Annotated in this window: 50 protein-coding genes, 2 tRNA genes and 1 pseudogene (2 of these 53 only partly in view); 20 read left to right on the top strand and 33 right to left on the bottom strand. The window is 63.1% G+C overall.

Annotated features, from left to right (window positions below):
• The 3 genes from DUPY_RS28520 to trhA all read right to left on the bottom strand — a co-directional run.
• Positions 1 to 153, bottom strand: the 5' portion of a protein-coding gene (locus DUPY_RS28520) for a hypothetical protein (protein WP_167359111.1). 24 nt of this gene lie to the left of the window's left edge; only the first 153 of its 177 coding nucleotides appear in the window; its start codon is at positions 151 to 153; its stop codon lies off the left edge, out of view.
• 232 nt (positions 154 to 385) lie between these two features.
• A complete protein-coding gene (locus tag DUPY_RS24820; RefSeq protein ID WP_070251812.1) occupies positions 386 to 1267 on the bottom strand; it encodes a LysR family transcriptional regulator in 882 nt (293 codons plus the stop codon).
• Positions 1268 to 1293: 26 nt separating this feature from the next.
• Positions 1294 to 1914 (bottom strand): PAQR family membrane homeostasis protein TrhA, encoded by a 621-nt coding sequence (gene trhA / locus DUPY_RS24815; protein ID WP_070251811.1) that lies wholly within the window; start codon positions 1912 to 1914, stop codon positions 1294 to 1296.
• Between the two features lie 253 nt (positions 1915 to 2167).
• Between trhA and DUPY_RS24810 the strand changes: the two genes are divergently transcribed.
• The 4 genes from DUPY_RS24810 to DUPY_RS24795 all read left to right on the top strand — a co-directional run bounded on the left by DUPY_RS24810 (position 2168) and on the right by DUPY_RS24795 (position 7832).
• Complete coding sequence (locus DUPY_RS24810; protein ID WP_070251810.1) at positions 2168 to 2557, top strand: BlaI/MecI/CopY family transcriptional regulator; 390 nt, start codon at positions 2168 to 2170, stop codon at positions 2555 to 2557.
• Entirely contained in the window at positions 2554 to 4419 is a 1866-nt protein-coding gene (locus DUPY_RS24805; protein WP_229255494.1) for a M23/M56 family metallopeptidase, read from the top strand. Before DUPY_RS24810 ends, DUPY_RS24805 begins: the two co-directional genes overlap by 4 nt.
• Positions 4420 to 4529: 110 nt before the next feature.
• Entirely contained in the window at positions 4530 to 6689 is a 2160-nt protein-coding gene (locus DUPY_RS24800) for a TonB-dependent receptor plug domain-containing protein (RefSeq protein WP_070251809.1), read from the top strand.
• Between the two features lie 24 nt (positions 6690 to 6713).
• Entirely contained in the window at positions 6714 to 7832 is a 1119-nt protein-coding gene (locus DUPY_RS24795) for a patatin-like phospholipase family protein (RefSeq protein ID WP_229255493.1), read from the top strand.
• Between the two features lie 27 nt (positions 7833 to 7859).
• Here the strand turns inward: DUPY_RS24795 and DUPY_RS24790 are convergent, their stop codons facing one another.
• Positions 7860 to 8219: a hypothetical protein gene (locus tag DUPY_RS24790; protein WP_070251807.1), complete on the bottom strand. Its 360-nt coding sequence runs from the start codon at positions 8217 to 8219 to the stop codon at positions 7860 to 7862.
• Positions 8220 to 8382: 163 nt separating this feature from the next.
• On the opposite strand from DUPY_RS24790, the gene DUPY_RS24785 reads away from it, so the two are divergent.
• Positions 8383 to 9468: a type II asparaginase gene (locus tag DUPY_RS24785; protein ID WP_070251806.1), complete on the top strand. Its 1086-nt coding sequence runs from the start codon at positions 8383 to 8385 to the stop codon at positions 9466 to 9468.
• A 1-nt stretch (position 9469) separates the two neighbouring features.
• Here DUPY_RS24785 and DUPY_RS24780 read toward each other — a convergent pair whose 3' ends face one another.
• Together DUPY_RS24780 and DUPY_RS24775 are read right to left on the bottom strand one after the other, a co-directional pair.
• The gene (locus DUPY_RS24780; protein ID WP_070251805.1) at positions 9470 to 10093 is read right to left on the bottom strand and encodes a flavin reductase family protein; all 624 of its coding nucleotides are present in this window, start codon (positions 10091 to 10093) and stop codon (positions 9470 to 9472) included.
• 120 nt (positions 10094 to 10213) lie between these two features.
• Positions 10214 to 10804 carry an FxDxF family PEP-CTERM protein gene (locus DUPY_RS24775; RefSeq protein WP_070251804.1) on the bottom strand — a complete coding sequence of 197 codons (591 nt, stop codon included), beginning with the start codon at positions 10802 to 10804 and terminating at the stop codon, positions 10214 to 10216.
• Positions 10805 to 11125: 321 nt separating this feature from the next.
• On the opposite strand from DUPY_RS24775, the gene DUPY_RS24770 reads away from it, so the two are divergent.
• The 3 genes from DUPY_RS24770 to DUPY_RS24760 all read left to right on the top strand — a co-directional run bounded on the left by DUPY_RS24770 (position 11126) and on the right by DUPY_RS24760 (position 15167).
• Complete coding sequence (locus tag DUPY_RS24770) at positions 11126 to 13072, top strand: CocE/NonD family hydrolase (protein WP_070251803.1); 1947 nt, start codon at positions 11126 to 11128, stop codon at positions 13070 to 13072.
• A gap of 76 nt (positions 13073 to 13148) precedes the next feature.
• Entirely contained in the window at positions 13149 to 13367 is a 219-nt protein-coding gene (locus DUPY_RS24765; RefSeq protein WP_070251802.1) for a hypothetical protein, read from the top strand.
• 144 nt (positions 13368 to 13511) lie between these two features.
• Positions 13512 to 15167, top strand: a complete 1656-nt coding sequence (locus DUPY_RS24760; RefSeq protein ID WP_070251801.1) for a methyl-accepting chemotaxis protein — start codon at positions 13512 to 13514, stop codon at positions 15165 to 15167.
• 147 nt (positions 15168 to 15314) lie between these two features.
• On the opposite strand, the pseudogene DUPY_RS28080 reads toward DUPY_RS24760, so the two are convergent.
• Both DUPY_RS28080 and DUPY_RS24750 read right to left on the bottom strand, forming a co-directional pair.
• Positions 15315 to 15431 (bottom strand): annotated as a pseudogene (locus DUPY_RS28080) (ribbon-helix-helix domain-containing protein); the annotation flags it as partial.
• A gap of 294 nt (positions 15432 to 15725) precedes the next feature.
• The gene (locus DUPY_RS24750; protein WP_070251799.1) at positions 15726 to 16238 is read right to left on the bottom strand and encodes an FKBP-type peptidyl-prolyl cis-trans isomerase; all 513 of its coding nucleotides are present in this window, start codon (positions 16236 to 16238) and stop codon (positions 15726 to 15728) included.
• A gap of 171 nt (positions 16239 to 16409) precedes the next feature.
• On the opposite strand from DUPY_RS24750, the gene DUPY_RS24745 reads away from it, so the two are divergent.
• On the top strand, positions 16410 to 17030 hold the full coding sequence (locus DUPY_RS24745; protein ID WP_070251798.1) for a hydrolase: 621 nt from the start codon (positions 16410 to 16412) through the stop codon (positions 17028 to 17030).
• A gap of 165 nt (positions 17031 to 17195) precedes the next feature.
• Positions 17196 to 17726, top strand: coding sequence for a hypothetical protein (locus DUPY_RS24740; RefSeq protein ID WP_141749656.1), 531 nt, complete (start codon positions 17196 to 17198; stop codon positions 17724 to 17726).
• 175 nt (positions 17727 to 17901) lie between these two features.
• On the opposite strand, the gene DUPY_RS24735 is transcribed toward DUPY_RS24740, so the two are convergent.
• The 6 genes from DUPY_RS24735 to DUPY_RS24710 all read right to left on the bottom strand — a co-directional run bounded on the left by DUPY_RS24735 (position 17902) and on the right by DUPY_RS24710 (position 23328).
• A tRNA-Arg gene (locus DUPY_RS24735) sits at positions 17902 to 17978 on the bottom strand.
• A gap of 69 nt (positions 17979 to 18047) precedes the next feature.
• A tRNA-Pro gene (locus DUPY_RS24730) sits at positions 18048 to 18124 on the bottom strand.
• A gap of 72 nt (positions 18125 to 18196) precedes the next feature.
• Entirely contained in the window at positions 18197 to 19552 is a 1356-nt protein-coding gene (gene glmM, locus DUPY_RS24725; RefSeq protein WP_070251796.1) for a phosphoglucosamine mutase, read from the bottom strand.
• Between the two features lie 52 nt (positions 19553 to 19604).
• Positions 19605 to 20444, bottom strand: coding sequence for a dihydropteroate synthase (gene folP / locus DUPY_RS24720; protein WP_070251795.1), 840 nt, complete (start codon positions 20442 to 20444; stop codon positions 19605 to 19607).
• A gap of 78 nt (positions 20445 to 20522) precedes the next feature.
• Positions 20523 to 22406, bottom strand: a complete 1884-nt coding sequence (ftsH, locus tag DUPY_RS24715) for an ATP-dependent zinc metalloprotease FtsH (RefSeq protein WP_070251794.1) — start codon at positions 22404 to 22406, stop codon at positions 20523 to 20525.
• Between the two features lie 211 nt (positions 22407 to 22617).
• Entirely contained in the window at positions 22618 to 23328 is a 711-nt protein-coding gene (locus DUPY_RS24710; RefSeq protein ID WP_070251793.1) for an RlmE family RNA methyltransferase, read from the bottom strand.
• A 43-nt stretch (positions 23329 to 23371) separates the two neighbouring features.
• Between DUPY_RS24710 and DUPY_RS24705 the strand changes: the two genes are divergently transcribed.
• Positions 23372 to 23842, top strand: a complete 471-nt coding sequence (locus DUPY_RS24705; RefSeq protein ID WP_070251792.1) for a YhbY family RNA-binding protein — start codon at positions 23372 to 23374, stop codon at positions 23840 to 23842.
• Between the two features lie 178 nt (positions 23843 to 24020).
• Here DUPY_RS24705 and DUPY_RS24700 read toward each other — a convergent pair whose 3' ends face one another.
• From DUPY_RS24700 to DUPY_RS24675, 6 genes are all read right to left on the bottom strand, one after another.
• A complete protein-coding gene (locus tag DUPY_RS24700; RefSeq protein WP_070251791.1) occupies positions 24021 to 24500 on the bottom strand; it encodes a DUF4149 domain-containing protein in 480 nt (159 codons plus the stop codon).
• On the bottom strand, positions 24500 to 24976 hold the full coding sequence (greA, locus tag DUPY_RS24695) for a transcription elongation factor GreA (RefSeq protein WP_070251790.1): 477 nt from the start codon (positions 24974 to 24976) through the stop codon (positions 24500 to 24502). Before greA ends, DUPY_RS24700 begins: the two co-directional genes overlap by 1 nt.
• An 89-nt stretch (positions 24977 to 25065) precedes the next feature.
• Positions 25066 to 28296 carry a carbamoyl-phosphate synthase large subunit gene (carB, locus tag DUPY_RS24690; RefSeq protein ID WP_070251789.1) on the bottom strand — a complete coding sequence of 1077 codons (3231 nt, stop codon included), beginning with the start codon at positions 28294 to 28296 and terminating at the stop codon, positions 25066 to 25068.
• 1 nt (position 28297) lies between these two features.
• A complete protein-coding gene (gene carA, locus DUPY_RS24685; protein WP_070251788.1) occupies positions 28298 to 29467 on the bottom strand; it encodes a glutamine-hydrolyzing carbamoyl-phosphate synthase small subunit in 1170 nt (389 codons plus the stop codon).
• A gap of 303 nt (positions 29468 to 29770) precedes the next feature.
• Positions 29771 to 30181: a GlcG/HbpS family heme-binding protein gene (locus DUPY_RS24680; protein ID WP_070251787.1), complete on the bottom strand. Its 411-nt coding sequence runs from the start codon at positions 30179 to 30181 to the stop codon at positions 29771 to 29773.
• Positions 30182 to 30207: 26 nt separating this feature from the next.
• On the bottom strand, positions 30208 to 31122 hold the full coding sequence (locus tag DUPY_RS24675) for a patatin-like phospholipase family protein (RefSeq protein ID WP_070251786.1): 915 nt from the start codon (positions 31120 to 31122) through the stop codon (positions 30208 to 30210).
• A 155-nt stretch (positions 31123 to 31277) separates the two neighbouring features.
• Here DUPY_RS24675 and DUPY_RS24670 point away from each other — a divergent pair, with 155 nt between their 5' ends.
• Positions 31278 to 34715, top strand: coding sequence for a DUF8487 domain-containing protein (locus tag DUPY_RS24670; protein ID WP_084640881.1), 3438 nt, complete (start codon positions 31278 to 31280; stop codon positions 34713 to 34715).
• Here DUPY_RS24670 and DUPY_RS24665 read toward each other — a convergent pair whose 3' ends face one another.
• Positions 34716 to 35504: an alpha/beta fold hydrolase gene (locus tag DUPY_RS24665; RefSeq protein ID WP_229255492.1), complete on the bottom strand. Its 789-nt coding sequence runs from the start codon at positions 35502 to 35504 to the stop codon at positions 34716 to 34718. It lies immediately after the preceding gene.
• Between the two features lie 256 nt (positions 35505 to 35760).
• Here DUPY_RS24665 and DUPY_RS24660 point away from each other — a divergent pair, with 256 nt between their 5' ends.
• A complete protein-coding gene (locus DUPY_RS24660) occupies positions 35761 to 36294 on the top strand; it encodes a phasin family protein (RefSeq protein WP_070251783.1) in 534 nt (177 codons plus the stop codon).
• Positions 36295 to 36305: 11 nt separating this feature from the next.
• Here DUPY_RS24660 and DUPY_RS24655 read toward each other — a convergent pair whose 3' ends face one another.
• Entirely contained in the window at positions 36306 to 37334 is a 1029-nt protein-coding gene (locus DUPY_RS24655) for an SDR family oxidoreductase (protein WP_070251782.1), read from the bottom strand.
• A 77-nt stretch (positions 37335 to 37411) separates the two neighbouring features.
• Positions 37412 to 38122 (bottom strand): glutathione S-transferase family protein, encoded by a 711-nt coding sequence (locus tag DUPY_RS24650; RefSeq protein ID WP_070251781.1) that lies wholly within the window; start codon positions 38120 to 38122, stop codon positions 37412 to 37414.
• A 166-nt stretch (positions 38123 to 38288) separates the two neighbouring features.
• On the opposite strand from DUPY_RS24650, the gene DUPY_RS24645 reads away from it, so the two are divergent.
• From DUPY_RS24645 to DUPY_RS24630, 4 genes are all read left to right on the top strand, one after another.
• Positions 38289 to 39083 carry a MipA/OmpV family protein gene (locus tag DUPY_RS24645; protein WP_070251780.1) on the top strand — a complete coding sequence of 265 codons (795 nt, stop codon included), beginning with the start codon at positions 38289 to 38291 and terminating at the stop codon, positions 39081 to 39083.
• A gap of 105 nt (positions 39084 to 39188) precedes the next feature.
• On the top strand, positions 39189 to 39743 hold the full coding sequence (locus DUPY_RS24640) for a hypothetical protein (RefSeq protein ID WP_070251779.1): 555 nt from the start codon (positions 39189 to 39191) through the stop codon (positions 39741 to 39743).
• A gap of 105 nt (positions 39744 to 39848) precedes the next feature.
• A complete protein-coding gene (locus tag DUPY_RS24635) occupies positions 39849 to 41750 on the top strand; it encodes an AI-2E family transporter (protein ID WP_229255491.1) in 1902 nt (633 codons plus the stop codon).
• Between the two features lie 65 nt (positions 41751 to 41815).
• On the top strand, positions 41816 to 42166 hold the full coding sequence (locus tag DUPY_RS24630) for a YkvA family protein (protein WP_070251777.1): 351 nt from the start codon (positions 41816 to 41818) through the stop codon (positions 42164 to 42166).
• A gap of 47 nt (positions 42167 to 42213) precedes the next feature.
• Here DUPY_RS24630 and phoR read toward each other — a convergent pair whose 3' ends face one another.
• From phoR to pstS, 7 genes are all read right to left on the bottom strand, one after another.
• Positions 42214 to 43533: a phosphate regulon sensor histidine kinase PhoR gene (gene phoR / locus DUPY_RS24625; RefSeq protein WP_070251776.1), complete on the bottom strand. Its 1320-nt coding sequence runs from the start codon at positions 43531 to 43533 to the stop codon at positions 42214 to 42216.
• A 4-nt stretch (positions 43534 to 43537) separates the two neighbouring features.
• Positions 43538 to 44230, bottom strand: a complete 693-nt coding sequence (gene phoB / locus DUPY_RS24620; protein ID WP_019922128.1) for a phosphate regulon transcriptional regulator PhoB — start codon at positions 44228 to 44230, stop codon at positions 43538 to 43540.
• 14 nt (positions 44231 to 44244) lie between these two features.
• Positions 44245 to 44958 carry a phosphate signaling complex protein PhoU gene (phoU, locus tag DUPY_RS24615; RefSeq protein WP_070251775.1) on the bottom strand — a complete coding sequence of 238 codons (714 nt, stop codon included), beginning with the start codon at positions 44956 to 44958 and terminating at the stop codon, positions 44245 to 44247.
• 34 nt (positions 44959 to 44992) lie between these two features.
• Complete coding sequence (pstB, locus tag DUPY_RS24610; protein ID WP_070251774.1) at positions 44993 to 45799, bottom strand: phosphate ABC transporter ATP-binding protein PstB; 807 nt, start codon at positions 45797 to 45799, stop codon at positions 44993 to 44995.
• Between the two features lie 45 nt (positions 45800 to 45844).
• Positions 45845 to 46732, bottom strand: coding sequence for a phosphate ABC transporter permease PstA (gene pstA, locus DUPY_RS24605; RefSeq protein WP_070251773.1), 888 nt, complete (start codon positions 46730 to 46732; stop codon positions 45845 to 45847).
• Positions 46729 to 47682, bottom strand: a complete 954-nt coding sequence (pstC, locus tag DUPY_RS24600) for a phosphate ABC transporter permease subunit PstC (protein ID WP_070251832.1) — start codon at positions 47680 to 47682, stop codon at positions 46729 to 46731. The genes pstA and pstC overlap by 4 nt, the downstream gene beginning before the upstream one ends.
• Before the next feature lie 195 nt (positions 47683 to 47877).
• On the bottom strand, positions 47878 to 48924 hold the full coding sequence (gene pstS, locus DUPY_RS24595; RefSeq protein WP_070251772.1) for a phosphate ABC transporter substrate-binding protein PstS: 1047 nt from the start codon (positions 48922 to 48924) through the stop codon (positions 47878 to 47880).
• Positions 48925 to 49250: 326 nt separating this feature from the next.
• On the opposite strand from pstS, the gene ppk1 reads away from it, so the two are divergent.
• Entirely contained in the window at positions 49251 to 51344 is a 2094-nt protein-coding gene (gene ppk1 / locus DUPY_RS24590) for a polyphosphate kinase 1 (protein WP_070251771.1), read from the top strand.
• A 15-nt stretch (positions 51345 to 51359) separates the two neighbouring features.
• Positions 51360 to 51824 carry a phosphohistidine phosphatase SixA gene (sixA, locus tag DUPY_RS24585; protein WP_070251770.1) on the top strand — a complete coding sequence of 155 codons (465 nt, stop codon included), beginning with the start codon at positions 51360 to 51362 and terminating at the stop codon, positions 51822 to 51824.
• A gap of 139 nt (positions 51825 to 51963) precedes the next feature.
• Here sixA and DUPY_RS24580 read toward each other — a convergent pair whose 3' ends face one another.
• Positions 51964 to 53070 (bottom strand): polyamine ABC transporter substrate-binding protein, encoded by a 1107-nt coding sequence (locus tag DUPY_RS24580; RefSeq protein WP_070251769.1) that lies wholly within the window; start codon positions 53068 to 53070, stop codon positions 51964 to 51966.
• A gap of 91 nt (positions 53071 to 53161) precedes the next feature.
• Positions 53162 to 54568 (bottom strand): flagellar filament capping protein FliD, encoded by a 1407-nt coding sequence (gene fliD / locus DUPY_RS24575; protein ID WP_070251768.1) that lies wholly within the window; start codon positions 54566 to 54568, stop codon positions 53162 to 53164.
• Positions 54569 to 54910: 342 nt separating this feature from the next.
• Here fliD and DUPY_RS24570 point away from each other — a divergent pair, with 342 nt between their 5' ends.
• Positions 54911 to 57028 (top strand): TonB-dependent siderophore receptor, encoded by a 2118-nt coding sequence (locus DUPY_RS24570; protein ID WP_229255490.1) that lies wholly within the window; start codon positions 54911 to 54913, stop codon positions 57026 to 57028.
• A 48-nt stretch (positions 57029 to 57076) separates the two neighbouring features.
• Here the strand turns inward: DUPY_RS24570 and DUPY_RS24565 are convergent, their stop codons facing one another.
• Positions 57077 to 57128 carry the 3' portion of a CoA transferase gene (locus DUPY_RS24565; protein ID WP_070251766.1) on the bottom strand. 1352 nt of this gene lie beyond the right edge of the window, so 52 of the gene's 1404 nt are visible here — the last part of the coding sequence; its start codon lies beyond the right edge, outside the window — the gene reads right to left on this strand; its stop codon occupies positions 57077 to 57079.

The raw sequence follows: 57128 nt of genomic DNA, 5'->3' as shown, positions 1-57128 counted from the left end.
CTTGACGGGAATCAGCGCAGGCTCGAACAACATCAAGCCCCAGCCCAGCTGTCGCCGGATCTCCTCGGGCGTCGGCGGCGGCTTCAGCTCACGCGCACGGCGCTCCAGCCACGCTCGTACCAAATGCTTCGAAGGATGCATAGTCTGCGACATGTCCGTCTCCAAGTAAATGTAGTGAAGCATGGTGGGCCCCGCAAAACCGTAGGTTTAGCGAGGCCCAAACCAAATTCTGGTGCCGGTACTTGAGGCTACCGGCTTACCTGCTGCCGAGCGACACTTGCAAGAATGCGCTCCAGGCACGCGCAGCCACTATAGCGTGGGCTGGCAGCGCACTCTGTACGCCGTCTCACACTATTACGGCGATAGCCGGCGGCTCAGCAGGTTTTCAAAGCTTTTGCTGCAAGAAATCGAGGAAGCAACCGATCCTGCGTGCCAGTTGCGTGTTGCGGTAATACACCGCGTGGATCTGCTGGCGGTAGCCGGTGTAACTGTCTTCCAGCACCTTGACCAGGCGGCCGGCGGCAAGGTCGGCGCGGGTCATGAAGTCGGCCAGGCAGACGATGCCCTGCCCGGCCAGCGCCAGCTGGCGCAAGGTTTCGCCGCTGGAGGCCGACAGCGACGGCGTGATGGCCAGGCTGTTGCCGGTGGCGTGCTGCAGCGGCCAGTTGTTGCCCTGCTCGTACTGGGCAAAGCCCAGCAGCGCATGCCCGGCCAGGTCTTTCGGCGTGCGCGGCGTGCCGTGCCGCGCCAGGTAACCAGGACTGGCCAGCACGTACAGCGGGCTGGCCGACAACGCGCGCGCGTGCAGCCTGGAGTCGACCAGCGTGCCGATACGGATGGCGATGTCGGTGCGGTGTTCGATCAGGTCGGTGATCTGGTCGTTGCTGCTCAATTCGAGGCGGATCTCCGGGTACAGGGCGCGAAACTCCGCCACGTGCGGCACCACGCAATGGAGCATGAACGGCGACGCCGCGTCCACGCACAGGCGGCCGGCCGGCTGCTGGCGACGGATGCGGATGGTTTCTTCGGCTTCTTCCATGGCGCCCAGGATGGCGCGCGCGCGTTCGAGGAACAACTGGCCCTCTTCGGTCAATTCCATGCGCCGCGTGGTGCGGGTAAGCAGCGACGTGGCCAGCTTGTCTTCGAGCCGCGACAACGCGCGGCTCACGCCCGACGTGGTCTGGCCCAGGTGCACCGAGGCGGCGCTGAGGGTGCCGCTGTCGATCACGGTGATGAAGGTTTTCAGATCGTCCGAATTAATGTCCACTTGGTTCTACTCTACTTGATTAGTGTTCACGCCACGTACAGCAGCACGGCAGCGAAGTGACAGGCGCTCCCGCCCAGCACAAACAGGTGCCACACGCCATGGCCATAGCGCCATTTATGGTCGGTCACGAAAAAAGCGATGCCCACCGTATAAACCAGGCCGCCACCGGCGATCCACAGGAAACCATCCCAGCCCAGCGCGTCGATCAGCGGACTGGCGCCGATCACCCCCACCCAGCCCATGGCCACGTAAATCACCAGCGACAGGATGCGCTTGCCCTTGGCGTATAACAGTTCCTGCACGATGCCCACCAGCGCCAGCCCCCACACCACGCCGAACAGCGACCAGCCCCAGGCGCTCCCGCGCAGGCTCACCAGCGTGAACGGCGTATAGGTGCCGGCAATGAGCAGGTAGATGGCGCAATAATCCATCTGCCGCAGCACGTCCTTGGCCCGCCCGCGCAGGCTGTGATACAGCGTGGAGACCAGGTACAGCCCGAACAGGGTGGCGGCAAAGATGCTGAAGCTGACTACTTTCCAGGGGTCGCCGCTGCGCGCCGCCAGCACGATCAGAAAAATGCCGCCCGCCGCTGCCAGGGCCGCGCCCACCGTGTGGGTAATACTGTTGAAGCGCTCACCGTAATACATAGGACTTCCGATACATAGGGCTTCCGATGCAAGTAAAGCGGACCATTGTATAGCGCATTGCCGCAACCGGCTGAACGTGATCACCCACGCAACTACTTAGCAAAAACTTAATAGTATCACAGAAAGAATTTATTCAAAGCAATGTTACAAAATGCGGCAATTGATGCCTGACGGTGGCATTAACAATTAGCGGGTTGACGGCATCGCGACATCTGTCGCACAATAGCCCTATTCGTCGCAAACAGGAACCGCCATGTCCAATCCCATTCCCTCGGTCAGCGAACTGACCCTGCTCAAGGCGCTGTGGAAGCAGCAGCCGCTGAGCGCCCGCGAAATCCACGACGCCGCCGCCGACGAACTGGCGTGGTCGTTCTCCTCCACGCGCAAAACACTCGACCGCATGCTCGACAAGGAGGTGATCGCGGTGCAAGTCATGCATGGCGTCAACGTGTACAGCCCCCGGCTCGACAAGGTGGGCACGCTGGCCGCGTTCGCCCACGACTTCGGCCGCCGCGTGATGGAACTGGACGCGCCGCTGCCGGTTGCGATGTTCACCGGCAGCAAGCTGGTGGACAGCCAGGAGCTGTCCCGGCTCGAACAAATGCTCAACGACTGGCCCGACGACGAAGCGGAGCAGCCATGACCGCAGCGACCATGGCGATGCCCACGCTGCTGCTGTGGCAATGGCTGCTGGCCTGCCTGGGCTGCGTGCTGGCCGGGCTGCTGGTACACGGCCTGCTGCACCTGGCGGCGCGCGCCTGGCCGGCGCTGCGCGGCCAGCGCCCGGTATGGCTGGCGGCCCAGGCGGTGGTGGCTGGCGTGGCGCTGCTGCCCTTGCTTCTGCCGCTCCTGCCGGCGCTCGACCGCGTGACGGTGGCGCCGACGCTGACGATTGCGGTGCCTTCGCCGCTGCCGTTGGCGCTGCCATCGCCATCGCCATCGCTTTCAGCAGCCGGCCGTGCCGAGGCCATGCCAGCGGCGCCCTTTGCCACCGCAGGCGCCGCCGTTGTCGCTGGGGCTGAAGCAGGCATCAACGTCGATCGCATTCCCGCTATCGCCACGACCGGTGCTGCCGGTCCCGCAGCGACGGCAACCGGCGGCGTCGATGTCACGGCGCCGGCGACCACCAACGTCGATACCATCTCGGCCAGCGGCACCGCAGCATCGCTGCTGGCCTGGGCGCCGCTGCTGTGGGCCGTCATCTACCTGGCCGGCCTGGCGTATGCCGTGCTGCGGCTGGCGCGCGCCTGGCTGCTGTGGCGCGGCCTGCTGGCCGGGGCGCAGCGCCTGTCGCGCCCGGCGCTGGGCGCCCACGGCGGCTTCGATGCGCACCAGCTGTACGACATTGCCCGCCACCGCGTGACGGTACTGGAAACCGCTGCGGCAGTCTCTCCGATGCTGCTGGGTGCGTGGCGGCCGGTACTGCTGCTGCCGCGCCACCTGCGTGACTTCCCTGTTCCCGAACAGCAGCTGATCATCGCCCACGAGTTGCAGCACCGGCGCGCGCGCGATCCGTTGTGGCTGGGCCTGTCGGCACTGGTGCAGACGCTGTTGTGGTTCAATCCGGCGCCGCGCTGGTTCGGCGCGCGCCTGGCCTGGGCGGTGGAACTGGCGTGCGACCGCCGCGTGCTGGCCGGCCGCCCGGCGCAGCAGCGCAAGCAGTACGCCTGCGCCCTGCTGGCCCAGTGGCGCGTGCAGCTGATGGCGCCGCCAGCGTCCGCCCTCGCCTTTGGCGCCGCCGATGCCGCGTCGGCCGGCGAGCGCATCGAACAACTGCGCCAGGCGCGGCCGCCAGCGCTGCCCGTGGCAGGCGCCCTGACTGTGGCGACCGTGTTGATCGGCGTGCTGGCAGCGAGCGCGGTGTTGCAACCGGCACTGGCGACAGCGACCGTGCCGGTGGCAGCAACGGCCGCACCGGCCACGCCATCCCCGACGTCGGCCACACCGCCAACGCTGTCCAACACTTCGAACCCGTCGAACCCGTCGAACCCAGCCAGCCAGCGTACCGAAGCACCGGCAATCCCGATCGCCTGGCAATACCCGCTGGACAAGATGCGCGTCTCGGGCTTTTTCGGCGTGATGCGCAAAGTTTCGCCGCGCCCCAGCGTGGGCCTGGACCTGCCCGCGCCGGTCGGCACGCCGGTACGCGCCGCCGCTGCCGGCATTGTCCTCGCCGCCGGCAAGCTGGACGAGAACAATGGCCGCTATGGCACTACCGTCGTCATCACCAGCGCCGACAGCAGCAGCGCCACCGGCTCCACCGAGGCCCTCTACGCCCACCTGGATACCACGGCGGTGCAACCGGGCTCGCACGTGGTGGTGGGCCAGGTGATCGGCACGGTCGGCCTGACCGGCTTTACCACCGGCCCGCACCTGCACTTCCAGCTGCGCCAGAACGGCGTGGCCATCGATCCGGCCACCATGCTCACTGGCCTCGACCGCGGCCTCGACCGATACGCCACCAGGCACGCGCTCAGCGTGCGGCGCCAGCAGCTGGGCTACTAACCCGATCTGATATCCACCACAATCCGCCACCCTGACCGGTGGCGGACCGGCCCACTGTCGCCCGCGTTTTGATCATCCGCCGGCTTCGTGTTCACCTCACAGGAACCACCATGTCACTCCCGATTCTTGCAGCCAGCATGCTGCTGGCCGCGCCATCCGTATCCGCCACCGAAGCACCACAGCCAGCGCAGCCGGTGCAACAGGTAGAAGTCAAAAGCGCCCGCGCCGACCTGCGCCAGCGCGAAACCACCACCGCCATCATCGTCACCCACGACGATCTGGTGCGCCAGGGCGACCAGACCCTGGCCGACGCCCTCAAGCGCCTGCCCGGCATCAGCATCTCCGGCGTGCCCGGCCAGGGCGGCGAGATCAGCATGCGCGGCCTGGGCAAGGGCTATACCCAGATCATGCTCAACGGCGAACCGGTGCCGACCGGTTTTTCACTCGACACGGTGGCGCCGGAGATGATCGAGCGGGTGGAGATCCTGCGCAGCGCCACCGCTGCCTCGAGCAACCAGGCGGTCGCCGGCAGCATCAACATCATCCTGAAAAAAGCGGCCACGCGCGGCCAGCGGTCGCTGGCCGCCAGCGTCACCCGCCGCGGCGGCACCACGTCGCCCACGCTGACCGCGCAATTGTCGGACCAGGTGGAGCGCCTGTCGTACAGTGTGGCCGCCACGCTGTCGCGCCAGCGCACCGAGGAAGCGATTGCCGACGACGAGACGCTGACCGACGCTGCCGGCGCGCTCACGCTGCGGCGCCACACCCCGCAACCGAAGTCCACCCGCAACGACACCCTGACCCTGACACCGCGCGTGAGCTGGGCGCTGGGTGGCGGCGATACGCTGACCTGGCAGGGCTTTGCCAACCTGCGCCACTTCGATGTGCGCAACCGCGCCGACGAGCAAACGCTGGTGGGCGAGCCCAGCGAATTCCCGCGTTTTGTGTCGGACTACCACGCCCGCATCGCCATGCTGCGCAACGACCTGCAATGGAACCGCAATCTCGCCAACGGCGACAAGCTCGAAACCAGGCTGGGCGCCAGCAGCAACCGCCGCAGCACCGGTTACGACTTTTACGGCATGACCGCCAGCGGCGCGCCCGCCATCCACCGCCACGTCGATGCCGGCCCCACCGAAACCGGCGTCACCTTTACCGGCACCTGGCGCCACCCGGTTGGCGCCGGTCACGCGCTGGCCTTTGGCTGGGACGCCAGCCGGTCGCGCCGCGACGAAGACCGCAGCGAAACCATTTTCGATCCCGCCGGCGTGCAGACCGATGCCACCAACGCCGACTACAGCGCGGTGGTCAAGCGCCTGGCGCTGTTCGCGCAGGACGAGTGGGAAATATCGAAACAGTTTTCGCTGTACGCGGGGCTGCGCCACGAACGCCTGCAAACGGCCAGCCGCGCGCTCGCTGCCAACGCGCCCGATGCGCTGGACGTCACGTCGGCCGTCTGGAGCCCGTCGCTGCAGGCGCGCTACGCGTTGCCGAACAAGGACGTGCTGCGCCTGGCGCTGGCGCGCACCTACAAGGCGCCGGCGCTGTTCAAGCTGGTGCCGCGCCGGTACACCATCGACAATAACAACAGCCCCACCAATCCCGACGAACAGGGCAACCCGCAACTGCGCCCGGAACTGGCCTGGGGACTGGACGCCGCTTACGAACACTACCTGGGCGACGGCGCCATCGCCAGCGTGAGCGTCTACTGGCGGCGCATCCGCGATGTGACGCAAACGCTGTTGTTCCAGCAGGCCGGGGTGTGGGTGACGACGCCGTTCAACAACGGCAACGCCAACGTGCACGGCATCGAGCTGGAAGCGAAGCTGCCGCTGCGCCGCCTGCTGGGCCAGACCGCGCCGGCGCTGGACCTGCGCGCCAACCTGGCGCGCAACTGGTCGCGGGTGGACCGCGTGGCAGGGCCCGACAATACGCTGGAAGAGCAGGTGCCGGTCACCGCCAACCTGGGCGCGGACTACAAGCTGCCCGGCACCGCTTGGACCGTCGGCGGCGATTTTACCTACAAGGGCGGCGTCACTACGCGGCAGTCGGCGCAGCTACGCACAGGTAACTCGCCCGGTCGCCAGCTGGACCTGTACGCGCTGTGGAAGTTCGATGCCAAAACCCAGCTGCGGGTGGCGGGATCGAACCTGCTGCACCAGCAGGCGCGCGAATGGCAGCAGTACCAGGACACCGGCACACGCGCGCGCGACACCTTTACCGAGACCCGCGCCGCCGTGCGGGTGATGGTGGAGCACCAGTTCCGCTAGCCGTGCTGTGGTATGGTTTCGCCCATGACCACAGCACCTATTTCTCCAGTCCACAATGATCGACCGTACCAGCGCTGCATGATCATGGGCGGCGGCGGTTTCCGCTTCGGCATCTACATCGGCATGTATGCGGCGCTGCGCGAGGCGGGAAAAGCGCCCGACGTGATCGTGGCCAGTTGCGGCGGCGCGATTGCCGCCGCCATCATCCACAATTTGCCTGAACCGCAGGCGCAGCGCGAGTGGCTGTCGTCGCGCGCCATGTACGATTTCTGGTGCGGCCTCAAGTCCACCCGCCACGCGGCGCTGCTGGCCACGCTGGCACGGGCGGCGCGGCGCACGCTGTCGTCGGCACGGGCGCCGGTGATCCCCGACCTGTTCGGCGACTTCCTGTTCGACATCCCGTCGCAGCTACCCTTCCCTGCCGCCACCGGCACGCCCGAAGTGGACGTGGCCATCATCGGCGGCAAGCTGCTGTTCGACGCCAACGAGGTGGGACGCCCGCGCGGCCAGCGCAAGCTGTTTGCCGAAACCGTGTTTTGCGGTGAGCGCGCCGCTGCCGCGCTGCGCGGCATGACCTCGCCGCTGGCCGACCCGCGCTGGGGCGAGCACGCAGTGGCGCCAGAGCTGCTGATCGACAGCGGCGTACCGATCACCGAGGCCGCGCGTATCTCGATCGCCGACATGATCTACTTCCGCTGCCGCCAGTACCAGGGCGCCGAATACATCGGCGGGGTGCTCGACCTGTTCCCGGTCGAAATCGCGCGCCAGCTGGGCACCGAAGTGGTGATGGAGTTCAAGGAGGCGTTCGACCAGGTGTTTTCGATCCCGGCCTGGCGCTCGGTGCTGGGCTTGAATGGCAATGCACGGCTGCGCTACGCCAATACGTACCTGGCCGACCTGCGCATCGACTCGTCCGATATCTCGAAGGCGCTGGCGCGCCAGCAGTTGCAGCAAAAGCTGCACTGGAGCCGCAACCGCATCGAGCTGGCGATGCCGCCCACGTACGACATCTTCGTACAGCACGCGCGCGACCAGTGGCAATACGGCTACGACCGCGCGAAGGAAGCGCTGGCGCATCCGGTCGGGCGGCACCCGGACGTGCGGCGCGCAACGCGTTACAGCCGGCGCTTTGCCGACCTGTAATCTGGCGACCGTAATCTAACGACGCGGCTATTTACACATCTCGCGCCACGATTCCTCGAATTCATCGTGCGGCATATCCTGCGCCAGCATGGTCAGCTCGCGCGCCACGGAGATGTAGCGCTGGTAGCCCAGGTAGGCGCCGAACGCATCCTTGGCATTGACCTCGCCGCACGGCGCGCCGCCCTTGCCGATGAACTGGTTGCGAAACTGCGCCGACGCCGGCTCGCGGATTTTCTCCCTGACGTATTTCTCGCCCATGGAAATGATGACGCTCGCTTCGCGCTGCTTTTTTTGCGCACGCGTTTCGCCGCAGCCAACCATGGCCAGCATGGCGGCCATCGCCAGCAGCCCGGCGCCACGCCAGCGCAAGGTGTGTGAAAAAGTCATGTGTTTTCTCATCTTGTGTACCCTGGGACCGATTTTAATCGACCTGCCCGGCCCTTGGTACTCTCCCAGTTGACCTGTAACGCGCCAGCCTCCCGCATTGTTGACAGCCTGCGATTTTGTTAAACTGGTCAGCTTTACATTACAACAATCGGAGACCGACCGCATGTCACACAACCTTCCCGACCGTCTGGTACGTACCGTCCAAACCCTGCTGGCCTGCACCATGTTGCTGGGCAGTTATGCGGGGGCGGCGGAAAAGCTGGCCCACGTGACCATCCTGGCCACCGGCGGCACCATCGCCGGCAGCGGCGCCAGCTCCACCACCACGGTCGGTTACACCGCTGCCACGGTCGGTGTCGATACCCTGATCAAGGCCGTGCCGGAACTGTCGAAGGTGGCGCAGGTGAAGGGCGAGCAGGTGTTCCAGATCGCCAGCGAAAACATGACCAACGAACACTGGCTCACGCTGGCCAAGCGCGTCAACACGCTGCTGGCGCAGCCGGACGTCGATGGCATCGTCATCACCCATGGCACCGACACGCTGGAAGAAACCGCCTATTTCCTCGACCTGACGGTCAAGAGCAGGAAGCCGGTAGTGGTGGTGGGCGCCATGCGGCCCGGTACGGCGCTGTCGGCCGACGGCCCGATCAACCTGTACAACGCGGTGCTGCTGGCCGCCAGCAAGGAAGCAGTCGGCAAAGGCGTGCTGGTGGCGCTGAACGACCAGATCCACAGCGCGCGCGATGTCAGCAAGACCAACACCTCCACGCCGGACAGCTTCAAGACGCCGGAACTGGGCCTGCTCGGCTACATCCAGGGCAGCAAGCCGTATTTTTACCGCGCCTCCACCCGCAAGCACACCGCTGACACCGAGTTCGATGTCAGCCGCCTGGCATCATTGCCACAGGTCGATATCGTCTATGGTTACGCCAACGTCGGGCCGGTGGCGCTCAATGCGCTGGTGGCGGCGGGCGCCAAGGGCATCATCCACGCCGGCGTCGGTGACGGCAGCCTGGCAGCGACCGTCAAAACCGCGCTGGTGGCCGCGCGCAAGCAGGGCGTAGTGATCGTGCGCGCCAGCCGCGTAGGCCAGGGCATCCTGGCGCGCAACGGCGAAGCCAACGACGACGAACTCGATTTCGTGGCGGCCGATACGCTGAGTGCGCAAAAGGCGCGCATTCTGCTGATGCTGGCGCTGACCAGGACCAGCGACACCAAGGCGATCCAGCAGATGTTCTACACCTACTGATTCATGGGTAGTCCGGCCGCCGCATCTGGAACAGGTTGGCGGCCGTGATCTCGAAGTAATCGGCCGGACCGCCGGCGCGCAAGATGGTTTGCGAGCCGGCCGTGTCGTAAATGCCATCGCGCAGCAGTTCGCGCGCGATGTGTACTCCCACCACCTCCCCCATCACCAGCCAGGTATCGGTGACGTCGCCGGCTGCGCCCTGCAGGCGGATGATCTGGCTGCACTTGCATTCGAAGGCGACCGGGCTGGCCGCCACGCGCGGCACGCCGACGATGCGCGACGGCGCCGTGGCCAGGCCGGCCAGGGCAAACTCGTCCACCTCTGGCGGCGCCGGTGCGCAGCTGGCGTTCATGGACTCGGCCAGCGGGCGCGTGGCCAGGTTCCAGACAAACTCTCCGGTTTCCTCGATATTGCGCAGCGTGTCCTTGCGGCCGATGCTGGCAAAGCCGATCAGCGGCGGGGTGTAATTGAAGGCGTTGAAAAAACTGTACGGCGCCAGGTTGCGCACGCCGACAGCCGATTGCGAGGCGATCCAGCCGATGGGGCGCGGTCCGACAATGGCGTTGAAGGGATCGTGCGGCAGGCCATGGCCTTGCGCGGGTTGGTAAAAATAGCGGTCGTCCATGATGCTCCGGGAGTGACGGCGCCGGGCGGCGCCACGGCGTATTCTGGCACATGCGGACGTATACGACTGCGGGGCGGACACTTGCGCGCCCGCCCCGCAGCAACTCAAACCCAGCTCAGCTTACGCTTGCTTGGCAGCCTTGCGGCGACGTGCGACCACGCCCAGCAGGCCCAGTCCGGCGATCATCATCGCGTAGGTTTCGGCTTCTGGCACTGGCGCCATGGCCAGGTTGACGTTCGACGAGTACGAACCGCCGCCCGCGCCTTGTACCAGGCCGTTGACCGACAGGTAGTAGCTGCCGGCGCTCAGGCCGTTGGCGCTGAACTTCCAGTAGTCTTCGGTGCCCGCGCCCGAACCGAGCACGTTGGTGCCGGCGTAGGTCGAGATGACGGCCTGGGTGACTGGATCGTATTTCACCAGGCTGAAGCCGTTGATTACCAGATCCTGGATCGGGTTGGTGCTCAGGAAGGTCGAGCTCAGGGTGCCGGCAGCGTTGTAGTTGCCGTTCAGGGTGAAGGTGAAACGGTCGTTGAACACGTCGGAAGTCTGACCGGCGGTAAAGGTGTTACCGACCACGGTCTGGAAACCACCGGCGTTGTTGCTGACCAGAACAGCCTGCTCGGTATCCCCAATGTTCGCGGCGAAGGCCGACGAGGTCATTGCGCTGGCGCCCATGATCATCGATGCGATCAGGATATTTTTAAGTTTCATAGTCATTCCGTAGAGAGAGATTGTTAGTTGCAAATCCGGTGACGCAGCACCGGTAGCTGGACAATATAGAGTTGTAGCGGAGTCAACTGTTCGCTAACTAACACAATGATCAATATTGCAAACTAGTTGTCTCGATAGACACATTTACACAAAATCGCTGTTGTTAACAGATTCTGTGGATAAGCCTGTTAACAAGCCAGCCGACCGCCGACCAAGCATTTGTTTTTAAATGGAAATTTTGCTGTGCGCAAAATTAACGCAGCGAAAGTTATCCACTGCCCTTACACTAGGCAAGTTTGCTGATCAGACCACAGGAAGACCATGACCCACCGCCTCCATTCCCTCGCCCTTTCCTTGATGCTGGGCTTTGCCTTGATACCGGCCCACGCCGCCGATGGGCCGGCCGCCTCCACCGCTGCCAGCGTGCGCGAGCAATACACCAAGTATGAATACCGCATCCCGATGCGCGACGGTACCCGCCTGTTTACGGCCGTGTACGTGCCCAAGGACGCCAGCCAGCGCTACCCGTTCCTGATGGAACGCACGCCATACAGCGCCGGCGTGCATGCCGACGATGAACTCCATTACGGCGTCGATTTCTATCCGACGCGGCTGGGGCCGTCGCCGGAGTTCCAGCGCAGCGGCTATATCTTCGTCCAGCAGGATGTGCGCGGCCGTTACATGTCGGAAGGCAAATGGCAGGAAATGACGCCGCACGTCAATCCGCGCCGCGCCAAGGGCGAAGGCAACGAGAGCGAGGACATGCACGACACCGTCGAGTGGCTGCTGAAAAACGTCCCCAACAACAATGGCAAGGTCGGCATCCTCGGCATTTCGTACCCGGGCTTTTACACCTCGGCCAGCATTATCGACTCGCACCCGGCCATCAAGGCCGCCTCGCCGCAGGCGCCGGTGACCGACCTGTTCATGAACGACGACTCCTACCATGGCGGCGCCTTCATGCTGGCGGCCAATTTCGACTTTTACGCGGCGTTTGTCGAAGCACAGAATCCAACGCCACTGCCCAAGAGCTGGACCAACTTCGACTACGGCACGCCCGACGGCTACCAGTTCTTCCTGTCGCACCTGACGCTGTCGAATATCACCGACACCATGACCGCCGCCCAGCGCGCCTTGCTGATGCCGACGATCGCCAATTCGACTTATAACGACTTCTGGAAAACCCGCGCCATCGCGCCCCACCTGAAAAACATCAAGGCCGCCGTGCTGACCGTGGGTGGCTGGTACGACGCCGAAGACCTGCAGGGGCCGCTTACCACCTACCATGCCATCAAGCGCAACAATCCAGGGATATACAGCGGGCTGGTGATGGGACCATGGTCGCACGGCGGCTGGCGCCGCTACGACGGCCAGAGCCTGGGCAGCGTGCAGTTCGGCGCCAAGACCGGCGAATATTTCCGTAAAAACATCGAGTTCCCGTTCTTCGAACAGCATCTGAAAGGCGTGTCCAGCTCGAAACTGGCCGAAGTGCACGCCTTCGAGACCGGCAGCAACGTCTGGCGCGAGTACCCGGCCTGGCCACCCAAGCAAGCCCAGGCGCGCACCCTGTACCTGGGCGCCAACGGCACGCTGGCATGGCAGCAGCCGGCCGCCGGCGGTGGCGACGGTTACGACGAGTACGTGGCCGATCCACGCAAGCCAGTGCCGTACACCGGCTATCCGGCCATCGGCGTGCCCAAGGAATACATGGTGGGCGACCAGCGCTTTGCCGCGAGCCGGACCGACGTGCTGACCTACCGCAGCGAGCCGCTGGAAGAAGACGTGACCCTGAGCGGTCCGGTAAAACCGCGCCTGTTCGTCTCCACCACCGGCACCGATGCCGACTGGGTGGTGAAACTGATCGACGTCTATCCCGACGATTATCCATCGGCCGACAAGCCCGATAGTCCACGCAGCGACGTTGCCAAGCCAGCCATTCCGATGGCCGGCTACCAGCAACTGGTGCGCGGCGATCCGCTGCGCGGCAAGTTCCGCAACAGCTTCGAGAAGCCGGAACCGTTCACCCCTGGCAAGGTCGAGCCGGTCAATTTCAGCATGGCCGACGTCAACCACACGTTCCGCCGAGGCCACCGCATCATGGTGCAGATCCAGAGCTCGTGGTTCCCGCTGGTGGATTTGAACCCGCAGACGTTTGTCGATATTCCCAAGGCCAAGCCCGAGGATTTCAAGAAGGCGACCCAGCGCGTGTACCACGCACCGTCCATGTTTTCGGGCATCGAAGTGCAGGTGATGCCGGGCACGCGCTAGGGATGTGTGCAGGCGGACCGAGTGAACTTTGTCCACGAGGGGCAGTCCAACAAGTTCAGCCACCCGGAGGTTCGCCATGCTCACCGACAAAACCGAGTTCGATCAAATCAATGACAGGTTGAGTGTGCTGGAGGCCGACGTGGCGGTGATCAAGTCTAATTATGCAACCAAGGAGGACATCGCAAAGCTGGAAACCAAGATTGTTAAAATGGAAAATACCCTGCTCAAGTGGTTTATCGGCACCGCCATCGCCCTCACGGCGGCGGTATTTGCCATCGCCCGCTACCTGCAGTAAATCGCCCCTCCACGAGAACAACAAATTATTGCCAATAGGAAATCTCTATTGGGTATATTTAATCTGTAAACTTAACAGGGTTGGCTTTAGGCAATATGATAGCGGCATCAGCGCCACTATCGTCGCTGCCACTCAAGGAATACCATGGAAAACAATCACACCGGCCTCGGCGTCGCGGCCCGCCTGCGCATCGGCTTCGGCATCGTCCTGGCCATGATGCTGGCCTTGACCGCCCTGGGCGTCGTCAAGGTCAACGCCATCGACAGCAGCCTGCAGCACATAGGCGAGGTCAATAACGTCAAGCAGCGCTATGCAATCAATTTCCGTGGCAGCGTGCACGACCGCGCCATCGCCCTGCGCGACGTCACCCTGGTGGCCGATGCAGACTTGGCCGGCGTGGTCGCCCTGATCGACAAGCTCGATGGCGATTACCAGCAGTCGGCACGGCCGATGGACGCCCTGATGTCGCAGGTGAAAGCCAAGGTGATGCCAGAAGAGCGCGCCTGGCTCGACAAGATCAAGCAGAACGAAGCACGCACCATGCCGCTGGTGAAAAAGATTATCGAAGCACGCCGCGCCGGCGACATCGACGGCGCGCGCGATATGATGCTGCGCCAGGCCAAGCCGGCCTTCATCGAATGGCTGGCCAGCATCAACGGCTTTATCGACCAGGAAGAAAAAATGACCGAGGCCGAATCGGCCCTCGCGCGCCACGGCGCCCACAACTTCCAGTCGCTGGCCCTGCTGGCCGTGGCGATCGCGCTGGTAGTTGGCGCGGTGGTGGCGTGGCGCGTCTCGCACTACCTGCTGCGCGCGCTGGGCGCCGAGCCGGTACAGGTGAAAGCGCTGGCGAATGCCGTCGACCGTGGCGAGCTGTACCACCAAGTCACGCTGCGCGATGGCGACCGCGACAGCATCATGGCGGTGCTGGTCAAGATGAGCGGCAACCTGCGCGCCACCGTCACCGAGGTGCATGACGCAGCCCAGGCAGTATCGAGCATCAGCAGCCAGATTTCGGCAGGCAACCAGGACTTGTCGAGCCGCACCGAGGACCAGGCCAGCTCGCTGGAAGAAACCGCGTCGGCAATGGAAGAGCTGACAGCCACCGTCAAGCAGAATTCCGACAGCGCCCGCAACGCCAGCAAGCTGGCGCGCGAAGCCTCCGGCGTGGCCAGCCAGGGCGGCGAGATCGTCGGCCAGGTGGTGCAGACCATGAACGCCATCGACGCGTCGTCGCGCAAGATCGAAGAGATCATCAGCGTCATCGACGGCATCGCCTTCCAGACCAATATCCTGGCCCTGAACGCGGCCGTGGAAGCGGCCCGGGCCGGCGAACAGGGTCGCGGCTTTGCCGTGGTCGCCACCGAGGTGCGCAACCTGGCCCAGCGCAGCTCGACCGCCGCGCGCGAAGTCAAGACCCTGATCGACGAATCGGTCGAACGCATCCACACCGGCACCGAGCTGGCCGAACACGCGGGCAGCACCATGCAAGACATCGTCAACAGTGTCAAGCGCGTGTCCGACATGGTCGAATCGATCGCCAGCGCCAGCGAAGAGCAGCGCGTGGGCATCGAGGAAGTCAACCGCGCCATCACCCAGATGGACCAGGTGACGCAGCAGAATGCCGCGCTGGTGGAAGAAGCGGTGGGCACGGTCGATATCCTGCAAGAGCAGGCAGTGCAATTGAACCAGGCGGTGGGCGTGTTCAAGACCGAACCGGGCGCGGCAATGGCTGCGGCGCCGGCCCGCAAGGCTGCACGCACGGCGCAAGCACAGCGCCTGCTGGCCACCACGGCATGACGCTGCCGGCGCGGTTGCCGGTGCGGCGGCAAAATCCGGAGCCGGTGCGGTTGCGGGCCTTGCAGCAGCTGGGTGTGCTCAATACCAATACTCGAAGTTCGCATCATCAACCGCGAATGCAATAAAGGCATTCTTTTTGTAGACGGAAAGCGCGCTATGGATCACTTCGCTTTCCGTGCCATATTCGCCGGTTGCCACTTTGGCCTGGACCGCATCCGCCAACTCCAAAGGGAGGGTGATGCTTAATTGTCGTGTAGTAGTCATGGATACACCACTGAAAGAAGATTGAGTATCTCTCTATCTTGCTCCGGTATGCGATCAATGGTCGCCGGAATACGCGGCATTACCTGCCAAAACCCGACCTAAGTCAGGGAGGCCTGATGACCGGCCTGCTCCGCCGATTCACCGCCAGCGATTCCACCGAAGCTTAAATCAAGCTCGACCAGGATATGCACGCACGCAGGAGACTTGAAATCTCCCGCGAACATTTGACCTCATCGCGGAGGAACGCTCAGTCCATCTGGATGTCGGCGCAAGACTCGACTGGCTAGTTCTGCATTACTTCACGTCGAGCAGTTCGACGTCGAAGATCAGGTTGGAGTTCGGTGGAATCGGACCCACGCCGCGCTCGCCGTAGCCATAGCTGGCCGGTACGATCAGGGTGCGCTTGCCGCCCACTTTCATGCCTTGCACGCCTTCGTCCCAGCCCTTGATGACCTGGCCGCCACCGAGCGGGAAGCTGAACGGCTCGCGGCCGACCGACGAGTCGAACTTGTCGCCGTGGCGGTCCGGGGCGGCAGGCACGAACAGCCAGCCGGTATAGTGGACCACTGCGGTGGCGCCGGCCACGGCTTCCTTGCCGGTGCCGACAACGGTGTCGATCTTTTGCAGTTCGGTGGCGGCGACCGGGGCAGCGGCGGGTGCCGAAGTTGGTACCTCAGCGGTCGGCGCGGCCGCTGGGGTCGAGGCGGCGGCCGGGGTGTCGGCGGCAGGTGGAGTTTTCTCTTTGTTGCAGGCGGTCAAGGCGAGCGTGAGGGTCAAACCGAGGATGGCGGTGGACAGCAGTTTCATGAGTGGTCTTTCGTGATGGTTGTCAGCCGCCGCAGCATACAGCGCCGCACGCCTTCTGCCAATCTGAAATGATACCAAGGAGGGAAAGGCGCCCTCCCACATCGCGGGTTATGCCGGCGGGAGGACATGCCTACAATCGGAAGCTCTCCCCCCCTCCTGCGAAAGCACACCATGCAAGACTTACTCACTCCCAACAACTGCGCACTGGTCCTGCTCGACCAGCAAGCCGGCCTGCAATTTGCCGTGCAATCGATGGACCGCCAGACCCTGCTCAACAATTCCGTGGCCCTGCTCGAAGCGGCGCTGGCGTTCTCGCTGCCGATCGTTGCCAGCACCTCGGCCAGCAAGGTCTACAGCGGCCCCCTGCTGCCCGACTTGCACGCCCTGATTCCCGACCACCCGGTACTGGAACGCCGCAACATGAACGCCTGGGAAGACCCGGCGGTGCAAGCGGCCATCGTCGCCACCGGCCGCAAGAAACTGATCTTCTCCGGCATGCTGACCGAGGCGTGCATCAGCTTTGCCGTGCTCAGCGCCATCGAAGCGGGCTACGAATGCTACGTCGCCGGCGACGCCTGCGGTGGCCTCACCGAAGTGGGCCACAACCTGGCGCTGCAACGCATGACCGCCAAGGGCGCACAACCGACCAGCTGGCTGCAAGTGCTGCTGGAACTGCAACGCGACTGGACCCGCCACGACACCTACGACGCAGCGCGCGCGGTGGTGGAGAAAAATGGCGGTGGTTACGGCGTGGGACTGCGGTATGCCAAGCAGATGTTGACGCCGCAATAGTCGACCGCACGCTTGCGCGACGGCGGTCAACCATGAAAGCAATCCAATGGTAAGAGCCCGCTTTTCGCTTGTGTACCAGGTTTAGGCGACGCTGAATGTCCGTAAAATGCAATGTAGTCGGCCAAATCGGTCGACTACAAGGCAACTACATTCAGAATCCTCGCCATGAAAACTCTTTTAGCGCTCGTCATGACAGCCCTGCCGCTCGCTGCCGCAGCTGCGCCTACGCAAGTGCTGGGCATTCCTTTCAATGGCAAGCTGGCTGCTGCACCCGCCATCTGCCCGCTCAACAACGAGAAGGCCGGGCAAATTTGCTGGCGGGCCAGTCCGCGCAGCGATGAGAGCGGCGGGCGCTGGGGCAGTGTTCACTTGCCGGATCCCGATTCCCGCCCGCTCTGGGCAGCGCGCGGCTGGTACGAGATGGCGGTGAAAAAAGACCTGACTGTCACGCGCATCAAAGTGCTGGCCGAGGGTACCGAGCGCGAAACGATATTCCAGTCGATCTCGGCCCGCTTCGGCGCGCCCGTGAGCGACGATGGCCGCACTGCGCGGTGGGAACACCGCGACGCCATCGTGCAAATGCTGTGCGCGGCGCCCACCAAGTGCTGGGCCACTTTTACTGTGCCTGTAACCGATACCGCTGCACAAGAGAAGCGCCTGGCGCAGCACCAGAAGCCTCGGCCAGTCACGCCTTGAATGTCTTGAGGCCGTAGCGACGGCGCAGCGCCGGCCGTAACACCGCAGCCATCTGCAACGGCGCTGGCCGCTTGTCTGGGCGTGTGGGAGTCGCCGTGCGACTCACGTGAGCGCGAGACTGTGTGAACCCAGGCGACAGTCGATGCGCGGGCTCTTGCGGATACTTTGATAAGGTTGGCCTGCCCAGCAGGAATCGAACCTGCGACCCTCAGCTTAGAAGGCTGATGCTCTATCCAACTGAGCTATGGGCAGTTTTTGTACAGCGAGAATTCGCCGCAGAAATGAAAAACGGGTTGTCTAGGACAACCCGTTTAGTGTTTTTGGTCGGAGTACAAGGATTCGAACCTTGGACCCCCTGGTCCCAAACCAGGTGCGCTACCGGGCTGCGCTACACTCCGAAGACAGCATTCTAATCCTCCGGGGCGTCGGCGTCAATGGACGCCCCGAAGTATCTTGCAAAATCGAACTAATCAGGCGGCCAGCTTGACGTCGATCTTGTCGGCGATGCGCTGGGCCATCGACCTGGCGTGGTCGGCGTTGCGCGCTTCCACCATCACGCGGATCAGCGGCTCGGTGCCGGAGGCGCGGATCAGCACGCGGCCGGTGTCGCCCAGTTCGCGCTCGACCTGTTCTTTTTCGGCCACCATGGCGGCGTTCGCGGTCCAGTCGAAGCCGGGTGTGACGCGCACGTTGATCAGGGTTTGCGGGAACAGCACCAGCTCGGCGGTCGCCTCTTCCAGCGAGCGGCCGGCGCGCTTGAGCGCGGACAGCACTTGCAGCGCCGAGATGATGCCGTCACCGGTGGTGTGCTTGTCGATGCACAGCAGGTGGCCCGAGCCTTCGCCGCCCAGCAGCCAGCCCTTTTCCTGCATCACTTCCAGCACGTAGCGGTCGCCAACCTTGGCGCGCGCAAAACCCACGCCTTTCTGCTTGATCGCCACTTCCACCGCCATATTGGTCATCAGGGTGCCGACGGCGCCGGCCACCGGGCCGGTGGCCAGGCGGTCGATCACCATCAGGTACAGCAGCTCGTCGCCGTTGTAGAGGCGGCCGTTGGCGTCGCACATGATCAGGCGGTCGGCGTCGCCGTCGAGGGCGATGCCGAGATCGGCGCCGTGGGCGCGCACGGCGGCCGCCATCGCTTCGGGCGCGGTGGCGCCGTGGGCCTTGTTGATGTTGAAGCCGTCCGGCTTGTTGCCGATGGCGATCACTTCCGCGCCCAGTTCATGGAACACGTGCGGGGCGATGTTGTAGGCGGCGCCGTGGGCGCAGTCGACCACTACCTTCAGGCCGCGCAGGTCGAGCTCGTTCGGGAAGGTGCTCTTGCAAAATTCGATGTAGCGGCCCTGGGCGTCGTCCAGGCGCTTGGCGCGGCCCAGTTTTTCCGGCGCCACGCAGTCCATCGGATGCGCGAGCGCCGCTTCGATTTCCAGTTCGACCGCGTCGGGCAGCTTGGTGCCCTGGTCGGAGAAGAACTTGATGCCGTTGTCCTGGAACGGATTGTGCGACGCCGAGATCACCACGCCGGCCGACAGGCGCAGCGCGCGCGTCAGGTAGGCAATCGCCGGCGTCGGCATCGGGCCGGCCAGCATCACGTCCACGCCGGCCGCTGCCAGGCCCGCCTGCAGCGCGGCTTCGAGCATGTAGCCGGAGATGCGCGTGTCCTTGCCGATCAGTACGGTAGGACGCTTGCTGACGGTGCCACTGGCTTTACCAGCGAGCACCTTGCCGGCCGCGTAGCCGAGACGCATGACGAAGTCAGGCGTGATGGGCGAGACGCCCACCAGGCCGCGGATACCATCGGTGCCGAAATATTGTCGTGCCATGTCTGTGCTCTTTCTTTGTCTGTTATTTCTTATGTCTTATGTCTTATGTCTTTTATTGTGCCGCTTGCCATACCCTGAGCGCGTCCACCGTGTCGGCCACGTCGTGCACGCGCACGATGATGGCGCCTTGCGCCACCGCCGCCAGGGCGCCGCCCACGCTGCCGGCCGCGCGCCGCTCCACCGGCTTGCCGGTGACCGCGCCGATCATCGATTTGCGCGACAGGCCCGCCAGCAGCGGCATGCCGGTCTCGTCGATCAGGCGGCCGGTCGCCTTGAGCAAGGCGTAATTATGCTCCACCGTCTTGCCGAAGCCAAAACCCGGATCGATGCACAATCGACGCGGATCAATGCCGGCGCCGAGCAAGGCGTCGATTCGTTCGCGCAGGAAGGCGATCACTTCGGCCACCACGTCGCCGTAGCTCGGTGCGAGTTGCATGTGTTGCGGATCGGACTGCATGTGCATGATACACAGCGCGCAGTCGCTGTCGCGCACCGCATCGATGGCGCCCGGTTCACGGAAACCGTTTATATCGTTAATCATATCGACGCCGGCAATAATCGCTTCGCGCATCACCTGCGGCTTGTAGGTATCAACCGAGATGGCGGGTCCGATGTCGCGCAGCGCATACACCACCGGCATCACGCGCTGCAACTCGTCCTCCAGCGATACCGGCGGCGAGCCGGGCCGGGTGGATTCGCCACCGATGTCGATGATGTCGACGCCCTCTTCGATCATCGCCTCGGCATGGCCCAGCGCAAACTCGAGCGCCTGGTAATTGCCGCCGTCGGAAAAGGAATCGGGGGTGACGTTGAGGATGCCCATGACGCGTGGGCGCCGCCCTGCGCCCTGCAGCGGGTAGTTAAAACGGCCAAACTGGAATGTGGATCGCATGTGCAAAAAAATAAACGCAGTAAAGAAAAAGGGCGAGGATCGCTCCTCACCCTTGGGTGCTCAGTGCCTGCCGCAGGCTTACGCTGGTGCGGTCACGGTCGGCGAGACGCCGGAGCCGCCATCGCTCGGTGGCTGCTTGCGGATGGTCACGCCTGGTTTAGGCGGACGCGGCTCGAGACCGGCCATGATGTCATTGATCTGGTCTGCATCGATGGTTTCCCAGTCGAGCAGCGCCTTGGTCATGACTTCGACTTTTTCGCGGTTGTCTTCCAGCAGTTGACGCGCCAGCGCGTATTGCTGGTCGAGGATGTTGCGGATTTCCGCATCGACCTTTTGCTGGGTGGCTTCCGAGATGGTCTTGTTGCTGCCACCCATGAAGCCGTCGTTCTGCTCGTCCTCGTAAACCATCACGCCCAGCGAATCGGACATACCGAACTTGGTCACCATCGAGCGGGCCAGCTTGGTGGCGCGCTGGAAGTCGTTCGAGGCGCCGGTGGACATCTGGCCGACAAAAATCTCTTCCGCGATACGACCGCCGAACAGGATGGAAATTTCTTCAAGCATCTTGTCCTTGTAACCCGAGATGCGGTCGTGTTCCGGCAGCTGCCAGGTCAGGCCCAGGGCCCAGCCACGCGGCATGATGGTCACTTTGTGGACCGGATCGGCCTTCGGCAGCAGCTTGGCGACAACAGCGTGACCGGACTCGTGGTAAGCGGTGTTGCGACGCTCTTCCTCGCGGATCACCATCGACTTGCGCTCAGGACCCATGAAGATCTTGTCTTTCGCATCTTCGAAGTCGGCCATGTCGACCAGGCGCTTGGCGCGGCGGGCGGCAAACAGCGCAGCCTCGTTGACCAGGTTGGCCAGGTCGGCGCCCGAGAAGCCAGGCGTACCACGGGCCAGGATGTCAGCCTTGACGTCGGTGCCGATAGGCACTTTTCGCATGTGGACGTTGAGGATCTGTTCGCGGCCACGGATGTCCGGCAAACCGACCGACACCTGACGGTCGAAACGACCCGGACGCAGCAGCGCTTTGTCGAGCACGTCGGCACGGTTGGTGGCGGCAATCACGATCACGCCCGATTGCGCTTCGAAACCGTCCATCTCCACCAGCAACTGGTTGAGGGTCTGTTCGCGTTCGTCGTTACCGCCGCCCATGCCGGCGCCACGGTGACGGCCGACTGCGTCGATCTCGTCGATGAAGATGATGCATGGCGAGTGTTTCTTGGCGTTCTCGAACATGTCGCGGACACGGGAAGCACCCACGCCGACAAACATTTCAACGAAGTCCGAACCAGAGATCGAGAAGAACGGCACCTTGGCTTCGCCGGCAATCGCGCGGGCCAGCAGGGTTTTACCCGTGCCCGGAGGACCGACCATCAGCACGCCGCGTGGAATACGGCCGCCCAGTTTCTGGAATTTGCTTGGATCGCGCAGGAAATCGACGATCTCGCTCACTTCTTCCTTGGCTTCGTCGCAACCGGCAACGTCAGCGAAGGTGACCGAGTTATTGCTGTCGTCCAGCATGCGCGCCTTCGATTTGCCGAAGGAGAACGCACCACCCTTGCCGCCGCCCTGCATTTGACGCATGAAGAAAATCCACACACCGATCAACAGCAGCATCGGGAACCACGAGACGAAGATTTGCTGCAGGAAACCTGGCTCTTCTGGCGGACGGATGTCGAACTTGACGCCGTTGTCGCGCAGGTCGCCGATCAGGCCGCGGTCGAGGATGGAAGCGGTGGTGCGCACCTTGGTGTCGTCGCTCTTGACGGCGGTGATGCTGGTGCCCTCAATGACGACTTCCTTGATGTTCTTGGCTTTTACTGCGTCGAGCAGTTCGGAGTATGGAATAGGTCGGGCGCCAGCTGCAACGCCATGGCTATCGAACTGCTTGTACAGCATGAGCAGGAGCAGTACGACGACTACCCAAATGGCTGACTTGGAAAACATGTTATTCACGAAAACTCCTTGGATGCAGGGCGCATCTCTTAACCTATAGCTAGAAACCCGATTTTACTCGCAATAAGCAGGCGGTGCCAGAAGCCCACTCCTCTGCCGGGCGCGAACCCGGCGCAAGCACACATTATTTGATCAAAATTAGCGCTCGATCAAGATAAAAATGCCTCACCTTGGCCGATATGCGGCCTGCAGCACGAATATCAAGGGTAAATCAGTCAACTTCAGGGCGAATCGGCGCGAAATCGTCGATTTCGTACGGTACTGCGGACGCCATGCTGTCGGTCGGGTTTTTCAAGCCACGTCCGAGCAGGAAAATTTCAGATGATTTGTCGCGGCTGGCCTTGGGTTTTTTCTGTGTCACGGTTTTGAATTCCTTGCGGAATTTCAGCACGATGTCGTTAAAACCCATGTCTTTAAAACATTTGACCAGCAAGGCGCCCGAAGGTTTCATGTGGGCCTGCGAAAATTCGATGGCCAGGTCGATCAGGTGCTCCATGCGCGCAGCGTCGCTGTCGGCGATGCCCGACAGGTTGGGCGCCATGTCGGAGAGCACCAGGTCCACTTTCTGGCCTTGCAGCACTTCCTCCATTTTTTGCAACACTTCCGGTTCGCGGAAATCGCCCTGGATGAAGTGGAAGTCCGCCACCGGCGCCATCGGCAGGATGTCGAGGCCGATCAGGGTGCCATTGACGCCGCCGCCATCCTTGCCAGCGAGCTTGCGGCGCATGTACTGCGCCCAGCTGCCGGGGGTGCAGCCGAGGTCGACGATGACCTGCCCCGGCTTGATCAGTTTTTCTTCCTCGTCGATCTCTTTCAGCTTGAAAGCCGCACGGGCACGATAGCCCTCCTTCTGGGCCAATTTCACGTACGGATCATTAATGTGGTCGTGAATCCAGTTTTTGTTTAATTTGTTCTTTGCCATTCGCGTAGAATACTGCCTTTAAGAGAACTACCAGAAATTAATTATGATTAAACTTACCCCCGTTGAGCGCAGTGCCCTGCGCGCCGAAGCCCACGCGCTCAAGCCCATCGTCCTGATCGGCGAAGCGGGACTGACTCCCAATGTCCTCAAGGAAATTTCCCTGGGCCTCGATTCGCACGGCCTGATCAAGGTCCGCGTGTTCGGCGACGACCGTGAAGCACGCGTTGCCATGTACGACACCATCTGCCAGGAACTCGAAGCGGCGCCGGTGCAACACATCGGCAAGCTGTTCGTGCTCTACCGTCCGAAAGTGGAAACCACCAAGGAACGCTCCACGTCCGGCAAGGGCCTGCGCGAAGTGACCATCGTCAAGCCTAGCCCGAGCGGCACCAAGCGTCCATCGGTGACCAAGGTATTGCTTAAAGGGAATGAGCGTGTGACCCAGGGCGGCAACATCAAACGCGCCAAGCCGCAACAGAAGTCCAGCAAGAAAAGCGCTTTGGGTTCGAAGTAATTTCAGCTTTGACCGTCACCGTTTGAGCCGTCATACCCGCGCAGGCGGGTATCCATAGAGCCTGTGATTCGAGCCTCAGCTCATTGAGACCGCGGCACTGTTCTGGCTTTCTATGGATCCCCGCATGCGCGAGGATGACGGATCGACGGCTAACGTAGGTAAGTTGCTGTTTAGATCCTTACTGCTTCACCACCAGCCACGCAGCCAGCAAGCTTTGCACCAGGAAGATCACGCTGGAAATGCCGTGCAGGATGCCGAATTCGTTCCTGGCAGCCGATTCCATCACCCCACCCGGACCAGCACCGGCGCGCAGCGCAGCCATCATTGGCTGCAGGCCGAAGTGCGACACCAGCGTACACGCCAGCATCACCACCACGATGATCATCACCGTGCGCCGTCCCTTGGCCGCCATGTTGACGGCCGGGCCGGCAAAGATGCCCTCGGTGCCAGGCCTGGTCGCCCACAACAGCAGCAGCATGGCTACGCCGCAAGCGATCGACACCCAGGCCTGGGTGTTGAACAGGCTGCCGGCAATGGTGCCGGCCAGCACGCGGTCGGTGAGCGTGGCAAACAGGGTGGGCGCGGCGATATAGCCGATGCCCCACAGGCTGCCGGCCCACAGCGTGGCCACGAGCAAACGGGTACGGGCTAGCAGCATCAGATGTAACGCACTTCCAGGATTTCGTATTCGCGCGGACCCGACGGGGCCTGCACTTCCACCACGTCGCCGGCGGACTTGCCGATCAGCGCGCGGGCGATCGGCGAGGTCACCGATACTTTGCTCAGTTTCAGGTCGGCTTCGTCGAGGCCGACGATCTGGTACGTGACCCTGGCGCCGGACTCGAGGTCTTCCAGATCGACGGTGGACGCAAACACCACGCGGCCTTCGGCGTCGAGCGTGGTCGGGTCGATGATCTGGGCAGCGCTGAGCTTGCCTTCGAGTTCGGCGATACGGCCTTCCACAAACGCCTGGCGCTCCTTGGCGGCATCGTACTCGGCGTTTTCGGACAGGTCGCCGTGCGAGCGCGCTTCGGCAATCGCGTCGATCACGATACGGCGTTCTTTGGTCTTCAACTGGTGCAGCTCTTCTTTGAGGAGCTCTGCGCCGAACTTGGTAAGTGGAACTGAAGTCATATCTGTTTACTCTGTTTTTACAATGGAAAACCACAGAGGCCACGCCAACTTCTGCGTGAGCTCTGTGGTTAATTGGGTACGGCTAAGGTTTAGTGTAAAGCCTTATGCAGTCCTTGTAAATCGTACACTTGCAATTCGTCGAGATGACGGATGCCTTCCACTGCCGCTTCGGCGCCGGCGATGGTCGTGTACGTGGTCACGCGCGCGGCCAGCGACGACGTGCGGATCGCGCGCGAGTCGTTGATGGCGCTGCGTTTTTCTTCCACCGTGTTAATCACCAGCACGATCTCGTGGTTCTTGATCATGTCGACGATGTGCGGACGGCCTTCGGCAACCTTGTTCACCGCGGTGACCGGGATGCCGGCCGTGGAGATCACGGCAGCAGTACCCTTGGTGGCCACCAGCGAGAAGCCGGCGTCGACCAGGTCGCGCGCCACTTTCACGGCGCGCGGCTTGTCCGACGATTTCACCGACAGGAACACCTTGCCCGAGCTTGGCAGCTTGACGCCGGCGCCCAGCTGCGACTTCACAAAAGCTTCGCCGAAGGTTTTACCGACGCCCATCACTTCACCGGTCGATTTCATCTCCGGTCCGAGGATGGTATCGACGCCCGGGAATTTGACGAACGGGAACACGGCTTCCTTGACGCTGTAGTACGGCGGCACCACTTCTTCGGTAATGCCTTGAGCAGCCAGGGTCTGGCCGACCATGCAACGGGCGGCAATCTTGGCCAGTTGCAGGCCGGTGGCCTTGGAGACGAACGGCACCGTGCGCGATGCACGCGGGTTCACTTCCAGCACGTACACGACGTCCTGCTGCACGCCGTCCACATCCTGCTTCTGGATCGCGAACTGCACGTTCATCAGGCCGACCACGTTGAGACCCTTGGCCATCAGCGCGGTCTGGCGTTTCAGTTCCTCGATGGTCTCCTGCGCCAGCGAGTACGGCGGCAGCGAGCAGGCCGAGTCGCCCGAGTGCACGCCGGCTTGCTCGATGTGTTCCATCACGCCGCCGATGAAGGTGGTTTCGCCGTCGCTGATGCAGTCGACGTCGCACTCGATGGCGTCGTTCAGGAAGCGGTCGAGCAGCACCGGCGAATCGTGCGAGACCTTGACCGCTTCGCGCATGTAGCGCTCGAGGTCGCGCTGCTCGTGGACGATTTCCATGGCGCGGCCGCCCAGCACGTACGAAGGACGCACCACCAGCGGATAACCGATTTCCTGGGCCAGCGCCAAGGCGTCGGCTTCGGTACGGGCGGTACGGTTAGGCGGCTGGCGCAGATTGAGTTTATGCAGCAGCTGCTGGAAACGCTCGCGGTCTTCGGCAGCGTCGATCATGTCCGGCGAGGTGCCGACGATCGGCACGCCGTTCGCTTCGAGGTCCAGCGCCAGCTTCAACGGGGTCTGGCCGCCGTACTGGACGATCACGCCCACCGGCTTTTCCAGTTCCACGATTTCCAGCACGTCTTCCAAGGTCAGCGACTCGAAGTACAGGCGGTCGGACGTGTCGTAGTCGGTCGAGACGGTTTCAGGGTTGCAGTTGACCATGATGGTCTCGTAGCCGTCTTCGCGCATCGCCAGCGCCGCGTGCACGCAGCAGTAGTCGAACTCGATACCCTGGCCGATACGGTTCGGGCCACCGCCCAGCACCATGATCTTTTTCTTGTCGGTCGGCGCCGATTCGCATTCTTCGTCGTACGTGGAGTACATGTACGCGGTATTGGTGGCAAATTCGGCCGCGCAGGTGTCCACGCGCTTGTACACGGGACGGATCGCCAGTTCGTGGCGACGGGTGCGCACCGCTTTCGCATCGGTTTGCAGCAGGAAGGCCAGGCGGCGGTCCGAGAAGCCTTTTTGCTTGAGCTTGTACAGCGTCGGCTTGTCGAGCAGGTCCAGCTTTTGCGTATCGAGCCACAGTTCGATGTCCACGATCTCCTTGATCTGGACCAGGAACCACGGATCGATCTTGGTCAGCGCGTGCACTTCTTCCAGCGTGAAGCCCTGGGCAAACGCATCGCCCACGTACCAGATACGCTCGGGACCTGGCTCGCCCAGTTCCTCTTCGATCTTCTCGCGGTCCTTGGTTTTTTCGTTCAGGCCATCGACACCCACTTCCAGGCCGCGCAGGGCTTTCTGGAACGATTCCTGGAAGGTGCGGCCGATCGCCATCACTTCACCGACCGATTTCATTTGCGTGGTCAGGTGATGATCGGCAGTCGGGAATTTCTCGAACGTGAAGCGCGGGATCTTGGTGACCACGTAGTCGATCGACGGCTCGAACGACGCTGGCGTGGCGCCGCCGGTGATCTCGTTGCGCAGTTCGTCCAGCGTGAAACCGACAGCCAGCTTGGCCGCGACTTTTGCGATCGGGAAGCCGGTCGCTTTCGAGGCCAAGGCCGACGAACGCGACACGCGCGGGTTCATTTCGATGACGATCATGCGGCCATCGGCCGGGTTGATCGAGAACTGCACGTTGGAGCCACCGGTGTCCACACCGATCTCACGCAGCACTGCCAGGGAGGCGTTGCGCATGATCTGGTATTCCTTGTCGGTCAGCGTTTGCGCTGGCGCCACGGTGATCGAGTCGCCGGTGTGCACGCCCATCGGATCGAGGTTCTCGATCGAGCAGATGATGATGCAGTTGTCCGCCTTGTCGCGCACCACTTCCATCTCGTACTCTTTCCAGCCCAGCAGCGACTCTTCGATCAGCAGCTCGTTGGTTGGCGAGGCTTCCAGGCCGCGCTTGCAGATCGCTTCGAATTCTTCTTCGTTGTACGCGATACCGCCGCCGCTGCCGCCCATGGTGAACGATGGACGGATGATGGTCGGGAAACCGACGTCGCGCTGCACTGCCCACGCTTCGTCGAGCGAGTGCGCCACGCCGGAACGGGCCGAACCCAGGCCGATCTTGGTCATCGCGTCCTTGAACTTGGAGCGGTCTTCGGCCTTGTCGATGGCTTCCGGGGTCGCGCCGATCAGCTCGACCTTGTACTTGTCGAGGATGCCGTGGCGATGCAGGTCCAGTGCACAGTTCAGTGCGGTCTGGCCGCCCATGGTCGGCAGGATCGCGTCCGGGCGCTCCTTGGCGATGATTTTTTCGACGACTTGCCAGGTGATCGGCTCGATGTACGTGACATCGGCCATTTCCGGGTCGGTCATGATGGTCGCAGGATTGCTGTTGACCAGGATGACTTTGTAGCCTTCTTCGCGCAGGGCCTTGCAGGCCTGGGCGCCGGAATAATCGAACTCGCAGGCCTGGCCGATAATGATCGGACCAGCGCCAATAATCAGGATACTTTTAATGTCAGAACGTTTAGGCATATTATTTCTTCTCCGTAGCTTCCATCAGGCCGATGAAGCGGTCAAACAGGTAAGCGACGTCAGTCGGGCCGGGCGATGCTTCAGGGTGGCCCTGGAAGCAGAACGCCGGAGTATCGGTGCGGGCAAAGCCCTGCAGCGAACCGTCGAACAGCGACACGTGGGTCACGCGGCAGTTGGCCGGCAGGGTGTCGGGGTCAACCGCGAAGCCGTGGTTCTGCGACGTGATCAGCACTTGCTTGCTGTCCAAGTCCTGCACCGGGTGGTTGGCGCCGTGGTGGCCGAATTTCATTTTCAGGGTGGTCGCGCCGGAAGCGAGGCCCATGATCTGGTGACCGAGGCAGATGCCGAACAGCGGGATCTTCTTGGCCATGAATTCACGGGCTGCAGCAATCGCGTAATCGCATGGCTGCGGGTCGCCGGGGCCGTTTGACAGGAACACGCCATCAGGATTGAGGGCCAGGACGTCGGCAGCGGAGGTTTGCGCCGGCACCACGGTGACCTTGCAGCCGCGCGCGGTGAGCATGCGCAGGATGTTGCGCTTGACGCCGAAGTCGTAGGCGACCACGTGGAATTTCTGGTCGGTGGCAGCCAGCTTGCCGTAGCCTTCACCGAGGGTCCATTCGGTTTCCACGGTCTCGTACGCCTTGGTCACCGACACCACCTTGGCCAGGTCCATGCCCGACAGGCCAGGGAACGAACGGGCCAGGTCCAGCGCTTGCGACGTCGATGGCTCGTTGCCCTGGGTGCCGACCAGGATGGCGCCGGACTGGGCGCCTTTTTCGCGCAGGATGCGGGTCAGTTTGCGGGTGTCGATACCGGCGATGGCGACGATGTTCTCGGCCTTCAGGTAATCGGCCAGCGACTGGGTGGAGCGGAAGTTCGAGGCCAGCAGCGGCAGGTCACGGATGATCAGGCCGGCGGCGTGCACCTTGGACGACTCGACGTCTTCGGGGTTGATGCCGTAGTTGCCGATGTGCGGGTAAGTGAGGGTGACGATCTGGCGGCTGTAGGAAGGATCGGTGAGGATCTCCTGGTAACCGGTCATGGACGTATTGAAGACGACTTCCCCGGTTGTATGACCGGCAGCGCCGATCGAAAAACCTTTGAAGATGGTTCCATCAGCGAGGGCCAGTATGGCTGGAACGGTGGAGCCAGAAAAAAATGGCGGCAAGGGCAACTCCTGATAAAGTTACCGTAGCTGCGCCACGTCAGACGACCGTCGTTGTGCCCGCGAAGTAAAACCGCGGAAAGAAGGTCAATTGATGATGGAGTGAGTGGTAGTCGCTACGGTAGGGTGTGATTGGCTAAACCTTTGAATTATAACCAGTTACCGGGGCTTTGACAAGGCGGGATCGGAGTTGGGTTTGCTGCAGGATGGGCCGAATTGGATCCCCGCGTGCGCGAGGATGACGGCTTTGCAGTGGCTGGCTTAAAATCCGTCATCCCCGCGCAGGCGGGGATCCAGGTTTTAGAACTACACCACCGCCGCAATCCCCGCCTTGGCAATCTGCGCGTCTTCGGTCGATTTCACGCCCGAAACTCCCACCGCACCGATCACGTGACCGTCAACGACGATCGGCACGCCGCCTTCGAGCATGCCGTCGGCGTACGGCGACGGCGCCGTCAGGAACGCGGTGCGGCCGCCGTTGATGATGTCCTCGTACACTTTCGACTCGCGCCGGCCCAGCGCGGCCACGCGTGCTTTCGATGGCGCGATGTGCGACGCCAGCGCGTTGGCGCCGTCATTGCGCTGCAACCACAGCAAGTGGCCGCCGTCATCGACGATGGCAATCACCACGGCCCAGTTGTTGGCCACGGCTTCCGCTTCGGCAGCGGCAGCGATTTTCTTGACGTCGGCAAGCGACAGGAACGGTTTGGTTTGCATAAGACTCCTCTGGTTGAATCGTTTTTTCAAGGCCGGCGCTTGGCTTCGAGCTTTTGCTTGATCTGCGCCATCACCAGCGCGGCAGCCTGTTCGCCGGCCAGGATGGCCTGGTTGCGGCTATTGAAATCGTTGCCGGCCATCTTGCCCAGGCTCGGCGTGATGACGATGTCGGCATCCTTCAATTCGTACTGGTTGATGCGCTGGCCCATGATCGAAAACGTCTGCATGATCACATCGACCGAGCTGACGGTGGCCTGCACGTCGGCCTGGGTGGAGATGTTGACGGCGATGACGAAGTCGGCGCCCATGTCGCGCGCGAACTTGACCGGCACCGGCGCCACCAGGCCGCCATCGACATAGGACTTGCCGTTGATGGTCACCGGCTGGAACACGCCCGGCACCGACGACGACGCCCGCACCGCCATGCCGGTATTCCCGCGCTGGAACAGGATCGGCTGGCCGTTTTTCAATTCGGTCGCCACTGCGCCGAACGGGATTTTCAGTTTTTCCATCGGCTGGTTGTTTACCGCCTTGTTGACGTACGCCTGCAGCGCCTCGCCTTTCAATACGCCGGTGCTCTTGCCGAACAGCGGCATGGCCCAGTCGGAGATCGCCGCTTCGTCCATGTCGAACGCCAGCTTTTGCAGCTGGAAGCCGGTATTGCCGGCCGCGTACAGGGCGCCGACCACGCTGCCGGCGCTGGTGCCGACCACCACGTCCGGGTAAATGCCTTGCGCTTCGAGCGCCTTGATCACGCCGATATGGGCGAAGCCGCGCGCGGCGCCGCCGCCCAGGGCCAGGCCGATCCTGATCTTCTTCGGTTCGGGCGCCGCGATCGGTGTGACCGGCGCCGGGGTGTCGATCACCGGGGTGGTTTTACAGCCGCTGATGGCGGCGATGGAAAAAGAGATAGCTAAAAGGGCAAGACGGCGTGATGGCATGGAAAGTCGCATGGAAAATGGGCGCAGCACATTCTAACGTAAGCGGCCCCGGCACCGCCAAACGCGCAGCGTTTTGAGCGCTGGCACGCCCGCAAGCTCCAAGCGATCGCCGATAATCTGCGCTTCTCAGCCATTGCCGTCGCCAAGGCCCCATCATGCAACGTGTCCTCGCCATCGCCCTCCTCCTCTTGTCGGCCATCGGCTGCGCCGGAGCCGCGCCGGCGCGACCGGCCGACCAGGCGCTCGACCTGGCCGGTACCTGGCGCTTTGCGCTCGACCGTGCCGACCAGGGCATACAACAGCAATGGTTCAAACAGGACTTGCAGGACAAGATCGCCCTGCCCGGCATCCTGCAAGCGCAAGGCTACGGCGACGACATCGACACCAGTACGCCGTGGGTGCTGTCGCTGTACGACAAACAGTGGGACCAGCGCCAGGACTACCAGACCCACACCACGCCCGGCAAGGTGAAAGTGCCGTTCCTGTCGCAGCCGCCCAAGCACTATCTTGGGGCAGCCTGGTACCAGCGCGATGTGGCTATCCCCACATCCTGGCGCGGCCAGCGCGTGGTGCTGCGCCTGGAGCGTCCGCGCTGGGGTTCCACCGTGTGGGTCGATGAGCGCAAGGTGGGCGAGAACCTGAGCCTGGTGGCCGAACACGACTACGACCTGGGCCTGCTGGCGCCGGGCCGGCACCGCGTCTCGATCCGGGTGGACAACCGCATGCTGATGGCCTACCGGCCCGACGCCCACTCGGTGTCCGATTCGCTGGGCATGAGCTGGAACGGCATCATCGGCAAGCTGGAACTGCGGGCGACGTCGCCGGTGTGGATCGACGACGCCCAGGTGTACCCGAACGTGCAAGACCGCACCGCGCTGCTAAAGATCAAACTCGGCAACGCCAGCGGGCGCGCCGGCATTGGCAGCATCACCGCCAACGGTGTGCGCCACCCGGTACGCTGGACTGCCGCCGGCGGCAGCGCCGAGGTCACCGTCAAGTTCGCGGCCAACGCGCCAACCTGGGACGAATTCCACCCGGTGCTGCACGACATCCGCCTGCAACTGCAAGGACCGAATGCAGCCGACACCAGGGACGTACGCTTCGGCTTCGCCCAGATCGCCGCCGTCGGCAAGGACTTCGTGCTCAATGGCCGCACGATTTTCCTGCGCGGCACCCACCACGGCGGCGACTTCCCACTGACCGGCTACCCACCGACCGATGTCGCCTACTGGCGCAAGATCATGCAGATCAACAAGGACTGGGGCATCAACCATATCCGCTTCCACTCGTTCTGCCCGCCCGAGGCGGCATTCCAGGCCGCCGACGAACTGGGCGTGTACCTGCAACCGGAACCGGGCATGTGGAACGACGTCTCCCCCGGCACACCGATGGAAGCGATGCTGTACCAGGAAACCGAGCGCATGATCCGCGCCTACGGCAACCACCCGTCGTTCCTGCTGCTGAGCCCCAGCAACGAACCGAAAGGCAAGTGGAAGCAAGCATTCGACCGGTGGATCGCCCACTACCGGCTGGCCGACCCATGGCGCCTGTACACAAACGGCACCGGCCACACCGAGAAACAGGTGCCGGGGCTGGCCGAGGGCACCGACTACCTGGCCATGCAGCGCATCGGCCCCAAGCCGCTGCGCGGTGAACGTGGCTGGTTCGGACGCGACTACGGCGCTTCGCTCGACGGTATCAACGTCCCTGTCGTCTCGCACGAAACCGGGCAATGGGTGGCCTACCCCGACTACGACATCATCGATAAATTTACCGGCTATCTGCGGCCCGGTAACTACGAGATCTTCCGCGACTCGCTGGCGCGCCACGGCATGGCCGCGCGCAACAAGGATTTCGCCTGGGCCTCGGGCAAGTTCCAGCTGCAAGCCTATAAAGAGGAAATCGAAGCGAACCTGCGCACGCCCGGTTTGAGCGGCTACCAGTTGCTGGACCTGCACGACTACCTGGGCCAAGGCACGGCACTGGTCGGCTTGCTCGATACTTTCTGGGAACCGAAGGGCTATGTGACGGCGCCCGAGTTCCGCCGCTTTAACGGCACGACGGTGCCACTGGCGCGCCTGGCCAAACGCGTGTACACGACTGCCGACAGCTTGATCGCACCGGTGGAAGTGGCGCACTTCGGCGCCGCACCGCTGGTCAATGCGCAGCCGCGCTGGCAGTTGCTCGACACTGGCGGTCGCGTAGCAGCCAGCGGCGACTTCGCGCGCCAGACGATTGCCATCGGCAAGAACATCGCGCTGGGCACGGTCACGCTGCCGCTGCGCGGGCTGGCGGCGCCGCAGACTTACCGGCTGGAGGTAACCATCGAAGGTGCGCCGGACGGCGCGGTCGGCAGCGCGTCCGCTCCCAAGCTGGCCGGCGCGGGCAATGGCGCGGGCAACAGTACCAGCAATGGCGCGGGCTTCGCAGCGCCGCACGGCGACACCGCAGGCGGGCCACACGTGGTCGCCCAGAACGACTGGCGCATCTGGGTGTACCCTGCGGCCGCCGCAGCACGAAAAGTAGAACCTGCCGACGTGCTGATCACGCGCAGCTGGGCCGCCGCCGAAGCGCGCCTGGCGCAAGGCGGCAAGGTGCTGTACCTGCCGCTGGCGGCGGACCTGGACTGGAGCGGCCCGCCGCTCGACAGCGTACCGGTGTTCTGGAACCGCCTGATGAACCCGGCCTGGAGCCGCACGCTGGGCGTGGCGATCGACAACCGCCACCCGGCGCTGGCGCACTTCCCCACCGACCGTTACAACGACTGGCAGTGGACGGAGCTGATCAAGGGCGCGCGCACCATCAATCTCGATCGATTGCCGGCCGCCTTGCAACCGATCGTGCAACCGGTCGATGACTGGAACCGCAACTACAAGCTGGGGTTACTGGTGGAAGCAAAAGTGGGCACCGGCCGCCTGATGATCGCCAGCGCCGACCTGGTCTCCAACCTGGACCAGCGCAACGTCGCGCGCCAGCTGCGCCAGTCGGTACTCGACTACATGGCCTCGAACCGCTTCGATCCGCAAGTGGCCATTACCGCTGCCGAGATGCGGCTGGCGCTGTTCGATACGCTGGTGATGAAAAAGCTCGGTGCGCAGGCGGCCGGCGGCAACAATCCGGCCTACGCCATCGACGGCGATCCGAATACGTTCTGGAACGCGGGCGACCAGAAGGCGCAGCGGGTGCCACAATCACTGACCATCAGCTTTGCCACACCGGCGACCTTCTCCGGCCTGGTCATCATGCCGCGCCAGAACCACCGCGACCACGAGGGCGATGTGCGCGATTACCTGGTGGAGACCAGCGACGATGGCGCCAGCTGGCAGGAACTGCAACGCGGTGCGCTGGTCTCGACGTACGACCAGCAGCGCATCGCCTTCGGCCGCAACGTCACCGCGCGCCAGCTGCGTTTCACCGCGCTGTCGGGCTTTGGTACCGACAACACGGCAGCGCTGGCGGAGGTGGCGCTGGTGTACACCGGCGCGCCGCTGCCGGAAAACAGCGGTGCGGTCGACTACAAGCGGGTGCAGTCGGCGTCGAGCGATATCGATGAAAACCTCGGGCCGGCGGAGCCGAAAAAACCGGCGAAATAATTAAGCGCCGATCCCGCACTCTTCCAGGGTGAGTTCCAGCAGCGGAAAATGCCCGGTCTCCACCTTGAAGAACTCGGCTTGGGGGAAGATCACGTTCCATACCGTCTGATCCTGCTGCGCATCGATCAGCGGATCGTGCGCGCCGAACAGCACTGTCACGGATCCGGTAAACGGGCTGGCTACCGGACGGCGGTCGATCGCCGAAAAATCGTCGGACGTCGCCACCGACGTCGGACCGTCGAATGCGCCCGGCTGCTCGATCAGCTCGGCGAACGAGCGTGCTGCCGCCGCGCCGCCGTTGGGGCCGAAGTACAGCGACGTCACATCGGGCAGCAGCGACAGCGCGCCGAACACGTCCCAGAAACGCGGCCGGCCCGGGTCGTCCTCGTAGGCGGCCAGCGCAATGGCCAACTGGCCGGCGCCCGGGTGGTCGGTGTGCACCCGGAACGCACGCCGGGCCAGCCGCAGCGCGGCCTGCTCGGGGTCGAAAGTGGGCGCCAGCAGCACGATGCGGTCGATCAGCTCGGGCGCATGGGTGGCCAGGTGCACGGCCAGGTGGGCGCCGAAGGAACTGGCGGCCAGCGTGACCGGCGCACCGCGCTCGGCGGCCAGCCGGCGCAATTCTTCCAGCGCGGACGCCTGCAGGTCGAGGAACGGCCGCGCCGCGCACGGCTTGGCCAGCGGCTGGCGCCACCAGTGAACATGGGTCGCGTCGGGATACCGGTCGCGCTCAAAGACGGGTCCCAGGCCAGGACCGCCATGCAAGTAAAGAACTGAAGGTGCCGACATGTTTTCTCCTGAAGAAGGTGAATATTATAGTCGGCGCCACCATGCGTCGCAGCCTGTATTACGGCTGGGTCGGCTTGCAGTTCTTAAGCGTTGCTTAGAGTGCCAGGAAATGAGGCAATGTAAGAAATTTAACCTTTTCTGATCCGGCAGGTATGGCGTGCGGCGCTTTAACCTGCGAAACTACGAGGCTGGGCGTCCGGCCAAAGCGCCCTCGGCAGTTCCTGTATTGGCCCCTTTCCAGTTTGAGGAGCATCACATGAATTCGTTTGTGGACACCGTCTCGCCGCTAGCCAAAGAACACATGGAAGCAAGAATCGCGTACTTCAACGACGTGGCGCTGGCCGTGGTTAACTCCACCCGGCAACTTGCAGAAGCCAACCTGCAATTCGGCCGCGACTGGCTGCAGCAATCGGCCAACGCCTGGCAACAAGCCGTGCTCACGCCCGCCGCCGAGCGCAGCGAAGTCGCCGGCCCCACCGCTGAGGCGGTCGTCCAGGCCTTGCAGTCGTATCAGAAACAGGTGGCGCAAGTCGCCAGCGACTTTCAGACATCGATCACCGACGTCATGCGCCAGCACGTGCCGCAAACCACGCGCACCGCCACCGCGCTGGCCGAGGTGGTGTCGCACAAGGCGGCCACCGAAACCGACCAGCAATGGCGCATCAACCAGACCGCCAGCCGCGACCTGATCGACCAGGCCAGCCGCTTCGCCCAGGCCGCCACACAAAACCGCGCCATGCAGGAACCGGCATCGATGCAAAGCGCGGAAGACAGCGGCAACAAGAACTAGCAATCAGGCGGTTATGGACCGCCCGCTCCGCCCACGGCCGCGTACACTTGCCCGGTGGCGTAGCTCGACTCGTTAGAGGCCAGCAACACGTACACGCCGGCCAGCTCGGCTGGCTGGCCCGGGCGTTGCAGCGGCGAGTCGGCGCCAAACTCCGGCAGCTTTTCCGGCGGCTGGCCACCGGTCACCTGCAGCGGGGTCCAGAACGGCCCCGGCGCCACCGCGTTCACGCGGATGCCCTTCGGCGCCAGCTGCTTGGCCAATCCCTTGCTGAAATTCATGATCGCCGCCTTGGTGGACGCATAGTCGAGCAGGTTCTCGCTCGGATCGTACGCCTGCACCGACGTGGTGTTGATGATGGTCGCCCCCGGCTTGAGCAGCGGCACCGCCGCCTTGGTCACCCAGAACGTCGCATACACGTTGGTTTTATAGGTCTCGTCGAACTCGGCCGTGGTCAGTTCGAGAATGGATTTGCGCGAAAACTGGCGGGCGGCGTTGTTGACCACGATGTCGAGACCGCCAAGATCGCGCGCCGCGTCAGCCACCAGCTTGCGGCAGAATGCCTCATCCTTGAGGTCGCCCGGAATCAGCACGGCCTTGCGCCCGGCGGCGCGGATCAGGTCGGCCACTTCGCGTGCATCGGCTTCCTCGGCCGGCAAGTAGTTGATCGCCACGTCGGCGCCTTCGCGCGCGTAGGCGATGGCGGCAGCGCGGCCGATGCCCGAGTCGCCGCCGGTGATCAAGGCCTTGCGCCCCTTGAGGCGGCCACTGCCCTTGTAACTGGTTTCGCCATGATCGGGACGCGGTTTCATCTTGCCGGTCAGGCCCGGCCACGGTTGCTGCTGGGTCTCGAACGGCGGCTGTTTATAGGCGGTACGGGGATCGAGCAGCGGCACATCCGGTGCGGATGCCGGCGTGCCCTGGGCATTGCCGCCAGCTGGAGCTGCGGCAGCCGAGGCCGGGACGATGGCAGCACCGAGCAGACCGGTGGCCAGGCCACCGACCATCGCGCGGCGCGACGAATTGGGATTTTCAGGTTGCATGATTGCCTTTCAGTGGGAACGGGGGAGTAACCGATGATTTCAAGTTCTCCCCGCACACACTGTGCGGCACTGCACCTTTAAAGGAAGCGCTCGGGAATACCGGCCACGAACGGATACAGCGAGAAGTACGGCTTGGACTCTTCCAGCACGCGTTGCACCGACGGGCGCAGCACCAGCCGCTCGAAATACGATTGCAAATTGGTGTATTCCTCGGGGAATGGCAGCAGCGTGGCGGCATAGAACAGTGCCGGCGCCGCCGCGCAATCGGCCATGCTGAAGTGCTCGCCACTCATCCATGCGCGGCTGGCCATGCGCTTTTCGATCATCTTGTAGGCGGTCTTGAGCTTGGTGCGCTCCTTGGTGCGGTCGCACTGCATGCCGGTCAGGTGGCCGGTGACGATGGTCTGCACCGGCACCTGCACGTAATTGTCGAAGAAGCGGTCCCACAGGCGCACGTCGAGCGCGGCGTCCCAGTCGGCCGGGATCATCGGTTGCGGGCCGGGAAAATGGCGGTCCAGGTACTCGATGATGATCGAAGTTTCCGGAATATCGCGCAGCCGCTCGTGGTCGCGGATCACCGGGAACTTGCAGATCGGCCACATGGCAGTGAGTTCGGCGCGGTCGGCGTCCTCGCCCACGTTGATGATGCGCTTGTCGAAGTCGGTGCCGTTCTCGTACAGGGCGATCAGCACCTTGTGGCAGAACGAGGCCAGCGGGTGGTAATACAGGGTCAGCGCGGGCTGGGGGGCGGACCCAGGTGCGGTTTGTATTGCAGCGGTATCAGGCATGGCGGCTCCAGGGGGCGCGGCATCGGCAGGCGATACCAGTGAATTCGCCAAATGATACTTCACCTGCGGTGTCGGCGTCTGGCGCGGTTTGTGACACACTGCCACCCGTCCCGGCCGGCACGCCAAGATGCCAGCAGACTCCGAACCACTTACTCAGGAAAACATCATGCGTTTCAGCCTCAATTTCAACCTCAAGTTAGCGCCCCTGTTCGCCACCCTGTGCGCTGTCGGCGCCGCCGGCCATGCTGCTGCCCAGGCCGCCCCCGAAGGCACGCTGGTCGGCATCGGCATCGGCTACGTGCCCGAATACGCCGGCGCCGACGACAACCATTTCGTGGGCGTGCCCATCGTCGACCACAGCTTCGGCAACGGCTTCTTTGCCAGCACCCGGCGCGGCCTCGGTTACCAGACTGCGGCCGGCGGCTTCGGCCTGTCGGCTGCGTTGACCTACGGCGGCAAGCGCGACGAGCACAAGCGTAACTTCGGCGCCGGCTCCGACGACCTGCGCGGCATGGGTAACGTCAGTGGCGGCGCGCTGGCCTTGCTGACCGCCACCTACAAGGTGGGCACCATCGGCCTGTCGCTGAGCACCGCCCAGGCCCTGTCCCGGCGCGAAAACGGCAGCACCTACACGATCGGCGCCTCGACGCCGTTCTACACCAGCGCCACCGACCAGCTGTCGTTCAACGCGGCCGCCGTATATGGCGACAACAAGCACGCGCAAACTTATTACGGCGTGACCGCCGCCCAGAGTGCGCGCTCGGGCTATGGCAGTTACCGCGCCGAACGCGGCTTCGAGAATATCAACGTCGGTGTCAGCTGGAACCACGCGATCGATGCGCGCTGGTCGGTCACCAGCGCCGCAAGCGCCACCCGCCTGGTGGGCGACGCTGCCGACAGTCCGCTGACCAAGCGCAAGACCACGCCGATGGTCACGACCGGCCTGGTCTACAAGTTCTGAGGACAGGACGCGGGAGACTATGTGGTTGAAAGTCAATGTTTACCGAAAGTATTACTTTTTGTGCTAACCTGACTTGGTCTTCCGCTTATAACCCAAGGAGTTGCCATGTCGCGCATCGAAGGTTCGGCTTCGTTCAAGGTCCAGGGCCCTGTCACTTCTATCGGCCAATTGGTCGAGCAAAAGAAAATGGTGGCGTTCAAGCTGCCCGAGCACGTGCAGGCCGAGCTGGCCCTGCACGACCAGCAGGTGGCGGCGCGCCAGCAAGCCAGCCAGGCGGCGGCCGCTGCCAATCCCGACAAGGTGTTCGCGCAGATCGTCAAGAATGGCCAGGTGGTGGCCATGGTGTACGACAGCGGCAGCACGTACACCCAGCAAAACGTGCCAGGCCTTAAGCTCACCGAAGACTATGCTGGCCAGAGCCTGGCCGACCGCCGGCTGGCGGAACTGATGCGGGCCGTACCGGGCAAGGTGATTTACGATCACTTCCTGCCGCTGCCCGGCCAGACCAGCGCCAGCGACTTCGCCTCGTCGTCCAGGGTGGACCAGTCACAGCTGCCGACGGTGACTGCACGCGGCCTGAGCGACATGGTGGACGAGATCAACGCCGCCCGCGATGCGGCCATGCAGGCCGCCGGCATCACGCCCAGGAAAGTCGGCTGACCCTGTTGCGCGGGGTAAATTCGATTGACACCGTGCACCCCATAATCTAGGCTCGAAAAGCAGGCGCGTCGCCCTGCGTCACGCTCACGATTTTCAGGGAACACGGTGTCAGATTCATTACCAGCTCGCGTATTACCCAACGCCGTTGTCGGCCTGGTCGGCACCGCCACCGTCCTGGCACTGTTGTATTTCGGCCGCGATGTGCTGATCCCGATCACCCTCGCCTTCATCCTCAGCTTTTTGATTGCGCCGTTCGTGCGCGCCCTGCGCCGCCTGGGGCTGGGACCGACCGCCTCGGTGCTCACCGGCGTGGCGGTGGTGGCCGCTTGCGTGCTGATGGCCGGCGCGGTGATCGTCACCCAGGTCACGCGCCTGGGCGCCAGCCTGCCGCAGTACCAGGACACCATCGCCACCAAGCTCGAAGTACTCAACGAGATCACGCGCGGCACCATCGGCAGCATCGGCGGACCGGCCGGGCAATTGATCGAGCACCTGACCCAGGGCTCAACCGATGAATTCGGCAAGCCGGAAAAGCCGCGCCTGACCAGCGACGGCACCACCCCGGTGCTGGTGGAAATTCACGAGCCGGACTTGAAGCCGCTGCAAATCCTCAGCAAGGTGGTGGCCTCGGTGTGGCCGCCGCTGGAGACGGCCGGCATTGTCTTCATCGTGCTGATCTTCGTGCTGCTCGAACACGAATCGCTGCGCGACCGCTTTATCCGCCTGGCCGGTGGCGAGGACTTGCGCGCCACCACGGTAGCGGTCAACGACGCGGGCGAGCGCTTGTCACGCTTTTTCATCTCGCAGTTCGCGGTCAATGCCTGTACCGGGCTGGTGATCTGGATCGGCTTGTCGATCATCGGCCTGTCGCAGGCGCTGCTGTGGGCCACCATGACCGCCGTGCTGCGCTACGTGCCTTACGTCGGCTTCTGGATTGCCGCGCTGTGCGCCACCCTGCTGGCCGCCGCCATCGACCCGGGCTGGTCGCTGGCGCTGATGACGCTCGGTATCTTTTTGATCGTGGACATCATCGTGGCCCAGACCGTGGAGCCCAAGCTGTACGGCCACACCACCGGGCTGTCGCCGCTGTCGGTGGTGGTGGCGGCGATTTTCTGGAGCTGGATCTGGGGCCCGGTGGGACTGGTGCTGTCCACCCCGCTCACCTTGTGCCTGGTGGTGGCGGGCCGCTATATCCGGGCCTTGAAGGTGCTGGAAATCATGTTCGGTGAATTGCCGGCACTGACCCTGCCGCAGAATTTCTACCAGCGCGCCTTGTCGGGCGACGCCCACGAGATCATCGACGCGGCGCGCCGCTACATGCGCAAGAAGACGCTGGCCCAGTACTGCGACAGCGTGCTGGTGCCGGCGCTGCACCTTGCCAATTTCGACCTGCGCGGCAAAACCATCACGACCGATGAACAAGCCAAGGTCACCACCGCCATCATCACCGTGATCGAGGCGCTGAGCGACCGCAAGTCCTGGTGGCGCCGCCCCAAGGCGCCCAAGGCCGGCAAAGGCAGCTCGGCGCTGGCCGGCATGGGCATCGGCCGCCAGCTGCGCGAGCGGCGCATCTCGGCCACCGGCGAATGGCAGGGATCGTTCGACATCCCGCCAGGCAGCATGATCCTGAGCGTGGGCCTGGCGACGTCATACGACGAACTGGCCACCGAGATCCTGGTGCGCATCATGCGCGACCAGAAGCTCGACGCCCGCAGCATGAGCAGCGAAGACATCGACGAGCCGCTGCCGCCCGAGGCCACGGCCGAACTGGTGTCCATCGTGTGCCTGGTGTCGGTCGATCCTGTCAACGACACGCCGCAAATGCGCCAGTTGATGGCCGAGCTGCGGGTACGGCTGCCGCACGCCAAGCAGCTGGCGGTTCTGCTGCCGAGCCCGTTCGGCGACCGCGACCTCAAAGATTGCGACTTCCCGCAGGCCGACCACGTCTCCGATTCGTTCGAAGATGCGGTGAATGCTTGCTTGCGGGCCATGCCGCGCAAGGCATAGCGCGACGCCGAAGCGGGTTTGCCGCTACTATAGCCCGCATCACCACCATGAGACTGGAACAGCCAATGGCAAAGACCGACAACGCCGCCGACTACACGGCGCAGTATTCCGACGACGGCTTCTGGGGCAAGGTGAAGGCCTACGCCAAGACGGCGGGCCGCGGCGTGCTGGAGCCGGCACTGAAGATGTACTACTCGGCCACCGACCCGGACACACCGCGCTGGGCCAAGGCCACCATCTACGGCGCGCTCGGCTATTTCATCTCGCCGCTGGACGGCATACCCGACCTGCTGCCGGTGGTCGGGTACAGCGATGACCTGGGGATTTTATTGGCGGCGCTGGGCGCGGTGGCCGTGTACATCAAGGATGAGCACAAGGCCAAGGCCCAGGCCACGCTGGCGCAGTGGCTGGACTGACAGGGGGCTTTTTAACCCCGTGACCCCGCTGCGTTGGGGGTGCGGGGTCAGGCCTGCCCGAGCAGCAATTCAGCCTGCTTCGGCACGATCGCGCTCTTGGGCAGGCAGACGATAAAGGTACTGCCCTTGCCTGCTTCCGACTTGATCTGCAATGTGCCGCCATGGCGCAGCAGCACGTGCTTGACGATGGCCAGGCCCAGGCCGGTGCCCTGGGTTTCGCGCGAGCGGCTCTTGTCCACCCGGTAGAAACGCTCGGTCAGGCGCGAGATGTGCTCCGGGCTGATGCCGATGCCGGTATCTTCCACCTTGAATTTGATGCCCGCCTCGAACTCGCGCCACACCAGCGCGATCTTGCCGCCAGCCGGCGTGTAGCGCACCGCGTTCGACGCCAGGTTGCCGAAGGCGCTGTGCAATTCGTCGTAGCTGCCCACGATGTCCGGGCCGTCGATCTGCAGGGTGATCTCGTGCTTGCCGGCCGATAAGGCGCGGGCGTCGCTGGCCACCTGCTCCATCAGGCGGCCGATATCGACCGTCTCGGGCCGCATCGGGTAATCGACCGATTCGAGCCGCGACAAGGTCAGCATGTCCTCGATCAGGTGCTGCATGCGGTGGCCCTGCTCGGTCATCAGTTTCAAATGGGAGTTGCGGGTGGCCACGTCGAGACCCTCGGAGGCGGCAATTTCCAGGAAACCGACGATCACCGTCAACGGCGTGCGCAGCTCGTGCGACGCGTTGGCGATGAAGTCGCGCCGCATCTCTTCGATGCGCTCGGTTTCGGTGGCGTCGTGCGTGACCAGGATCTGGCGCCGGTTCTCGAACGGAATGATGTGCACGATCAGCTTGCGCTCGCGGAAGCTGATCGTCAGCGGCTGCTCGTAGCGACCGAGGATGATGTAATCCATGAAGTCCGGGTTACGCACCAGGTTGGTCACGCGCATGCCCTTGTCGCGCTCGTGCGTGAGGCCCAGGTGCTTTTCGGCAGCCGGGTTGCACCACTCGAGGAACAGCACGTCGTCCATGATCACCACGCCGTCGGGCAGCAAGTGCATGGCCTGGCGGAAGCGCGCCAGCCACTCGGTCAGCTCGGTCTGGTTTTTTTCGTCGTCGCGGCGCATGCGGTACAGGCGCGAGAAGATATTGGTCCAGGCGCCCCAGCCATCGGGCAGCTTGGCGCTTTGCGGGTCGTCCATCCAGTTGCTGAGCTGGTAAAGGTAGGACAGTTGCACGAACACCATCACCATCGTTGCCAGCAAGGCGACCACCACGCCGGTCATCCAGCCGAACATCCAGCCCAGCAACGCGCAGCCCGCCGCGACGAGCGCAGTGCGCAAGGCGGCGGGTACCCAGAACAGCAATTTTGGATTCATGAGACTAGGTTTTCTCCGACAACATATAACCAACGCTGCGCACGGTCTTGATCAGGTGCTCGGCTTCTTTCAACGCTTTGCGCAGGCGCAGCACGTGCACATCCACCGTACGCTCCTCGATTACCACGTGGTCGCCCCACACCTTGTCGAGCAACTGGCTGCGCGAAAACACGCGCTCGGGGTGGGCCAGCAGGAATTTGAGCAGCTTGTACTCGGCGTGGCCGATGTCGATCTTCTGGTCGTCCATCGACACCGTGCAGCTGACCGGGTCGAGCGCGATATTGGCCGCCCGCATGGTCGATTGCGCGTGTTCCGGGCTCTTGCGGCGCAGCAGCGCACGGGCGCGGGCCAGCAGTTCGCGCGGCGAGAACGGCTTGGTGACGTAGTCGTCGGCGCCGGTGTTCAGGCCTGCCAGCTTGTCCTCTTCCATGCTCTTTGCAGTGAGCATGATGACCGGAATTTCCTGGAAATTGCGGTCGGAACGGATGCGCGCCAAGAGGCGCAAGCCGGTTTGATCCGGCAACATCCAGTCGAGCAAAATCAGCTGCGGCGTGCGGGTCTGGATGAACTCCCACGCCTCGCCCACGCTTTGCACCGCGCAGCAGTTCCAGCCTGCCTCACGCAGCGAAAAAGTCACCAACTCGACAATCGCCGGTTCATCTTCCACGATCAGTACGGTGGTTTTATCGGATGCCATATGTTCGTATTTCTTTACTGTGCAGGTTCGATGTTGTCTTCGATGACAGGCGCGGTCTTGGTGTGACGGATGTCCTTGCCTTCAACCACGTAGATCACGTACTCGGCGATGTTCTTGGCATGGTCGCCGATGCGCTCGATGGCCTTGGCCACCCACAGCGTGTCGAGCGCGGCCGAAATCGTGCGCGGATCTTCCATCATGAACGTGATCAGGTTGCGCATGATCGAGCGGAATTCGTGGTCGATCACGGCATCCTGGGCGATCAGTTTCAGGGCCTGGACACCGTCGTTGCGTGCAAAGGCGTCAAGCGCATCGTGCAGCATGTCGCTGGTGTTGTTGGCGATGTTGCGCACCATTTCGTAGTGATTGACGGTGGCGGTGCCGCGCGAATGCAGCGCCTTGGCGGTGCGGGCGATCTTGGTCGCTTCGTCGCCGATGCGCTCGAGGTCGGTAATCACCTTGATGGTGGCCATGATGGTGCGCAGGTCGTTGGCGGCCGGCTGGCGGCGCACGATCAGGTGGCTGCAGGCGTCGTCGAGCGACACTTCGAGCTGGTTGACGGTGTCGTCTTCGCGCATCACGCGGTCGGCGCGTTCCGGGTTGCCGATGCGAAAGCACGTCATGGCGTCGAGGAACTGGGTCTCGACGATGCCGCCCATCAAGAGCACCTTCGAGCGGATCGCTTCGAGTTCGTTATCGTATTGTTTGGATGAGTGTTCACCGATCATGCCGATTCTCCGTATTGTCGTATTATAAGTTCGATCAGCCGAAGCGGCCGGTGATGTAATCCTGGGTTTCTTTGCGGGCAGGATTCATGAAGATCTGGTCGGTCTCGCCGAACTCCACCAGCTCGCCCAAATACATGTAGGCGGTGTAGTCGGAGCAGCGCGCCGCCTGCTGCATATTGTGGGTGACGATGGCGATGGTGTAGTCCTGCTTCAGTTCGCTGATCAGCTCTTCCACTTTCGAGGTCGAAATCGGGTCCAGTGCAGAGGTTGGCTCGTCGAGCAGCAGCACGTCCGGTTTCACCGCCACGCCGCGCGCGATGCACAGGCGCTGTTGCTGGCCACCCGACAGCGACAGGCCGCTCTTGGTCAGCTTGTCTTTCACTTCGCCCCACAGTGCCGCTTTTTTCAGCGCCCACTCCACGCGCTCGTCCATCTCGCCTTTCGACAGGTCTTCGTACAGGCGCACGCCGAACGCGATGTTGTCGTAGATCGACATCGGGAACGGCGTCGGCTTCTGGAACACCATGCCGATTTTGGCGCGCAGCATGTTCAAGTCCTGGCCGGCCTCGAGGATGTTACGGCCGCGGTACATGATCGCGCCTTCGGCGCGCTGACCAGGGTACAGGTCGTACATACGGTTGAGCGTGCGCAGCAGGGTCGACTTGCCGCAACCCGACGGGCCGATGAAGGCCGTCACCTGGCGCTCATGGATGTTCAGGTTGACGTTGGTCAGGCTCTGGGTCTTGCCGTAGAAAAAATTCAGGTTCGAGATGGCGATGGTCGTGCGCTTGCCGGCGCCTGCAAGCGCGGAGGTCGTTTCTGGGCTCAGTTGCGTATTCATTATGTATCGATCGCTTTATAAGTGGTCGCTAATTATTTCGTCGAATTAATTCGGAATTTTTTGGGAGAACATGGTGCGCGAGATGATGTTAAGCGCCAGCACACTGAAGGTGACCAGCAGCGCACCGCCCCAGGCCAGTTCGCGCCAGTTGTCGTACGGGCTCATGGCGAAGCCGTAAATCACCACCGGCAGGTTGGCCATCGGGCCGTTCATGTCCTTGCTGAAGAACTGGTTGTTCAGGGCGGTGAACAGCAGCGGCGCGGTCTCACCCGAGATGCGGGCCACGGCCAGCAGCACACCGGTGATCACGCCGGCTTTCACGGCGCGCAGGCGCACCGTCATCGCCACCTTCCAGCGCGGCGCGCCGAGGGCAAACGCCGCTTCCAGCAGGCTGCTCGGTACCAGGCGCAGCATGTTGTCGGTGGTGCGCACCACGACCGGCACGGCGATCAGGGCCAGCGCGATCGAACCGGCATAACCGGAGTAATGGTTGGTGGTGGCCACGTAAGCGGCCCACACGAACATGCCGATCACGATCGACGGCGCCGACAGCATGATGTCGGTCACAAAGCGGGTGACAGCGGCCAGCTTGTTCTCGTTGCCGTACTCGGCGAGGTACATGCCGGCCAGGATGCCGATCGGCGTGCTCACCAGCGTGGACAGACCGACGATCATGAAGCTGCCGAAGATGGCGTTGGCCAGACCGCCGCCTTCGCTGCCCGGCGCCGGGGTGCTCTCGGTGAACATGTTGACCGACAGGGCCGAGAAGCCGTTGATGATCAGCGTGATCAGGATCCAGGCCAGCACGGCCAGGCCCAGCGACATCGCCAGCACCGACATGGCGATCCCCATGCGGTGACGGAACAGGCGCTTGCGGTACACCTTGTTCATCGGAACGATCGGTTCCTGCGGGTTGATGGCGGCTTGGTTCATTTGAGGCCTTCCTTGCGGGACATGCCAACCAACATCAGCTTGGCGGCGGACAGGACGATAAAGGTGATGACAAACAGGATCAGTGCCAGCGCAAACAGCGAGGAGGTGTGCAGCACGGTGTCCGATTCGGCGAATTCGTTGGCCAGGGTGGAGGCAATCGAGTTACCGGCAGCGAACAGCGAGAACGACAGCTTGTTGGCGTTACCGATCACAAACGTTACCGCCATGGTCTCGCCCAGGGCGCGGCCCAGGCCCAGCATCACGCCGCCGACCACGCCGGTCTTGGTATATGGCAACACGATCTTGCGCACCACTTCCCAGCGGGTGCAGCCCAGACCGTAAGCCGATTCCTTCAGTACCGCCGGCACGATCTCGAACACGTCGCGCATCACCGACGAGATGAACGGGATGATCATCACGGCCAGGATCAGGGCGGCGGTCAGGATGCCGATGCCCATGGTCGGGCCGCTGAAGAAGGGTCCGATGATCGGCAGCACGCCCAGGGTGCTTTTCAGGAACGGCTGCACGTAGTCGCCGAACAGCGGCGCGAACACGAACAGGCCCCACATGCCGTAGATGATCGACGGCACGCCGGCCAGCAGTTCGACCGCGGTACCGAGCGGGCGGCGCAGCGAGGCGGGGCAAATTTCGGTGAGGAACAGCGCGATGCCAAAGCTGATCGGGAACGCGATCAGCAGGGCGATGCCGGAGGTGGCCAGGGTGCCGACGATGGCGATCATGGCGCCGTACTGGTCGTTGACCGGGTCCCACTCCACGCGGGTGATGAAGCCGGGGCCGAACTCCTTGAAGGCCGGCCAGGCGCCGACCATGAGCGAGATGATAATGCCGAGCAGCACCAGCAGCACCGACAGGGCGAACAGCATGGTGGTCTTGTGGAAGATGAAATCCTGGATGCGCTGCTTGCGCATGGTCCGCATCATCGACTGCATGGCGGCTTGGTCAGCGGCGGTGGCCTGCGCGGTAGAAAACTGCGAGGCCGGCTCCGGTTTTGGAATTGGCGTGGAAGTGATGTCAGCGCTCATATTGTTATCTCGGGAAGGTAAGCTAGCCTGCGATGTCCACATGGGCATCGCAGGCTAACCCCCTCACCGCCCGATGATGCGGCGGTGAAGGGAATCAGGGTCTTAGTACAGTGCCTTGCCCGAAGCGTCTTTCAGGTTGGCTTTCCACGATTCCTGCACCAGTTTCACAACCGAGTCAGGCAGTGGTACGTAGTCCAGTTCGACAGCCGACTTGCCGCCGTTCTTGAAGGCCCAGTCGAAGAACTTGACGACTTCCTTGCCCTTGTTGGCGTCCGGCTGCACTTTGTGCATAAGGATGAACGACACGCCGGTGATCGGCCACGAGTTTTTACCCGCCTGGTCGGTCAGCACCACGCCGAAGCCCGGGGTCTTGGTCCACTCGGCGTTGGCAGCAGCGGCCTTGAAGAACTCGTCGTCAGGCTGCATGAAGTTGCCGTCCTTGTTTTTCAGCTGGGTGTGCTGCATCTTGTTCTTCTTGGCGTACGCCCACTCGACGTAACCGATCGAACCCTTGATACGCTGCACGTTGGCGGCAACGCCTTCGTTACCCTTGCCGCCCACGCCCACGATCCACTTCACTGCGGTGCCGGCGCCGATCTTCGATTTGAAGTCAGGGCTGGTTTTCGACAGGTAGTCGGTGAACAGGAACGAGGTGCCCGAACCGTCGGCGCGGTGCACCACGGTGATGTCTTCGGCTGGCAGCTTGACGCCCGGGTTGATGGCGGCGATGCCGGCATCGTTCCACTTGGTGATCTTGCCCAGGTAGATGTCGGCCACGATCGGGCCGGTCAGTTTCAGTTGACCCGGGGTCAGGCCTGGCACGTTGACTACGGTCACCACGCCGCCCATGATGGCCGGGAACTGCATCAGGCCTTCGGCGTCCAGGTCTTCTGCCTTCATTGGGGCATCGGAGGCGCCGAAATCGACGGTCTTGGCTTTGATTTGCTTGATGCCGGCACCCGAACCGACGGACTGGTAGTTCAGGCCATTGCCGGTGGAAGCTTTGTAGGTCTCAGCCCATTTTGCATAGATTGGGTACGGGAAGGTCGCGCCGGCGCCGGTCATATCGGAAGCGGTGGCAGCGGACGAGAGAGCCATCATGGCGCAGGCACCGACTACCAGGGAAGAGATCAGTTGTTTCATTCGCATTTCAAAGTCCTTTGTTATGACAGGTTAGGATGCTGCGAAGTCTAACCGGCCAATATGACAGGTTTATGACATCGTGAAAAAATGTCCAAAGAGAAGTTTTTTACCGCGTCAGGCCTCTCTGCCCTATGAAAACAGGTATGTGTCATGAAGCAATACCGCGATTGTGACAGCTGCATGTCATATATGACGAGCCAAATTTCGGCTTTATGACAGCCGGGTTTCCCGGTTTGTCACAAACTTGTCATAATTGGTCTTTACACTGTTGCATCATTACTCTGTTGGATTACAGAATAGAATGACCTTAACTGCAAAGTGACCAAAGAGACATGAAGCCTGATGTGCATGCCGAAGTCGGCAAGAATTCCGCGTTCCTCGACCGCGAGCTGTCGCAACTGATGTTCAACCGCCGGGTGCTGGCGCAAGCCGAAGACAAAAGCATTCCCTTGCTCGAGCGCTTGCGCTACTTATGCATTGCCAGCAGCAACCTCGATGAATTCTTTGAAGTACGCGTCGCCAGCCTGCTGGCCGCCGCCGGCACCGACGGCGTGCTGGCCACCCACCCCGCCCTGCTTGCCACCCTCTCCCGCATCAGCAACGAATGCCACGCGCTGGTCACCGACCAATACAATATTCTCAACCAGGAAGTACTGCCCCAGCTGGCCGCCAGCGGCGTGCACCTGGTCCGCCACAACGAGCGCACCGACGCCGAACGCGCGTGGGTCAAGGAATATTTCGATACCGAGGTGCGTCCGCTGCTGACCCCGATCGGCCTCGATCCGGCCCACCCGTTTCCGCAGGTGGTCAACAAGAGCCTCAATTTCATCGTCTCGCTGTCGGGCAAGGATGCCTTCGGACGCGGCACGGCGATTGCGATTCTGAAGGCGCCACGGGTGCTGCCGCGCGTGATCCGACTGCCCGACGACCTGTCCGACCGTGGCGGCATTTCGTTCTGCCTGCTCTCGTCGGTGATCCACGCGCATATCTCGGATTTGTTCGCCGGCCGCGAAGTGATCGCCTATTCGCAGTTCCGCGTCACCCGTGACAGCGACCTGTGGGTGGACGAGGATGAAGTGAAAAACCTGCGCCAGGCGCTCAAAGGCGAGTTGCAGGGCCGCCAGTTCGGCACGTCGGTGCGGCTGGAAGTGGCGATCAATTGCCCGCCCGAACTGTCGCAATTCCTGCTCGACCAGTTCGGCCTGCAGCAAAGCCGGCTGTATGCGGTGAACGGCCCGGTCAACCTGGTGCGGCTCACCGAGATCATGGATCACGTGGATGATCCGTCGCTGCGCTTCACGCCTTTCTTCCCCGGCAATGCGCAAAAGCCGGGCAGCGCCGACATCTTCGCCGCCCTGCGCGCACATGACATCTTGCTGCACCACCCGTTCCAGTCGTTCCAGACCGTGATCGACTTTATTCGCAGCGCAGCGCACGACCCTGCCGTGGTGGCGATCAAGCAGACGATTTACCGCACCGGCATGAATTCCGACCTGATGGAAGCCCTGATCACGGCCGCGCGCGCCGGCAAGGAAGTGACCGTGATCGTCGAGCTGAAGGCACGCTTCGACGAAGAGGCCAATATCAACTGGGCCGACAAGCTCGAGCAGGCCGGCGCCCAGGTCGTGTATGGCGTGGTGGGCCTGAAAACCCACGCCAAGGTGGCGCTGGTGATCCGCCGCGAGGAAGGCAAGCTGAAGTATTACGCCCACCTGGGCACCGGCAACTACCACCCCACCACCACCAAGTTCTATACCGACTTCGGCCTGCTGACTTGCCATCCGGGCATCAGCCAGGAGGTAAACGAAGTGTTCATCCACCTGACCAGCCTGACCAAGCCGCACCGCCTCAACCATTTATGGCTGGCGCCGTTCGCCCTGCAGAACGAGATCATCAAGGCGATCCGCAACGAGGCGCGCATTGCACGGGCCGGGCGTCCGGGGCGGATTATTGTTAAGATGAACGCGCTGGTGGACGAATCGGTGATCCGCGCGCTGTACGCCGCGTCCAAGGACGGCGTCAAGATCGACCTGATCGTGCGCGGCGCCTGCACCCTCAAGCCGGGCGTGCCGGGACTGTCGGAAAACATCAAGGTACGCTCGATCATCGGCCGCTTCCTCGAACACAGCCGGATTTACTACTTCCGCAACGACCTGGCGCACGACGTCATGCTGTCGAGCGCGGACTGGATGAGCCGCAACCTGTTCCGCCGCATCGAGGTGGCCTTCCCGATCCTGGACAAGTCGCTCAAGCGGCGCGTGATGTCGGAAGGGTTGAACCCGTATCTGAAGGACAACCGCAATGCCTGGGAACTGGAACCGGATGGCCACTACCAGCGCCGCAAACCGCGCGGCAAGCAAGGCGGCTTTTCAGCGCAACAGTATTTGATGGACTCGCTTGGGACGCCTGGCAGCCATCTCGAGTAACCATAGGAGAAACACATGGATCTGATTTTGTGGCGTCATGCGGAGGCCGAAGACCCGGCGCCCGGCATGTCCGATCTGGAACGCGCGCTGACCGGCAAGGGCGTCAAGCAGGCGCGCCGCATGGGCCAGTGGCTCGACTCGCAACTACCGGACAGCTGCCGCATCCTGGCCAGCCCGGCCGTGCGCACGCTGCAGACGGTGGAAGCGCTGGGCCGCAAGTTCAAGCTCCACACCGACCTGGCGCCCGGCGCCGACCCGGCCGACGTCCTGAAAGCGGTCAACTGGCCGGGCAACAAGGATTCGGTGCTGGTGGTGGGCCATCAACCCACGCTGGGCATGGTGGCAGCGCTGCTGCTGGCAGGCGAAGACCTGGACTGGGATATCCGCAAGGCCAGCGCGTGGTGGTTTTCGCAGCGCGAGCCGGGGGATCCGGGCAGTGTGTATTTGAAGGCGGTGATGAGCGCGGACCTGGTCAAGTAGGTCCAGTAGCGGCAGATTCGTCATTCCCGCGCAGGCGGGAATCCAGTGTCGTCGAACAAGGTTGACCTTGGCTTGAGCCAACCCGGCGCGCAAAAATTGGATTCCCGCCTACGTGGCGGTCCGCCGATGCGGACCGGATCTAGCGGCCGGTCTTGAACTTGGTGTACGTGCGCGTAATCACGCGGCGGATATCGGCTGGCACCGCTTCCGGCGCCGCCATGCGCTGCTTGTCGGCATCGGACAGGAAGATGGTCTTGTTGCCGGCGATATCCTTGCGCACGAACTTCATGCTGGCCGTATTCGGATTGGCGTAGAACACCTTGTTGGTCAGGCTGGCATGCACTTCGGGGCGCATGATGTAGTTGATCCACAGGTGGGCGTTGTTCGGGTGCGGGGCGTCGGCCGGGATGGCCATGGTGTCGAACACCAGCGCGGCCGGGGTTTTCGGCACCAGCACTTCGATCACGTTACCGTTCTTGGCGTCCAGCGCGCGTTGACGGGCGATGTTGATATCACCGGACCAGCCCAGCGCCACGCACACCGCGCCATTGGCCATGTCGTTGATGTAACCCGACGAGCTGAACAAGGTGACGTTGGGACGGATGGTTTGCAGCAGCTTGCCCGCTTCCGCGTAGTCGGCGGCGCTCTTCGAGTACGCCGGTTTGCCCAAGTACATCAGCGCGGCAGGCAGCACTTCGGACGGCGAATCGAGGAACGACACGCCGCACGACTTGACCTTGGCGGCATACTTGGGATCGAACACCAGGTCCCAGGCATTGGCCGGCATCGGCATGCCGCCCAGCGCGGCCTTCACTTTGTTGACGTTGATGCCGACCGTGGTGTAACCCCACAGCCAGTCCACCAGGTATTCGTTGTTCGGGTCGATGCTGGCCAGCTTGGCCTGGATCGCCGGGTCGAGGTTTTTCAGGTTGGGCAGCTTCGATTTGTCGAGCTTGCGCAGCAGCTTGCCTTCGATTTGCAGGCGCGCCCACTGGGCGGTGGGCACCACGACGTCGTAGCCCGATTTGCCGGCCACGAGCTTGGAGTTCAGGATTTCGTTGTTATCGAAAACATCATAGCGCACCTTGATGCCGGTCTCTTTCTCGAAATTCTTGACCGTGTCTTCCGCGATATAGTCGGACCAGTTATAGATGTTGAGGACTTTTTCCTCTTGCGCCTGGGCTTGCGCCAGGCCAGTCACCATCCAACCTGCCACCGCCAGCACGCCAACGAACTTTCCTGCCATAACACCTCCGAGTGGGATTCATACACAAGCCGTGATGATCGGGCATCGGACGCTTGCGCGCAAGCGGTTCGTTTGGATTTCAGGCCCGCCTTCAGCCAAGCATATCGAACAGCGTGCCGGTGGACCCGGCGCCGCCGGTGCCGAACATGCCGCCGCCGGTGCCGGTCTGCGACTGCGCCGAGTACAGCGCCGCCAGCGCGGTGGCCTGGGCCGTGAGCGCCTTGGTCAGCGCGGCGCGCTTGGTGTTGGTGGCGTCGAGTTCGCGGTTGGCCTGGGTGGTCTCGCGGCTGATCACGCTGCTTTTATCGGTAAACGACCTGGCCTTGGCGCCCATCAGGTCGGCCAGGCCCTTGCCGTCGTTGGTGAACAGCTTGGCCACCTGCGACGAGTCGGCCGTAATCGCCGCCTGCATCTTCTTGTCGTCGATTACCAGGTTGCCGTCCTTGCCTTGGCTCACGCCAGCGGCCGCCAGCGCCGACGTCGAGACGTTGCCGCCCCCGGTCTTGAGCAGCAGGTCCATCTGCATGGTGACCTGGCCGATCGCGGTATCGCCCTTGAGGGCGCCACTGGACAGGGTTTTCAGCTTGGCGTTGAGGTCATTGTAGGCGGCCACGAAGGTTTTCAGGTTATCGCCGATCTTGCTGGCGTCCTGGCTGATGGTGATGTCGGCCTTGCCCTTGCCGGTGAGCGTGAGCGCGGCGCCCTCGATGCCCTTGTTCTTGTCCAGCGTATTGCTCGCGCTCTTGATCTCTTTACCATCGACCGTCAGGATGGCGTCCTGGGCGGCCGTGGTTTGCTTGAAGCCCTGCTTGCCTTTTTCGTCGGGATCGTAGCCGAGCAGGTTTTTCAGCGCGGCGTCGCCGCTGACGCTGATGCGCATGCTGTTGCCTTCGCCGCTCTGGCCGGCGATCGACAACGACACCTTGCCGTCGTCGCCCTTCTCCACCTTGACGTCCACGCCGGCCGCCTTGAACGCGGCCGCGATGCCCTCGACCGTGTTGTTGCTGCTGTCGATGGAAATGGTCTTGCTGGTCGCCGTGCCGTTGGTGGTGAAACCCTTGTCGCCGGCAGTGCCGAAGTCGATCTTGACGGTGGTGGGCGCGCCGGTGCCGACCTTGGCGGTGGCGGAACTGAACTCGGCACTGGTCAGAAACTGGCCCTGCGCCAGTTGCTGCACATTGATCGCGTACGTGCCGGCCTTGGCGCCGCCGGTGGACGTGGACGTGGCCACGGTTTTATCGGAACTGGCGGCCGAGGTGGACAGGCCGCTGCCGGTCAGCGCCGCAGCGATGGACTGGAAATTCGACAGCGCGCTTTGCAACTGGCCCAGGCCCGACAGCTTGGTCTGGCTGCTGGTGAGCGCGGCGTTGAGCTTGGTGGCGCCATTGTTTTGCGACAGCATGGTCTGTTCGACGCGCTTGTAGACGTCGGCGCTGATCGGGGAGGCGGCAGCGCCGGCGGCGTTGCTGGCGGAACTGGTAAGCGGATTGATGGCCATAGCGGGGTCTCGGCTGATGTCGGCAGTTATATATACCAACAGTATGCTACAGAAACTGTATTTCAAAGCGATGAACAGACCGGCAATTTTGCCTCATTACACTGCCGTTACCTGTTGGCAGCTCTCTTCCTTATGGATCATTGACTTTCAATGCACAATTACCAGTCTGTCATTGACTTTGTAATGCGAATCGTTATCATTGCGCTTTTCGTCTGGCAGTTTCAATTTTTGTTTTACTAACGGGAACCTTTTACAACCATGAATCAGCAAGCACACGCCCGCACGGGTCTTCACCTCCATCGTCTCGCGGTCGCTGTCGCGCTTGCTCTACCATGTTTACCATTGCTGGCCCAGGCCGAAGAAACCGGCAAGGATGCGGTACTGCCGCAGGTGACTGTCTCCGGCATCAAGTCGGACGACACTTCTGGCACGTACGCCGTCCGCAATGCCCGCACCGCCACCCCGCTCGACCTGTCGCTGCGCCAGACGCCGCAGTCGGTCACCGTGATCACCCAGCAGCGGATCGAAGACCAGGGCCTGCAAACCGTGTCCGACGTGATCAACAACGCCACCGGCGTGGCGGTCAACCAGTACGAAAGCAACCGCGCCGACTTCAATTCGCGCGGCTTCGAGATCGACAACCTGCAAATGGATGGCATTCCCACCACCTGGGAACAGCAATGGAGCGGCGGCGAGATCCTCAGCAGCCTGGCCATGTACGACCGCGTGGAAATCGTGCGCGGCGCCACCGGCCTGATGACCGGCGCCGGCAATCCATCGGCCGCCATCAACCTGGTGCGCAAGCGCGCCACCAGCAAGCAGCTGACCGGCACCGCAGAAGTGGCGCTCGGCAGCTGGAGCGACCGCCGTGGCACGGTCGACGTGTCCACGCCGCTCACCCAGTCCGGCAACGTGCGCGCCCGCGTGGTGGGCGAAATCCAGAAAGCCGACAGCTTCACCGACAAGCTGAGCAAGGACAACAGCACCTTCTACGGCACCGTCGAAGCGGACCTGACCCCGCGCACGCTGCTCTCGGTGGGCTACAGCCGCCAGAAGACCGACACCGATCACCCGATGTGGGGCGGCCTGCCCTACTGGTATGCCGATGGTTCGCGCACCAACTGGGACGAATCGAAAACCTCGAGCGTCGACTGGTCGCGCTGGGACACCTCGTACAACAACGCCTTCGCCAACCTCGAACACACGTTCGACAACGGCTGGAAGGTGCGCGCCACCTATTCCAACGGCAAGCGCAAGTCGGACTCGGTGTTGCTCTACCTGTACGGCAACCCGGACCGCGCCACCGGCACCGGCATGGGCGCTTCGGCCGGCTGGTACATTACCGAAACCAAGCAGGAAGACGCGGGCCTGCACCTGAGCGGCGCGTTCGACCTCGGCGGCCGCCAGCACGAAGCGGCATTCGGTTACATGCACGCCAAGCAAAAATTCAATTCCGACACGCGCGGGGCCGACTACGGCCTGGGCCTGTTCGTCGCTCCGGCGCCTGCCGACTTCAACAACTGGAACCCGTCCGCCTATGCGCCGCCAACCTGGGGCGCGCGCACGTTCTACCAGCGTTCGGAAACCACCCAGGACGGCCTGTATGGCGTGGGCCGCTTCTCGCTGGCCGATCCGCTCAAGCTGATCGTCGGCGCCCGCGTGACCAAGTACGAAAAAACCGGCAACCTGGCCGGCGCCACGCCGTACCGCCTCAAGTTCGACGACGAAATCACGCCATACGCGGGCCTGATCTATGACGTCAGCAAGCATTACTCGGTCTACACCAGCTACACGGAAATCTTCCAGCCGCAAAATGCGGTCGATATCAACCGCGTGACGCTCGACCCGATCCGCGGCAAGAATGTCGAAGCCGGCGTCAAGGGCGAGTTCCTCGATGGCCGCGTCAACGCCTCGCTGGCGCTGTTCAAGATTCGCCAGGACAACCTGGCGCAGGCAGTGGGCGTGATTCCCGGTACTGCCGACACGTATTCCGAAGCCGTACGGGGCGCCACCAGCAAGGGTGTCGAGCTCGAAGTCTCGGGCGAACTGGCGCGCGGCTGGAACGCCAACGCCGGTTACACGCACTACAGCGCCCAGACCGCCAGCGGCGATCCGTTCAACAGCAACTACCCGCGCGACCTGTTCCGCGTGTTCACCACCTATCGACTCGATGGCGCCCTGGCGGGCCTGACGGTGGGTGGCGGCGTCAACTGGCAAGGCCAGACCTACACGGTCACCTCGAGCGCGCCGGCAGGCAACACCACCAACAACCGCCTGCAGCAGGATTCGTACGCCCTGGTGAACCTGATGGCGCGCTACGAGATCAACCCAAACTGGTCGGCGCAACTGAACGTCAACAACCTCACCGACAAGCGTCATTTCGGCATGTCGGCAGCGTTCAACCAGCTCAATTTCCAGGCGCCGCGCAGCGTGAGCGGCACGCTCAAGTACCGTTTCTGATGGTGTGATCCGGTAGTCACGGCCGGCGCCCTGGTGCGCCGGCTTTTTTTATGGCGCGGCCCATTGCGCCGGCGCCGAACCAAGGTCGCTGGCGCCCTGC

The sequence above is a fragment of the Duganella phyllosphaerae genome (assembly GCF_001758785.1).
GTDB classification, from domain to species: Bacteria; Pseudomonadota; Gammaproteobacteria; order Burkholderiales; family Burkholderiaceae_D; genus Rugamonas; species Rugamonas phyllosphaerae.
The sequence above is the reverse complement of the archived record's forward strand: the minus strand, read 5'-3'. Positions and strand labels throughout refer to the sequence as shown.

Coding starts and splice junctions, on each gene's coding strand:
- trhA (WP_070251811.1), bottom strand. CDS start 1,914: ATGTATTACGGTGAGCGCTTCAACAGTATTACCCACACGGTGGGCGCG.
- DUPY_RS24810 (WP_070251810.1), top strand. CDS start 2,168: ATGTCCAATCCCATTCCCTCGGTCAGCGAACTGACCCTGCTCAAGGCG.
- DUPY_RS24805 (WP_229255494.1), top strand. CDS start 2,554: ATGACCGCAGCGACCATGGCGATGCCCACGCTGCTGCTGTGGCAATGG.
- DUPY_RS24800 (WP_070251809.1), top strand. CDS start 4,530: ATGTCACTCCCGATTCTTGCAGCCAGCATGCTGCTGGCCGCGCCATCC.
- DUPY_RS24795 (WP_229255493.1), top strand. CDS start 6,714: ATGACCACAGCACCTATTTCTCCAGTCCACAATGATCGACCGTACCAG.
- DUPY_RS24790 (WP_070251807.1), bottom strand. CDS start 8,219: ATGACTTTTTCACACACCTTGCGCTGGCGTGGCGCCGGGCTGCTGGCG.
- DUPY_RS24785 (WP_070251806.1), top strand. CDS start 8,383: ATGTCACACAACCTTCCCGACCGTCTGGTACGTACCGTCCAAACCCTG.
- DUPY_RS24780 (WP_070251805.1), bottom strand. CDS start 10,093: ATGGACGACCGCTATTTTTACCAACCCGCGCAAGGCCATGGCCTGCCG.
- DUPY_RS24775 (WP_070251804.1), bottom strand. CDS start 10,804: ATGAAACTTAAAAATATCCTGATCGCATCGATGATCATGGGCGCCAGC.
- DUPY_RS24770 (WP_070251803.1), top strand. CDS start 11,126: ATGACCCACCGCCTCCATTCCCTCGCCCTTTCCTTGATGCTGGGCTTT.
- DUPY_RS24765 (WP_070251802.1), top strand. CDS start 13,149: ATGCTCACCGACAAAACCGAGTTCGATCAAATCAATGACAGGTTGAGT.
- DUPY_RS24760 (WP_070251801.1), top strand. CDS start 13,512: ATGGAAAACAATCACACCGGCCTCGGCGTCGCGGCCCGCCTGCGCATC.
- DUPY_RS24750 (WP_070251799.1), bottom strand. CDS start 16,238: ATGAAACTGCTGTCCACCGCCATCCTCGGTTTGACCCTCACGCTCGCC.
- DUPY_RS24745 (WP_070251798.1), top strand. CDS start 16,410: ATGCAAGACTTACTCACTCCCAACAACTGCGCACTGGTCCTGCTCGAC.
- DUPY_RS24740 (WP_141749656.1), top strand. CDS start 17,196: ATGAAAACTCTTTTAGCGCTCGTCATGACAGCCCTGCCGCTCGCTGCC.
- glmM (WP_070251796.1), bottom strand. CDS start 19,552: ATGGCACGACAATATTTCGGCACCGATGGTATCCGCGGCCTGGTGGGC.
- folP (WP_070251795.1), bottom strand. CDS start 20,444: ATGCGATCCACATTCCAGTTTGGCCGTTTTAACTACCCGCTGCAGGGC.
- DUPY_RS24710 (WP_070251793.1), bottom strand. CDS start 23,328: ATGGCAAAGAACAAATTAAACAAAAACTGGATTCACGACCACATTAAT.
- DUPY_RS24705 (WP_070251792.1), top strand. CDS start 23,372: ATGATTAAACTTACCCCCGTTGAGCGCAGTGCCCTGCGCGCCGAAGCC.
- DUPY_RS24700 (WP_070251791.1), bottom strand. CDS start 24,500: ATGCTGCTAGCCCGTACCCGTTTGCTCGTGGCCACGCTGTGGGCCGGC.
- greA (WP_070251790.1), bottom strand. CDS start 24,976: ATGACTTCAGTTCCACTTACCAAGTTCGGCGCAGAGCTCCTCAAAGAA.
- carB (WP_070251789.1), bottom strand. CDS start 28,296: ATGCCTAAACGTTCTGACATTAAAAGTATCCTGATTATTGGCGCTGGT.
- DUPY_RS24680 (WP_070251787.1), bottom strand. CDS start 30,181: ATGCAAACCAAACCGTTCCTGTCGCTTGCCGACGTCAAGAAAATCGCT.
- DUPY_RS24675 (WP_070251786.1), bottom strand. CDS start 31,122: ATGCCATCACGCCGTCTTGCCCTTTTAGCTATCTCTTTTTCCATCGCC.
- DUPY_RS24670 (WP_084640881.1), top strand. CDS start 31,278: ATGCAACGTGTCCTCGCCATCGCCCTCCTCCTCTTGTCGGCCATCGGC.
- DUPY_RS24665 (WP_229255492.1), bottom strand. CDS start 35,504: ATGTCGGCACCTTCAGTTCTTTACTTGCATGGCGGTCCTGGCCTGGGA.
- DUPY_RS24660 (WP_070251783.1), top strand. CDS start 35,761: ATGAATTCGTTTGTGGACACCGTCTCGCCGCTAGCCAAAGAACACATG.
- DUPY_RS24655 (WP_070251782.1), bottom strand. CDS start 37,334: ATGCAACCTGAAAATCCCAATTCGTCGCGCCGCGCGATGGTCGGTGGC.
- DUPY_RS24650 (WP_070251781.1), bottom strand. CDS start 38,122: ATGCCTGATACCGCTGCAATACAAACCGCACCTGGGTCCGCCCCCCAG.
- DUPY_RS24645 (WP_070251780.1), top strand. CDS start 38,289: ATGCGTTTCAGCCTCAATTTCAACCTCAAGTTAGCGCCCCTGTTCGCC.
- DUPY_RS24640 (WP_070251779.1), top strand. CDS start 39,189: ATGTCGCGCATCGAAGGTTCGGCTTCGTTCAAGGTCCAGGGCCCTGTC.
- DUPY_RS24630 (WP_070251777.1), top strand. CDS start 41,816: ATGGCAAAGACCGACAACGCCGCCGACTACACGGCGCAGTATTCCGAC.
- phoR (WP_070251776.1), bottom strand. CDS start 43,533: ATGAATCCAAAATTGCTGTTCTGGGTACCCGCCGCCTTGCGCACTGCG.
- phoB (WP_019922128.1), bottom strand. CDS start 44,230: ATGGCATCCGATAAAACCACCGTACTGATCGTGGAAGATGAACCGGCG.
- phoU (WP_070251775.1), bottom strand. CDS start 44,958: ATGATCGGTGAACACTCATCCAAACAATACGATAACGAACTCGAAGCG.
- pstB (WP_070251774.1), bottom strand. CDS start 45,799: ATGAATACGCAACTGAGCCCAGAAACGACCTCCGCGCTTGCAGGCGCC.
- pstA (WP_070251773.1), bottom strand. CDS start 46,732: ATGAACCAAGCCGCCATCAACCCGCAGGAACCGATCGTTCCGATGAAC.
- pstC (WP_070251832.1), bottom strand. CDS start 47,682: ATGCAGTCGATGATGCGGACCATGCGCAAGCAGCGCATCCAGGATTTC.
- pstS (WP_070251772.1), bottom strand. CDS start 48,924: ATGCGAATGAAACAACTGATCTCTTCCCTGGTAGTCGGTGCCTGCGCC.
- ppk1 (WP_070251771.1), top strand. CDS start 49,251: ATGAAGCCTGATGTGCATGCCGAAGTCGGCAAGAATTCCGCGTTCCTC.
- sixA (WP_070251770.1), top strand. CDS start 51,360: ATGGATCTGATTTTGTGGCGTCATGCGGAGGCCGAAGACCCGGCGCCC.
- DUPY_RS24580 (WP_070251769.1), bottom strand. CDS start 53,070: ATGGCAGGAAAGTTCGTTGGCGTGCTGGCGGTGGCAGGTTGGATGGTG.
- fliD (WP_070251768.1), bottom strand. CDS start 54,568: ATGGCCATCAATCCGCTTACCAGTTCCGCCAGCAACGCCGCCGGCGCT.